Consider the following 57,671-nt stretch of genomic DNA (forward strand, 5'->3'; position numbering starts at 1 on the left):
GCCGGCGCAAGGCCGCTGAAATCGGGGGCGCCGCGCGTGCCGTCGAGCGGCGCGAAACGCCAGTCGTCGCGATCGCTCTTGTCGCGCACGTATTGATCGAAGAACCATTGAATCGTGTCGCCCGACAGCAGGAAACCGGACGCGAGGCGCGAGTGCGAATCGGTTTGCTGATAACCCGTGGCGCCCGGATAGATCAACAATTGCAGCACGAGCTCGATGTCCGCGTCGCGTGCCAGCACCGCACATACCGTTGCCAGCGTGCCGCCCGCGCTATCGCCGCCCACGGCCAGCCGCGCGGCATCGATGCCGTATTCGGCGGCGTGCGTGTGCAGCCAGGTCAATGCATCGAACGCGTCTTCAACCGCGGTGGGAAATTTGTACTCGGGCGCGAGCCGGTAATCGACCGACAGCACCGTGCACTTGCCGTCGCGCGCGAACATCCGGCACAACGCATCGTGCGTATCGACGCTGCCGACCGTAAAGCCGCCGCCGTGGTAGTACACCAGCGCCGGCGCAGGCTCGGCCCAACTCGGCTCGACAGGTTGATAAAGACGCGCGCGAATCGTCGCGCCGTCGCGCGTCGGCACGTGCAGGTCTTCAACCGCGAACATGGGCGCGCTCGCGATCTCCAGAATCGGCGCGCTTTTTTCATACGACGCGCGCGCCTGTTGTGGCGTCAACTCGTGAAGTTGCGGGCGTTTCGCGCGCGCGATCATGTCGAGCACCAGCTCGATCTTCGGATTCAGCGGCATCAGGTTAGGCGTCTGGTGGCGCGTGGGCGCCGAACGTTAGTGGCTAAAAATGGATAAGCAGCGGGACAACAGGCCATGGTGCGAACTGCAAGAAAAGCGGCAAAACCAGCGGCCTGTTTCAAATACTCAATACAACTACCGTGCAGAAACCAGCGGAGGACCAGTGGAAAATCCACCGCATGATGATGCCGCGTGTCTCTAGCTCGCGTTCTTCACTTCGGGTTTCAGCGACATCGGATCAGTCGGGTTGCGCAACTGCTCGATATCCTCATGACGCAGCTTCACCGTCGCCATGATGCCCGGATGCGTGACGATGTAAAACCGCCGCGCGGCGATCGCTTCGAACGTGATTTCGGCGACATCGGTGGCGCTCAGCTTGCCCGCTTGCACCGCGCGTTGCAGTTGCTTGCCGGCGGCGATCTGCGAGCGGGTCGGTCCGCTGTCGTTGCGCAGTTCCGCGGGCCGCGCGCGTTCCGCGTCGGCGATGCCGGTCGGCACGAAGGCCGGACACAGCAGTGAGCAGCCTACCTCCCCGCCGTCCGCCGGTTTTGCCGCCTGGGCGAGTTGCAGGTCGTGATAGAGCGTTTCCGTGAGCGACACCACAGCATGCTTCGAGGCGTTGTAGATGCCCATCGCGGGCGGCGACAGCAAGCCCGCCACTGACGCCGTGTTGACGATATGCGCGGGTTCGTTCTGCCGCAGCATGATCGGCGTGAAGGTACGCACGCCGTGCGCGACGCCCATCACGTTGACGTTGAACACCCACGCCCAGTCGTTCACCGAGCTTTCCCAGAGGAAGCCGCCCGAGCCCACGCCCGCGTTGTTGAACAGCAGGTGCACCTTGCCGAAGGCGTCGAGCGCCGCTTGCGCGAGCGCTTCGACCTGGGCGGCGTCGGACACGTCGGTCGGCACGCCGATCGCCTCGACGCCGTCGGCGCGCAATGTTTCGACGGTTTGAAGAAGCGCCGCGGGGTTCACGTCGGCGAGCACGAGTTTCATGCCGAGCGACGCGCCCTTCTCCGCGAACGCCCGGCCGAAGCCGCTTGCCGCACCGGTGATCACCGCCACCTTGCCTTCGAATTCAAACATCGTTTCTCTCCTGGGTTTAGCGGCTAGGGTTTAGCGTCCGGAGTTTAGCAACTTGGCTCGCGTGGGCCGTCCAACGGCAACGGCCACAGCCACAGCCACAGCCACAGCCACAGCCACAGCCACAGCCACAGCCACAGCCACAGCCATCAAATCAGCTTGACGAGTTGTTTGCCGAAGTTTTTTCCCTTCAGCAGTCCGATGAACGCCTCAGGCGCCGCATCGAGCCCCTGCGCGATGGTCTCGCGATATTGCAGCTTCTTCTGCGCGACCAGCGTGCCGAGTTGCCTGAGCGCTTCGGGCCACACGTCCATATGTTCACTGACGATGAAGCCCTGCACCAGCAACCGCTGCGTAAGCATCAACGACGGATGCTTGAGCGGCAGCGGCTGGCCGTCGTAGCCCGCGATAAACCCGCACAGCGCAATGCGGCCGAACGCGTTCATGCGCGCCAGCGTCACGTCGAGTACTTCGCCGCCGACGTTCTCGAAGTAGCCGTCCACACCGTCCGGCGTCACGGCTTTGAGGTCCTGATACAGATTGCCGGCCTTATAGTCGACGCAGGCATCGAAGCCGAGCGTCTCGACCACATAGCGGCACTTGTCCGCGCCGCCCGCAATGCCGACCGCCCGCGCGCCGGCCAGCTTCGCCAGTTGCCCGACCACGCTGCCCACCGCGCCGCTTGCCGCGCTGACCACCACGGTGTCGCCGGCTTTCGGCACGATGATCCGGTTCAGGCCATACCAGGCCGTCACACCCGGCATGCCGACCGGGCCGAGATACGCCGACAGCGGCACGTGCGTATCGTCGACTTTCTGCACGCCCGCCCCGTTCGAGGTGCCGTACTCCTGCCAGCCGAACATCGCGACGACCTTGTCGCCGGGCGTGAACTTCGGATTCTTCGACTCCACCACTTCACCCACCGTGCCGCCGATCATCACTTCGTTCAGCGGTTGCGGCGCTGCGTACGACTTGCTGTCGTTCATCCGGCCGCGCATGTACGGATCGAGCGAGAGGAAGTGATTGCGCACGCGGAATTCGCCGTCGGCGAGCGGCGCGAGCGGGGTTTCGACAAGCCTGAAGTTATCGGGCGTAACAGGGCCTTGCGGACGCGAAGCCAGCACGAATTGACGGTTGATCTGAGGCATGACGATCGTCTCCATGGGTTACCGATGTGATCGGCGAATAATTCGAACGAACGGCGCCAACAAACGGCGTCTGCAAAAACACGAGCGCGGCGCGTGCGGCTCCCGACACGCGCGCAGTCCACGCGGCGCTTAGCCGTCGCTTGGACCGGGTTTCGCCGAAGGATCGCTACGCAGACGCTGCTGCGTCACGTCGCGGCCCACGGCGAGACGCCGCATATATTTGAAGGTGCCGAGCGCTTTGGCGACGAAGTGCCCCTCGCTGTCGCGGATCTCGCCTTCGCAATAGGCCATGGTGGTCGAGCGGTGCAGCACGCGGCCGGTAGCGCGCAATTCGCCGCGCCCCGGCTGCATGAAGTTGACTTTCATCTCGACGGTGACCACGCCGATGCCGTCGCCGGCCAGGCTGCGCGCAGCCATCGCGAGCGCGACGTCGGCGAGCGTCATGGTCACGCCGCCATGCGCGACATTCCACGTGTTCATGTGATCGTGCTGCAGCGGCAGGATGACTTCGCTGGCGCCGTCTGCCGCCGACACGAGTTGCGCCCCGAGCCGGTCGACGAAGGGGCTTTCGGGCAACGACGCGCTGCCCGTTTTAGATGAGGATGAATCGGTCATTGCTGGTTTCAGATTTCGTAGTCGACACATTCACGCGATTCGCGCAATTCGCGCACCGTGCCGGGCGCGAGAATCCCCTGGCTTCGGGCTGCCCGGACGTGCGCTCGACGGCGCACGCGCGCAGCAGGAAATGATAACCGCTATGGCGTTTGCGCATGCGTCGCCATCCGTGCCGCGAGACGCCCTAACCTGCGCACGGCTTCGTCGGTTTGATCGAGATCGGTGCTCGGACAACTCAGACGAATGAAATGATCGAAGCGCCCAGCGTTCGAAAACACCGTGCCCGGCATGACGCGGATACCTTCGTTCAGCGCCGCATCGAAGAAAGCCGACGACGACACCTCGCGCGGCAACTCGATCCAGATAAACATGCCGCCGCCCGGTGGCGTGAAACGCGTGCCGTCGGGAAACGATGCCGCGATCGATGCGCTCATCCGTTCGCGCTGAATTCGCAGACGGTCGCGCAAGCGCCGCAGATGGCGCTCATACGCATTCGTTTCCAGAAATTCGGCCAACACGACTTGCGACAACTGCTCGTTATGCCGCGACTGCGCGAACTTCAGCATGGCGATGCGCGGATGCCAGCGTCCGCCATTGATCCAGCCGACCCGCATGCCAGGTGCGAGCGCCTTGTTGAACGACGTGCAATGGATCACCGTACCGTCGGTGTCCCAGGCCTTCAACGATTTGGGCGGTTGCGCCGTGTCGGCGAGTTCGCGGTAGGGATCGTCTTCGATCAGCGGAATACCCTTTCGTGCACACAGTTCGACGAGCCGCGCCTTGTGCGCGTCGGGCATCACGCTGCCGAGCGGATTCTGCAGATTCGGCACGACCACCACCGCCTTTATGTCGGGGTGCGTTTGCAACGCGAACGCCAGCGCCTCGATGGCGAGCCCGGTGCTCGGACTCGCCGGAATTTCGAGCGCGCGCAGGCCGAGGCTTTCGAGCGCCTGCAGCAAGCCGAAAAAACATGGCGACTCCACCGCGACCGTGTCGCCCGGCTGCGTGACCGCGCGCAAGGCCAGATTCACGGCCTCGATGCCGCCGTGGGTCATGATCACATCGTCCGCGCCGATCCGGATGCCGACGTCGAATGCGCGGCGTGCAATGACTGCGCGCAACTCAGGATCGCCCTGATCGGGCCCGGCTGCGGTCAGCAAGGTCGGACGCCGGCGCAATGCGCGCAGTGCTGCCTTCTGCAACGCGTCGGTAGGGAAAAGATCGGGCGATGCGGTCGCGCCGCCGAGATTCAGCGCGTCGGGATAGCGCTGGAATTTCGACACGATCGCCGAAATCACGGAATGAATGCCGACGAACTGCGCGGCGCCGGGCGCTGCCGCGAGGTCGGGTTCGGTGGCGGCCGGCAAGGCAGCGGTTTGCCGCGCGCGCACGAAATAGCCGGCGCGTGGCCGGGCCTCGATGAGCGCATCGCGTTCCAGCGTGCGATAGCTCTCGGTCGCCGTCGCGAGACTGACGCCGTGCCGCTGCATGAATGCGCGCATCGACGGCATGCGGTCGCCGGGGCGCAGCACGCCGTTGTCGATCGCGCTTCGGTATTGGTCGGCCAGTTGGCGGTAGAGGGGGCGGCCATCCGTGGGGCGGCCGTCTGTGGGGCGATCCTCCGTGAGGAGGTCATCCGCAGGCCGGTCATTCGGGGCGTAGCCATCCGCGAGCGAGCCATCCGAAAGGCGGCCATCCACGGCTTGGGCCACGGGCGATGCCTCTGCACAATCCACGGCTGGTACGTCTGGCGTAAAGGTAGATGCGTTCATGAGCCGATGGTGCGGACAGTTTGCGCGCCGCAACAGATACACATCGGCCCAATTCCGACCGATACAGCATGCGCAAACTCCACTTTGTATCGGTTCAGATTGTCCATTGCTGCGCCTGTTTTCACGTGGACGAACTCAATAAGCTGTGTGGCATGGAAACGGTCTAAGGGAATCGGTCATGCCAGCTATCGATCAACATCGCTGCCAACCTGGCGATGCCGCCACTCGCCTTGCCACCGGCCAGGTGGCGATACAGGACCTTCGCGCGCGAACCTCGATCGTGGCCGTCGAAGGCGATCTGCAACTCGACTTCCGCGATCACTCTCTGGCATGGCTGGAAGACGCGGTTCCGGTCACGTCGATCAGGCTGCACGAAGGCGAGCGCTATGTGACACCGCAGCGCGGCGTCGTCTCGATCAGCGCAGTGCGCGCGAATTCCGCAGTGTTCGTCGTGCAGTCATGGCGTACTGAAAACGAGCGGCCCAGCGTCATTCGTCAGGCCGCGCGGTATCTGGCCAGTCTCGTCAAAACACGCCTTCAGCGTGCCGCCTGAACCGTTTCTACCGCTACGAACTTACTTGCTCTCAAGGGTCGCGCGAAGCTGTTCGGCAGTGCACCGGTGCGCGAACGTGGTTGGCATTGAACCGCCCAACCACGTTCACGCACGCATCAAACCACTTCGAACAACCCCGCTGCACCCTGCCCGCCGCCGATACACATCGTCACGACAACCAGCTTCGCACCGCGCCGCTTGCCTTCGATCAGCGCATGACCGGTCAAGCGCGCGCCCGACACGCCATACGGATGGCCCACCGCAATCGCACCGCCGTTCACATTCAGACGGTCGTGCGGAATGCCGAGCTTGTCGGCGCAATACAGCACCTGCACCGCGAACGCTTCGTTCAGTTCCCACAGGTCGATGTCCTCGACCTTCAGGCCTGCCTGCTTCAGCAGCTTCGGCACCGCGAACACCGGGCCGATGCCCATCTCGTCCGGTTCGCAACCGGCCACCGCAAAGCCGCGGAAGATGCCGAGCGGTTGCAGACCTTCGCGCTCAGCGACTTTCGCGTTCATCACCACGCAAGCCGACGCGCCGTCCGAGAACTGGCTCGCATTGCCCGCGGTGATCACGCCGCCGGGCATCGCGGTACGAATCTTCGACACGCCTTCGAGCGTCGTGTCGGCACGAATGCCCTCGTCGGCGCTGACCGTGACTTCCTTCGTGAAAAGACGCCCGCTCGCTTTGTCGGCGACACCGGCCAGCACCGTCAGCGGCACGATCTCGTCCTTGAACTTGCCGGCTTCGAGCGCGGCCGCGGCGCGTTGTTGCGAGCGCACGCCGTATTCGTCCTGACGTTCCTTCGAGATCGAGTAGCGCTTGGCGACGTTCTCGGCGGTCTGCAGCATCGACCAGTAGATTTCCGGCTTGTTCTTGCTGAGCCAGCCTTCGGCCATCATGTGGCGGTTCATCTCGTTCTGCACGCACGAGATCGACTCCACGCCACCCGCCACAAACACGTCGCCCTCACCGGCGATCACGCGTTGCGCGGCCAGTGCGATGGTCTGCAAACCGGACGAGCAGAACCGGTTCACCGTCATGCCCGGCACACTGACCGGCAAACCGGCACGCAGGGCGATCTGGCGCGCGATGTTGGCGCCCGTCGCGCCTTCCGGATTCGCGCAGCCCATGATCACGTCTTCAACGCGCGCCGGGTCCAGCTTCGCGCGCTCGACGGCGGCCTGCGTCACATGCCCGCCGAGCGTTGCGCCGTGCGTCATGTTGAAACCGCCGCGCCATGATTTGGCGAGGCCCGTGCGAGCGGTGGATACGATTACGGCATCAGTCATATGTCTCTCCTATGTCGACCAGAGTTGGCGCTTTAGCTGTCGACTAGAGTTGGCGCTTTAGCGCTTACTTTAGTCCCACGCAAAGCATTACTCCGATCCCATGCGATTTATTGCCTTCCAGATGTTGATGGCGGGCGCTTGCGGATCACCTTAGGCCCACGGCAGCCTGCACTTCGGTGCGGCGCCGGTGGCGCGTCGTGCTGCACACTACTGCATTCGCAAGCCCCATCGACGTGATGGAGTTGAAGCGTCGGTGCTCATACGCCCCGCATTCCAGCCTTCACCACGCCGCTCATTCCATTCACACAGTGAACAAGCAAACCCTCAACCATTAAACCCACGCCCCTTCGCCGCAAGTTCCGCGATACTCGGCGCCAATTGCCACGCATCGCCATTCGGCCGCGACGCATAGCGGCGAATCGCGCGCTCGACGTTGTAGAGGCCGACCGTATCCGCGTACAGCATCGGGCCGCCGCGATAAAGCGGGAAGCCGTAACCGGTCAGATAGACCATGTCGATATCCGACGCCTTCGACGCAATCCCTTCCTCGAGAATCTTCGCGCCTTCGTTGACGAGCGCGAACACGAGTCGCTCGACGATTTCCTCGTCGCTGATCTTGCGCCGCTCGGCGTTGGTTTCCTTCGAGAACGCCGTGATCATCTCGTCGACCACTTTCGACGGATACGCCGTGCGGTCACCCGCCTTGTAGTCGTACCAGCCGCCACCGGTCTTCTGGCCGAAGCGCCCCGTCTCGCACAGACGATCGGCGATCTTCGAGTAGTGCATATCAGGATGTTCCTGATAGCGGCGTTTGCGGATCGCCCAGCCGATGTCGTTACCCGCCAGGTCGCTCATGCGGAACGGGCCCATCGCGAAGCCGAATTTCTCGATGGCCTTGTCCACTTGCGCGGGTAACGCGCCCTCTTCGAGCATAAAGAGCGCCTGACGGACGTACTGCTCGATCATCCGGTTGCCGATAAAACCGTCGCACACGCCCGAAACCACCGCTGTCTTTTTGATCTTCTTCGCCAGCGCCATGACGGTAGCAAGCACGTCTTTCGCCGTCTCCTTGCCGCGCACCACTTCGAGCAGCTTCATCACGTTGGCCGGGCTGAAGAAGTGCATGCCGACCACGTCTTGCGGACGCTTCGTGAATGCGGCGATCTTGTCGACGTCCAGTGTGGACGTGTTCGACGCGAGGATCGCGCCAGACTTCGCCACTTCGTCGAGACGCTTGAACACCTGCTCCTTGACGCCGAGTTCCTCGAACACCGCTTCGACGATCAGGTCAGCGTTTTTCAGGTCGTCATAGGAGAGCGTCGGCGTGATCAGCGCCATGCGCTGTTCCAGCACTTCGGGCTTGAGCTTGCCCTTCTTGACGGTGGCTTCGTAGTTTTTGCGGATCGTGGCGAGGCCGCGATCCAGCGCTTCCTGCTTCGTTTCCAGCAGCGTGACCGGAATGCCCGCGTTGATGAAGTTCATCGCGATGCCGCCGCCCATCGTGCCGGCGCCGATCACGGCCACCTGTTTGATGGCGCGGACAGGCGTGTCCGACGGCACGTCGGGAATCTTGCTCGCCGCACGTTCACCAAAGAACGCATGACGCAGCGCGTGGCTTTCCGGCGTCTGCACGAGCGCGATGAAACATTCGCGCTCGAATGCAAGACCCTTGTCGAAGCCGTTCTGCACGCCCGCTTCCACCGCATCGATGCATTTCAGCGGCGCCGGGAAATTCTTCGCCATCGCCGCAACCGTATTGCGCGCGAACTGGATGAAACCCGCGACATTCGGATGCTCGATCTTGCGGTCGCGCACCTTGGGATGCGGGCCGGCTTGCGCACCGACCTTGCGGGCAAACGCGAGCGCCGCTTCGGCCAGATCGCCTTCCACGACCTGGTCGAACAAACCCGAATCCGCCAGCTTTTCCGACGGCACCGGCGCGCCGGAGACGATCATGTTGAGCGCGGCTTCGAGGCCGATTGCGCGCGGCAGACGCTGCGTGCCGCCCGCGCCCGGCAGGATGCCGAGCTTCACTTCCGGCAGCGCGATCTGCGCGCCGGGTGCGGCGATGCGATAGTGCGCGCCGAGCGCCAGTTCAAGGCCGCCGCCCATGGCGACGCTATGAATCGCGGCGATAACCGGCTTGGCGCTGCCCTCGACGGCCTTGATAACCGTATGGAGCGTCGGCTCCTGGGTCGCCTTCGGCGTGTTGAATTCGGTGATGTCGGCGCCGCCCGAGAAGGCTTTGCCTGCGCCCGTCAGCACGATCGCCTTGATGGCCGGATCGTTCTGCGCGCGCTCGATCCCTTCGACAATGCCGGCGCGCGTCGAGAGGCCGAGACCGTTTACGGGGGGATTGTTCAGCGTGATGACGGCCACGCCGTCATGAGTTGTGTAGTCCACTGCCATCTGCCTGCCTCCATGCGATGAGACGGCGCATGACGCGCCGCCCGTCCGGTTTTTCGAGTCGGCTCATAGCCCGACGCGATGTCCGACTTTAGCTCCGATTTCCCGGGGTCAGCAGGCAGGATACACAAAAAAGCACGCTCGTTCAATTCTCGTTTGTTTTATTTCTAGGCGGGGTTTCCCCTGGCAAGCGGAGTCAGCGGGCAGTCCTTTTCGTCTTCGAGCGCGGACGGCAGAACGTGGCCGCGGAAAATGTCGCGCAGCTTGAGTTTTTGCAGTTTGCCGGTGGCCGTGTGCGGCAACTCGTCGACGAAAACGACGTCGTCGGGAATCCACCATTTGGCGACCTTGCCGTCGTAGAACGCGAGCAGTTCTTCGCGCGTCACGTCGAAACCCGCCCGCTTGACGATCACCAGCAGCGGCCGCTCGGTCCATTTCGGATGCGCGCAGGCGATGCACGCCGCTTCGGCCACCGCCGGATGCGCGATCGCGACGTTCTCGATGTCGATCGAACTGATCCACTCGCCGCCCGACTTGATCACGTCTTTCGAACGATCCGTGATGTGCAGGAAACTGTCGCGGTCGATGGTGGCGACGTCGCCGGTTGGGAACCAGCCGTCCACCAGCGGCGAATCGTCCTTGCGGAAATACCGGTCGATCACCCAGGGCCCGCGCACGTGCAGATCGCCGAACGCCACGCCGTCCCACGGCAGATCGCGCCCATCTTCGCCGACGATCTTCATATCGACGCCATACAGCACGTGCCCCTGCTTTTCGAGCAGTTTGCGCTGCTCCGCCAACGGACGCTGACTCTGCTCCCACGTCAATTTCGACAAGGTGCCCAGCGGCGACATTTCCGTCATGCCCCATGCATGGATCACCTGCACGCCGTACTCGTCCTCGAAGGCGCGCAGCATCGCGGGCGGGCACGCCGAACCGCCGATCACCGTGCGATTCAATGACGAGAAACGCACCTTGGCCTCGCGCAGGTAGTTGAGCAGGCTAAGCCACACGGTCGGCACACCGGCCGAATACGTGACGCGTTCGCTTTCCATCAATTCATAAAGCGATTTGCCGTCGAGATCCTTGCCGGGAAAGACCAGCTTCGCGCCGGTCAGCGGCGCGGCGTGCGGAATGCCCCAGGCGTTCACATGGAACATCGGCACGACCGGCAGCACGGCGTCGCGCGCGGACAGGCTCATTGCATCGGGCAACGATGCACCGAACGCGTGCAGCACCGTCGAGCGATGCGAATACAACGCGCCTTTCGGGTTGCCGGTGGTGCCCGACGTATAGCAAAGGTACGACGCCTGACGTTCGTCGAGTTGCGGCCATTCGTAGTTGCCGTCCTGCGCATTGAGCAGCGTTTCGTAGCTGAGTACCGGCGTTTGCATCGTCGGCAGATGCGCTTCGTCGGTCAATGCGATCCAGCCGCGCACCTTGGGGCACTGCGGCGCGAGCGCATCGACGAGCGGTGCGAACGTGATGTCGAAGAGCACGTAGGCGTCATCGGCGTGGTTGACGATGTAAGCGATCTGATCGGGAAAAAGGCGCGGATTGATCGTATGGCACACGGCGCCGAAGCCCACGACGCCGTAATACGCTTCCAGATGCCGGTAGCCGTTCCACGCCAGCGTCGCCACCCGCTCGCCGGGTTCGACGCCGAGCGCGATCAGCGCCTGTGCCAGCTGCTTCGCGCGCTTTTCGCAATCGCGGTAAGTGTAGCGATGCACGTCGCCTTCGATGCGCCGGGACACGATCTCGGTGTCGCCGAAATGCCGCGCGGCATGCGCGAGCAAGGAGGACACGGTAAGCGGCACGTCCATCATCTGGCCAAGCAGCGGCGTCGTCATAAAGAGAGATCTCCTCGCCTTCTTTGTGTCATTGGGGTTACGGATCGGGGGCTGCGCGGCGCGCTCCGGGGGATCGCGTGGCGTGCCCTGAAACGGCGCGGGATCGCTTCGGCAGGATGCGCCCGGCACACGGGCGGCACCGGGCTAAGGACCGGCCAGCAGCGCCGCGGGCGCCGACTTACAATATCGGTTAATCCAGAGGCGCTCAACATGTCGTTTTCCCCAAGCATTGCAGGGTTATCCGGGCCGTTATCGGCTCTCTCCGACGCACTTACCACCTCGTCCGAAAGCGCCTTTGCGCGGCTCGGCAGCGCGTTTCTGACGCGCCTGCCCGCGGCGCCGCTTAGCGCACCGTACGTGGTCGGGTTCTCCGAGGAAACCGCCGCGCTGCTCGGTTTAGAGCCGGGGCTCCAGAACGATCCGGGCTTTGCCGAACTGTTCTCCGGCAACGCCACCCGCGAATGGCCTGCCGACGCGCTGCCCTACGCGTCGGTGTATTCGGGGCATCAGTTCGGCGTCTGGGCCGGCCAGCTCGGCGACGGCCGCGCGCTCGGTCTCGGCGAAGTCGAACATGACGGACAACGTTTCGAGCTGCAACTCAAAGGCGCGGGCCGCACGCCCTATTCCCGCATGGGCGACGGCCGCGCCGTGCTGCGCTCGTCGATCCGCGAATATCTGTGTTCGGAAGCAATGCATCACCTCGGTATTCCGACGACGCGCGCATTGTGCGTGATCGGCTCCGACCAGCCGGTGCGCCGCGAGGAAGTCGAAACCGCCGCCGTCGTCACGCGCGTGGCGCCGAGTTTCGTGCGCTTCGGGCACTTCGAGCATTTCTACTCGAACGATCGCGTCGATGCACTGCGCGCGCTCGCGGATCACGTGATCGAACGTTTCTATCCGCATTGCCGCGAGGCCGACGATCCGTATCTCGCGCTGCTGAACGAGGCGGTGATGTCGAGCGCCGATCTGATGGTCGAGTGGCAAGCTGTCGGCTTCTGCCACGGCGTAATGAATACCGACAACATGTCGATCCTCGGTCTCACGATCGACTACGGCCCGTTCGGTTTCATGGACGGCTTCGACGCCGGCTACATCTGCAATCACTCTGACTCGCAAGGCCGTTACGCCTACAAGATGCAGCCGCAGATCGCGTACTGGAACCTCTTTTGCCTCGCGCAGGGGCTGCTGCCGCTGCTGGGCGAACAGCACGAGGAAAGCGTGCGCGGCGACAAGGCGATCGAAGACGCGCAGCGGGTGCTCGGCGGCTTCAAGGACCGTTTCGCGCCGGCGCTGGAGCGGCGCATGCGCGCGAAGCTCGGTCTGGAAAGCGAGCGCGAAGGCGACGACACGCTGGTCAATCGCCTGTTCGAAGTAATGCACGCCAACCGCGCGGATTTCACGCTTACGTTCCGCAATCTGGCGCGCATTTCGAAGCACGACGCGAGCGGCGATGCACCGGTGCGCGACCTGTTCCTCGACCGCGCCGCGTTCGACGCGTGGGTGAACGACTATCGGGCGCGCCTGTCCGAAGAAACACGCGACGACGCCGCGCGCGCCATTGCAATGAACCGTGTGAACCCCAAATTCGTACTTCGCAATCATCTGGCGGAAACGGCGATCCGCCGGGCGAAAGAGAAAGATTTCTCCGAAGTCGACCGTTTGGCCGCCGTGCTGCGCCGTCCGTTCGACGAGCAGCCGGAAAACGAAGCGTATGCAGGACTACCGCCGGATTGGGCCAGCTCGCTGGAAGTGAGCTGCTCTTCGTGACGAGCCGAAGCCTTTGATTCTGCTGAAAGCCGCTTGAAGCTCTTGAACCTCTTGAACTGCCGGCATCGCTGATGTCTTTAGCCGTCCCCTAAAACAAGCCCGAGACAGGAACCCCGACCATGAACAAGCCCGACGACCTCAACACCGGCGCCCCCGCCGTGCAGAAAGACGACGCCGAATGGCGCAGCCAGCTCTCCGACATCGAATACCAGGTAACGCGTCATGCGGCCACCGAGCGCCCCTTCACCGGCCGCTATCACGACCACTGGGACCGCGGCATCTATGACTGCGTCTGCTGCGGCACGCCGCTGTTCGAATCGGACACCAAATTCGACGCCGGTTGCGGCTGGCCGAGCTACTTCAAGCCGATCAACGGCGAAGTGATTGCCGAGAAAACCGACCGTTCGCACGGCATGCTGCGCATCGAAGTGCAGTGCAAGAACTGCGGCGCGCATCTGGGCCACGTGTTCGAAGACGGACCGGCGCCGACCGGTCTGCGTTACTGCATCAATTCGGCTGCGTTACAATTCGAGCCCAAGTAACGCGGCGCGGAGTCCGGCGCGTTGCCGGCAGGCGTCCTTCCTGACACGCCCGCCGGCCGCGACACCCTTCATCCGGCTTGCGAACTGGCCAATGCGGTAGTCAACCCGGCGCGCCCCTCTTTCCCCGACCCACTCTCCGAAATCCCGACCAGATAATGAAATTCCTGTTCGATCTGTTCCCGATCATCCTGTTCTTCGTCGCCTTCAAGATATGGGGCATTTTCACGGCGACGGCAGTAGCGATCGTTGCCACACTGGTTCAGATCGCGTGGGTGGCCTTCCGCCACCGCAAGGTCGATCCGATGCTGTGGGTGAGCCTCGGCGTCGTCACCGTATTCGGCGGCGCAACGCTCGTGCTGCACAACGACACCTTTATCAAATGGAAGCCGACCGTGCTGTACTGGGCGTTTTCGGTCGCGCTGATCGTCTCGCAACTGGCCTTCAACAAGAACCTGATCGAAGCGATGATGGGCAAGCAGATCACGCTGCCGCACGCGATCTGGGGCAAGCTGAACATCGTCTGGGCGATTTTCTTCGTCCTGCTCGGGCTGGTGAACCTGTTCGTCGCGTATCACTACACGACCGACCAGTGGGTCAATTTCAAGCTGTTCGGCGCGACCGGGTGCCTCGTGGTGTTCATCGTCGGACAGAGTTTGTGGCTGTCGAAGTACATGAAGGAAGAATGACATGACGAGCGATGCTTTCATGCACGCCACCACCGCCGAGCGCGCCGCGCTGATCGAGGCGCGTCTTACCGCGGCGCTCGCGCCGGTCGCCTCGATCCGGATCACGGATGACAGCGCGCAGCACGCAGGCCACGCGGGCGCCTCCGCCGGCGGTCATTTCTCTGTCACGATCGTGGCCGCCGCATTCGCCGGGAAAGCCCGCGTGGCGCGGCATCGCATGGTGTATGATGCGCTGGCCGATGCCATGCAGCGCGGCATTCACGCCCTTGCAATCACGGCGTATACGCCCGAAGAATTCGCTTTGTTGCCCCGCTAGGAAAATTTCTGATGACCTTGAAGAAAACCCGCCTTTGGGTATTGCTGGCTGCATGTGCGGCCGCACCTGCATTTGCACAGAACATCGCTGTCGTGAACGGCACGCCGATTCCGAAAGCACGCGCCGACGCACTGGTCGATCAACTGGTTCATCAAGGCCAGCAAGACACGCCGCAATTGCAAATGGCCGTGCGTGAAGAGCTGGTGAACCGCGAAATCCTGATGCAGGAAGCGCTGCGCCGCGGCCTGCCGAATCGTCCGGACATCAAGGCGCAAATCGCCGTGGCACAGCAAACCGTCGTGCTGCGCGCGCTGATCGAAGACTTCGTGAAGAACAACACGCCGACCGACGCCGAAGTCACCGCGCGCTACAACGCACTGATCAAGGACGCAGGCGGCAAGGAATATCACCTGCACCACATCCTGGTCGACAACGAACAGCAAGCGAAAGACCTGATCGCCAAGATCAAGGCCGGCGCGAGCTTCGAAGACCTCGCCAAGCAATACTCGAAGGACCCGGGATCGGGTAAGAACGGCGGCGACCTGGACTGGTCGGACCCGAAGGCCTATGTGCCTGAATTCGCGGACGCGGCCACGCATCTGCAGAAAGGCCAGATGACCGACACGCCGGTGCATACGCAATTCGGCTGGCACATCATCCGCGTCGACGACGTGCGCAACATCACGCCGCCGCCGTTGGAACAGGTGCGTCCGCAGATCGTGCAGCAGATCCAGCAGGAAAAGCTGCAGGCGTTCGAAGAAGGTCTGCGTAAGAACGCGAAGATCCAGTAAGCGGTTTTTGCTGCTGCTTTGGAATAAAAAAACCGCCCTCGGGCGGTTTTTTTATTGCTGCGGGTTCTGCTTTGCTTCCGCTAATGCAATGAAGCCGCCGCGACGAGCGGCGGCCCTCATCGCATCATCAACCCAACCAGCGGCGTGCGTTCTGGAACACGCGCAGCCACGGGCTCGCGTCCGTGCTGCCCTCACCCCAGCCTTCCGGATGCCAGCTCATCTGCACTGCGCGATGCACGCGCTCGGTGTGCGGCATCAGCACGCTGAAGCGGCCATCAGGCGTCGTGACCGACGTAATGCCATTCGGCGAACCGTTCGGGTTGAACGGATACTGCTCCGTTGCCTGACCACGGTGATCGACGAAACGCATCGCCACCGCCACTTTCGACGCATCGCCCTGCTGCGAGAAGTCCGCGTAACCTTCGCCGTGCGCAATTGCGACCGGAATCCGCGAACCTTCCATGCCGGCAAAGAAGATCGACGGTGAAGCCTGCACTTCCACCAGCGAGAAGCGCGCTTCGAATTTCTCCGACTTGTTGCGCGTGAACTTCGGCCAGGCTTCCGCGCCCGGGATCATCGATGCAAGGCTGCTCATCATCTGGCAGCCGTTGCAGATACCCAGCGCAAACGTGTCTTCACGGCCGAAGAACGCGGCGAACATGTCGGCGAGTTGCGAGTTGAAGCGGATCGCCTTGGCCCAGCCTTCGCCGGCGCCCAGCGTATCGCCGTACGAGAAACCGCCGCACGCCACCGCACCGGCGAAATCCGCCAGGTTGGCGCGGCCGGCCAGCAGGTCGCTCATGTGCACGTCGTGCGCGTCGAAGCCGGCGCGGTCGAATGCATAGGCCGTTTCGAGGTGCGAGTTCACGCCCTGCTCACGCAGGATCGCCACGCGCGGACGGACGCCCTTGCCGATGAACGGCGCGGCCACATCTTCCGAAGGATCGAACGTGAGGATCGGCGAGATGCCCGGATCGGCCGCGTCGGAGAGCGCGTCGTATTCGGCGTCGGCACAAGCCGGGTTGTCGCGCAAACGCGAAATACGCCAGCTCACTTCGCTCCACGCGCGATGCAATTCGGTGCGCGGTGCTTCGTAGATCTTCTTCGCGTCGCGATAGATTTCGATCGTGTCGCGATCATTGATCTTGCCGATCACGTGCGAGCATGCCGACAGACCGTGTTCACGCAATGCGACCAGCACTGCGTCGCGGTCCGCCGCGCGCACCTGAATCACGGCGCCGAGTTCCTCGGTGAAGAGCGCGCGGATCGTGCGGTCTTCACGACGGCCGCTCGTCTGCTTGGCCCAGTCTTTCGCGTCGCCGAAATCGGATTCGTGGTTCGGATCGAGCACCAGCATGTCGACATTCAGCGACACGCCGACGTGGCCCGCAAACGCCATTTCGCAAACCGTTGCCCACAAGCCGCCGTCTGAACGGTCGTGGTACGCGAGCAGCTTGCCGTCGCTATTGAGCGACTGGATCGCCGTGAAAAAGCGCTTCAGATCTTCCGGATCGTCGACGTCCGGCACCGTATCGCCAACCTGCTGCGTGACTTGCGCGAGAATACTGCCGCCCAGACGATGCTTGGCTCGGCCGAGGTCGATCGCGATCAGTACCGAATCGCCCACCTCGCTTGCGCGGCGCAGTTGCGGCGTGAGGTGCTGACGCACGTCTTCGACCGGCGCGAATGCCGAGATGATCAGCGAGACCGGCGCGACCACTTCCTTCGCGACGCCGCGGTCTTCCCACTTGGTGCGCATGGACAGCGAATCCTTGCCGACCGGAATGCTGATGCCGAGCGCCGGGCACAACTCCATGCCGATGGCCTTGACCGTGTCGTACAGCGCGGCGTCTTCGCCTGCTGCGCCGCACGCAGCCATCCAGTTTGCCGACAGCTTGAGCTTATCGAGCGACGCAATCGGCGCAGCCGCGATGTTGGTGACCGCCTCGCCGACCGCCATGCGGCCCGACGCCGGCGCGTTGATCACGGCGAGCGGTGTGCGCTCGGCCATGGTCATCGCTTCGCCGCGGAAGCCCGCGTAGTCCATCGTCGTAATCGCGACGTCGGCCACCGGCACTTGCCACGGGCCGACCATCTGATCGCGCGCGGTCGTGCCGCCCACCGAGCGGTCGCCGATCGTGATCAGGAACGACTTGCTGGCCACCGTCGGGTGACGCAGCACGCTGACCGCCACGTCCGACAATGCGATACCGGTGACATCCACCGGCTCGAGTTTCTGCTCGACGCGCTTCACGTCGCGATGCATGCGCGGCGCCTTGCCGAGCAGCACTTCCATCGGCATGTCGACCGGTTCGTGCGCGGCGTCGCCGTTCGCTTCCGAATCGATCACTTTCAGCTGACGCTCCGCCGTAGCCGTGCCGACCACCGCGAACGGGCAGCGCTCGCGCTCACACATAGCCTGAAACGCCGGCAGATCGGCCGGCGCAATCGCCAGAACGTAACGCTCCTGCGCCTCGTTCGACCAGATTTCGCGCGGCGACAAACCGCTCTCTTCCAGCTGGATCTTGCGCAGATCGAAGATCGCGCCCTTGCTCGCACCGTCCACGACTTCCGGGAACGCGTTTGACAAACCGCCCGCACCCACGTCGTGAATGCTCAGAATCGGGTTCTTCTCGCCGAGCTGCCAGCACGCGTTAATCACTTCCTGCGCACGGCGCTCGATCTCCGGATTGCCACGCTGGACCGAGTCGAAATCGAGTTCGGCCGTGTTGGTGCCGGTCGCCATCGAGCTGGCGGCGCCGCCGCCCATGCCGATGCGCATCCCCGGGCCGCCGATCTGGATCAGGAGCGAGCCTTCCGGCAGATCGTGCTTGTGCGTGTGTTGATCCGAAATATTGCCGATGCCGCCCGCGATCATGATCGGCTTGTGATAACCGCGCACCAGACCCGCGACATTCTGCTCGTAAGCACGGAAATAGCCGCCCAGATTCGGCCGGCCGAATTCGTTGTTGAACGCGGCGCCGCCAAGCGGGCCGTCGATCATGATTTGCAGCGGCGAAGCGATGCGGTCGGGACGGCCGTAGGCTTCGTGTTTGTCGTCCGGATTGCGATGCGCGAGCGGCTGCGCGGTGTCGCGCGCGTTTTCCCATGCTTCGACGCCGCCCGGCAACTCCAGGTTCGACACCGTGAAGCCCGCCAACCCTGCCTTCGGACGCGCGCCGCGGCCCGTTGCGCCTTCGTCGCGGATTTCGCCGCCCGCGCCGGTCGAGGCGCCCGGAAATGGCGAGATCGCGGTGGGGTGGTTGTGCGTCTCCACCTTCATCAAGGTGTGCGTCAGTTCGACATTGCGGCGGTAGTGCTCAGGCAACGCGTGGTCGCCGGCTTCGGCCGACGTGCGCGGGAACCAGCGCTCGGCCACGCCGCCCGCCATGATCGCCGAGTTGTCCGAATACGCGACGATCGTGCCCTGCGGATTCAGCTTCTCCGTGTTGCGGATCATGTTGAACAGCGAGATGTCCTGCTTCTCACCGTCGATCGTCCACTCGGCGTTGAAAATCTTGTGGCGGCAGTGTTCGCTGTTGGCCTGCGCGAACATCATCAGCTCGACGTCGGTCGGGTTGCGGCCGAGTTTCGTGAAGGCGTCGACGAGGTAGTCGATTTCGTCGTCGGCAAGCGCGAGGCCCAGTTCCGTGTTCGCCGCTTCCAGCGCGCCACGGCCATGGCTCAACACGTCGACGGTTTGCAGCGGCTTGGCCGGCAGTTCGTCGAACAGGTGAAGCGCGTGGTCGCGCGAGGGCGACACGCTTTCGGTCATGCGGTCGTGCAGCGCCGCGGCGACGGCCGCGCGGGCTTCGTCAGAAAGCGCTTTCTTGCCGCCCAGCAGACCGCTTTTCAGCGTGACCGTGTATTCGACACCACGCTCGATGCGACGCACCTGCGTCAGGCCGCAGAGATGCGCGATATCGGTTGCCTTGCTGGCCCACGGCGACACCGTGCCGAAGCGCGGCACCACGAGGAAAGTTTCGGCCGTGCCGCGTTCCTGGGTTGCTTCGAGCGGATCGCCGTAGTGCATCAGCGCTTCGATCTTCGCGTTGTCTTCCGCGGAAAGCGGGGTTTGCGCGTTGACGAAGTGCAGATATTGCCCGCGCACGCCGGTGATATTGGCGTCGATGCGCGTTAGCGTGTCGAGCAGGCGGGTTTGACGGAAATCGGAAAGGGCCGAAGCGCCGGGGAAACACGAGAAGTGGGCCATGGACTTGACGTTGCGTCGCTAATGATGCCGATGAGTGATGCCGATGAGTCGCGCGTGAAGGCGACGTGAGGCGGAAAGGAAGTCCGGGATTATACCCCGGGAACGGGCTTCCAACGGGCTTCTCGCCAGGGTTTTGGTGGGGTCCGCGGGGCGGCCCGGCTGCGCCGTCGCGGCGCTCCGGCCGCGCGCCCGCGTGGCAGAGCCATCGGTTTGACTGCTATCATTCGCCCTTTCATCAGATCGGCGCGAGCGGCCCGAGCCAAGCCGGGCAGCGCGCCGCATGCCACGCTTAACGGGAACGCGGCATTTCGGCGGCCCGCCGGCAAATCGAATCAGATCATGGATGTCATCGTCATTGGCGGCGGGATTGCGGGCGTCGCCACCGCTTATCAACTGCGCGCGGCCGGCCACCGGGTATGCGTCGTCGAGCGCCACGCAACGGTCGCGCAAGGCGCGACCTATGGGCACGGCGGCACCGTGCTGCCAACGCCGCTCGACGTCTGGTTCGGTCCGACCTTCATGGCAAGCCGCCAGGGCGCGAGAAACGGCGTGATCAGCAAGGCCGGCTTTAACGGGCCGGCCCGCCAGTTCGTCAAGCAGCTCGGCGCTTTGCAGGAGCCGGAGGCTTTCAGCCGCCAGTACGCGCGACTGCGTCCGCTGATCGAAACATCGCGTGACGCAATGGCCGATATCGAAGCGCGCTTCGGACTGGAATTCGAACAGGCCAGCGGCCTGCTCTATCTGGTGCGTGCCGAGCAGGAATGGCAGCAGACACAAGCTGCGCTCGATCTGCTGCGCCAATACGAAGTCCCGCACCACGTGCTGACGCCGGCCGAATGCGCCGCGTACGAGCATTCGGTGCGGACCGAGCCGGAATTCGCCGGCGGCGTGCTGTTCGACCACGAGCGCACCGCCAACTGCCCGCTTTTCGCCAAACTGATCAAGCAAACCCTCGATACGCAGGGCGGCGTGCAATTCATGCTGGGCTGCGAAGTCGCGGCGATCCGTCTCGAAGGTCAGCGTGCGGCGGTGGAACTGGCGCCGCGGCCGGGCGCGGCATCGCGTTCACGCGAAGTCGACGTGATCAACGCCGATGCGATCGTCGTCGCCGCGGGTTACGGCAGCCTGCCGCTGCTCGAACGCCTGGGGCTGCGCCTGCCGTTGCATCCGCTGCGCCTGCATAACCTGGTGGCGCCGATTGCGCATGAGGAATGCGCACCGCACGTCGCGATCGTGGACGCGGTCAAGCGGATTACGATCAGCCGCATGAATCATCGCCTGCGGATTGCGGGCGGAGCGGTCCTGCAGAGCGCCGGACAGATCGACAAGCCGCTGGGCGAGGCGTTGACCAAGGAAGCGCTGGCGCTGCTGGGCCAGGCGACTCATGACTGGATCCCAGGCGCGGCCCGGATTTCCGCGGCCTTGCCGTGGGAAGGCGTGAAACTGCTGTCGCCGGACGGTTTGCCGGTGGTCGGCAATGCGCTTCACCCGCGGCTGTTCGTGAACGCCGGTCACGGGCCTGCCGGTTGGGGCCTCGCGTGCGGGGCGGGCAAACTGATCGCCGACCTGATCTCGGAGCAGACTCCCGACGTCCCCGCGGACACGCTGGCGGCACTGCGCGCGGACCGGTTCCAGTAAGGAGCGAGCCCGCGCTGGAGCGGGCCGGAGGCGCCCCAGGCCAACACGACGCGCGCCCGGCGCATATCGGCACTACCATAGTGGCTCCCCAAGCTATCTCACCTTGCCAAAGGTGAACGCCAAGCCTCGCCATGACAGAGTCCGAATCCACGCTCCCGACCTTGATCAGCCCGCACAACCGGGCGCTGCCGCTACTCACGCTAACCGACCTGCGAATCCTGGAGGCCCAGGCCGCAGCGGCGCTACCTGAGCACACCCTGATGTCCCGCGCCGGCAAGGCAGCCGCGAGCTACCTGCAAGAACGGATCACGCGCGACACATCGATCGAGAAATCGAAGCACAAGGTATGGGTCGCGGCAGGCCCGGGCAACAATGGCGGCGACGCCTTGATCATGGCCGCGGAGTTGCACCGGGCGGGTATCGCCGTCGACCTTTGCATGCCGCTAGAAGTCAAACCGGACGACGCCCGCTGGGCGCTCGACACGGCCCGGGCAGCAGGTGTAACCATCACCACGACGCCGCCGGCCTCGCTAGAAAGCTACACATGGCTGGTGGACGGTATGTTCGGCATCGGCCTGACGCGCCCCCTGGAAGGCGTCTTTGCCACCATCGCCCGCCAACTCTCGCAGCGCACGAAAGCCAAGTCCAGAAAAGGCGGTGTTCTGGCGCTCGACACGCCGAGCGGTCTCGACAGCGACACCGGCACGGCAGTCGGCGAAAAGCGTGGACAAGGCGAAGGGCAAAGCGAAAGCCAGCGCGATGGCGCCGTGGTCCATGCCACGCACACGATCACCTTCATCGGCGCGAAACCCGGCCTCTTCACGGCGCAGGGCCGCGACCTCGCCGGCACCGTGATCGTGGCGCCGATCGGCGTGGACAGCTCGACCCGTTCGGCCGTGCAACTCAACGCGCCCGAGCTTTTCGCCGCCTTCCTGCCGCCGCGCGACTTCGCCACCAACAAGGGCACCTTCGGCAGCCTCGCCGTGGTCGGCGGCGACACCGGCATGTGCGGCGCAGCGATCCTCGCCGCGCGCGCGGCGCTCTACACCGGTGCGGGTAAAGTGCACGTCGCCCTGCTCGGCGAGGGCGCCCCGCCCTACGATCCGCCGCATCCCGAACTGATGCTGCACGCCATCGACGATCTGCCGCTCGACAAGATGGACGCGCTCGCCGTCGGCTGCGGCATGGGTCATCGCGACCGCGCCACGCGTGTCATGCACGACGTGCTGCCGCTCGACGTGCCCAAACTGCTCGACGCCGACGCGCTCAATCTGATGTCGAACGACCCGTCGCTCGCGGCCGAAGTCACCGCGCGTGGCGTACAGGGCGATCCGTGCGTGCTGACGCCGCATCCGCTGGAAGCCGCGCGCCTGCTCGGCACCGACGCGCCCGGCGTGCAACGCGACCGCCTCGCCGCCGCGCGGGCGCTGGCCGCGCGCTTTGCCAGCGTGATCGTGCTGAAGGGCACGGGCACCGTCATCGCGGCGCCGGACGGCCGCGTCGCGATCAATCCGACCGGCAACGCCGCGCTCGCGACAGGCGGCACGGGCGACGTGCTGGGGGGCATCATCGGCGCGTTTCTTGCCCAGCACCTGCCGCGTTACGAAGCGGCGCTGGCGGGCGTCTACCTGCACGGCCTCGCCGCCGACCGGCTGAGCGCGCAAGGTTGCGGCCCGGCCGGCCTGACGGCGGGCGAACTCGCGCCGATGGTGCGGACCTTGCTCAATCGTATGTTCTATCCCGCCGCGGCTGAGTAAAGCAACCTCTGGGACCTTTCAAACCGAGCGCTCCGAATCGACCAAGCCGAATTGACCAACCCGAATAGGTCGGCCCCACTGAGCCAACCAGAATGGATCAGCCCCAATGGGCCAATCCAAACGAGCCAACTCATCCCACAATTTGCATGCGACGCCCAAACCGCTGCCACCCGTCACGCAACGCCGCTATACTGAGTGACTGCGCCGCGCGTCAGATCATCGCGAGTTGCAGCGAAGCTTCAGCGAGCCGGTTCGATCCCCTGCCAGGCTCGTGAAGCTTCACCGCAATCCACCGCGAACCCGGTCGCGCGGCATCGCTCTAACAGCATCGTCGCATCATCCTCGGCAGCGCTTCACGCGCGCGCCTTTCTTCGTGCCCCTTCGTTAGACGGACGCTATGACGCAGAACTCGCTCCCCTCCTGGTCCTCGCTGCAAACGCATTACGAAAAGATTCGCGATGCGCACATGCGCGACTGGTTCGCCCCCGAGAACGATCCCGCCCCTACCCGTGCCGAGCGCTTTGCGTTCGCGGGCGGCGGTCTCGCGGCCGATTTTTCGAAGAACCGCATCACCGACGAAACCCTGAAACTGCTGGTGCAACTCGCGCGCGAAGCCGGCGTCGAGAAACGCCGTGACGCGATGTTCGCGGGCGAAGTCGTCAACCCGACCGAAGGCCGCGCCGCGTTGCACACGGCGTTGCGCGCCACCGATCCCAAAGCGCCGTTCCATGCCGAAATCCAGGCCGAACGCGCGAAGATGGCCGCATTCGCCGATCAGGTGCGCAGCGGCGCATGGACCGGCTACACCGGTAAGCGGATTCGCTACGTCGTGAACATCGGCATCGGCGGCTCGGATCTCGGGCCGAAGATGGTCGTACACGCGCTGCATCATCTCGCCACGCCGGAGATCACCACACACTTCGTGTCGAACGTGGACGGTGCGGATCTGTACAACGTGATGCAGCAGATCGATCCCGAAGAGACGCTCGCGATCATCGTCTCCAAGACTTTCACCACGCTCGAAACCATGACCAACGCGCGCTCGCTGCGCGACTGGTTCGTCGAAAAAGGGTGCCCGGAAAGCGCGCTGGCGAAGCATTTCGTCGGCGTGTCGGCGAACCCGGCCGAAGTGGTCAGGTTCGGTATCGCGAAAGAGAATGTGTTTGAGATGTGGGACTGGGTCGGCGGGCGTTATTCGCTGTGGTCGGCGGTCGGTTTGTCGATCATGATTGCGATCGGGCCGAAGCAGTTCGACGAACTGCTGGCCGGCGCCAACGAAATGGACCAGCATTTCCGTGACGCACCGCTCGAAAAAAATCTGCCGGTGCTGCTCGGCATGATCGGCATCTGGTATCGCAATTTTTTCGGCTCGCAAAGCTATCTGGTCGCGCCGTATTCGGAAGCGCTGCATTTCCTGCCGTCGTACCTGCAGCAACTCGAGATGGAGAGCAACGGCAAGTCGGCGCGTCTGGATGGCGCGATGGTCGACTACCCGACCTCCGCCGTGACCTGGGGTGAACCGGGCACGAATGGTCAGCATGCCTTCTTCCAGATGCTGCACCAGGGGCCGACCATCGTGCCGATCGACTTCATCGCCGTGCTGACGCCGGAGCATCCGCTCGTCAGTCATCATCCGAAACTGCTGGCGAACTGCTTCGCGCAAAGCGAAGCGCTGATGCTGGGCCGCACGCTCGAAGAAGCGAAGAAGGTCGCCGGCGCGGACAAGCCGGAGCTGGCGCCGCATCTGGTGTTTCCGGGCAACCGTCCTACCAGTACGCTACTTGTGGATGCGCTCACCGCACGCTCGCTCGGCGCATTGATCGCACTGTACGAACACAAGGTGCTGGTGCAGGCGTCGGTATGGAACATCAATCCGTTCGATCAATGGGGCGTCGAGTTGGGCAAGATTCTCGGCAAGGTGGTCGAGGCGGATCTGACGTCGGAAAGCGTCGATGAGAAGAAGCACGACTCGTCGACCTCGGCGTTGATCGCGCGGGCGCGGGCCGCGTTGAAGCGATAAGGAAGCGTGAGCGGCGCGCTTTGCTCCTCGCGCCGCATTGGCTGATCTGATCGTTCAATTGTTCGCTTCACCGCGTCAGGTTGGCTGCGTTGAAGCGCGTTAGATGAAATGAAAAGCGGGCCCCAGTTCATCACTGCGGCCCGCTTTGCTTTTGTGTTTTTGTGCTTCTGCACGAATGATTGCGTGCGAGCGGCTCGCTTAGGCCAACCGCCCCGCTTCGATCGTCACTGTCGTATCGCAGCGTCGTGCCAACTCGACGTCATGCGTAACGAGAATCAAAGTGGCACCGTTCGCGCGGTTCATCTCGAACATCAGATCGATCACCGCGTGGCCGGTTGCCGCATCGAGACTGCCGGTAGGCTCGTCGGCGAACAGGATCGCCGGATGCGTGACAAACGCACGCGCGAGCGCAACCCGCTGCTGCTCGCCGCCCGACAGCAGCTTCGGATAGTGCCTCACGCGCTGGCCGAGTCCCACCTGCTCCAGCAATCCGCGCGCGCGCGCCGCGGCGTCACGCGTTCCGATGCCACCTTGCAGCTCAAGTGGCAAAGTAACGTTTTCAAGCGCGGTCAAATGCGGCATGAGTTGAAACGACTGAAACACGAAACCGACCGAGCCGCTGCGCAGCGCGGCACGCTCGTCTTCGTTCAGTTCGGTGAGTTCGCGGCCGAGCAGCCGAACCGACCCCGAGCTCGCGCTGTCCAATCCTGCGAGCAAGCCGAGCAGCGTAGACTTGCCCGACCCGGATGCACCGACGATCGCCACACTGCTGCCGGCATCGATAGCAAGATCGATGTCCTCGAGAATCGTCAGTTCGCCCGTTGCATCCTTAACCTTCTTGCACAAACCCCGCACTTCAATGACTGGATCAGTTTTGTTTAGCATGGTGAAGCGTAGGTTGAAAGTGCGCGCCGTAGCGCCTCGCGCGCCGGCGCTGACTACGGCATTCGGCTCCGCCGTGCTGGCCGTCACCCTGTTTTCGCTGCCCTTCCCAGCCCATGCGGCCAATACGCCCGAACAGGCCAAGCCGGTGATCGTCGTGCTCGGCGACAGCATCTCGGCCGAGTACGGCTTGCCCCGTGACACTGGCTGGGTTGCCTTGATGCGCCAACGCCTCACCGATGAGCGAATCGATTATAGCGTCGCCAATGCAAGTATCAGCGGCGACACCACGAGCGGCGGCCGGGCTCGCTTGCCGGCACTCCTGCAACGGCTCAAGCCGAGTATCGTGATCGTCGAGCTCGGCGCCAACGACGCGTTGCGCGGCGTGCCGCTTTCCACGACTGAAGACAATCTGCGCACGATCATTGAGCAGGCTCAACAAAGTCACGCGAAGGTCGTGCTGATCGGCATGTATGTGCCGCCCAATTACGGCCCCGACTACACGCAAAAGTTCCACGGCCTCTACGGCGAACTGTCGAAGCAACTGCGCGTGCCGCTAGTGCCTTTCCTGCTGGCCGGCATCGCCGACAAACCGGACATGTTTCAGGCCGATCAGATCCATCCCACACAGCAGGCACAGCCAGTGCTACTCAACAACGTGTGGCCGGCTGTCAAGCCACTCCTTCGGACAAGTTCGCCGCACTGAAAAGCTCGCGAACAACTTGTCTCCGCTAATTGGGGAACGCGGATCGGTAAGGTCTATCCGACTCTTTCGTAATCCCGCATCACCCAGCTCGATTCTGAGTGACTTCTGAGGAGATAACGTGAAATATTTACCGTTAATCGCTTTGACCGTGGCAATTTCTGCATGCGCCGCTCAACCGCCTGCTGGCGTCCAATCGGTAGGCCAAAGCCAGCAGCCACCGAAGGCCGTCGCTACGTGCATCGCGCAAAAGTGGGCCGATGGCTCGCAGCAGCAAGTCGTGTCGCAAGACACCCTGGCCAACGATCAGGCCGTGGATGTCTATGTGCCGGGTCAACAGCCGCCTAACGGCGCAGCCGCCGTTGTACGGCCGTCCTACAGCGGCCCGGGTTCGTGGGTCGGCTTCCGCGCCAATGGCGCTGCAGGCAGCGATGCCACCAGTTCGATTAGCGCTTGCCTCTAGAGCCGGAGCCGGCGGCATGACAAGCCGCACTCCCAGGCAAACCGTTTGACGAGCTTGCACTCGTCAAATGAAAAAGCCCCGCAATTTGCGGGGCTTTTTTGCGTCTGCGCGCTTGACCTGCTTGCGCGCTGGAGCCGGCGCTTATTCGCTGCTTCCCTGGGCATTGCTGCTGTCGAGCGAACCGTAGAACTTCACCTTCGAGCGAGCACGCAGTGCCTCGACGTAAGCCTCTGCTTCGGACTGGGCATTGACTTGTGCAATCTGCTGCTGCGCCGCCGCCAAACGCTGCGGATCGATCGGGGCACTGGCAACGACCGAGTTCACGCGATAGATCGCATAGCCGTCGTCGCCAAGATCCACACCGACGTAGGCGGGTAATTTTTGCGCGTCCGCTTTGTAGATTGCACTCAATGCAGCCGGCGGCACGCCTTGTGCGTCATTGCGAGAAACCTTCAGCGACGACGAGAAGCCTGCCGTGGTCTTCGACTTGTCAAACTCAGCCAGCTTGGCGATGCCGTCTTTGTGAGCGGCCTCGTTCGACTGAACCGCGATCACTTTCTGACGCACTGCATCCTTGATGGCGTCGAGCGCCGGCACGGCCGCAGCCTTGTAATCGGTCACGCGCGCTGCAATCAGCGTGTTGCTGCCGGCGTCGATCGCTTGCGTGTTGTTGCGCGCGGTGACCGCATCGTTCGCGAACACGGCTGCCAGGAACTTCGCGTTGTTCAGCGGGCTGTCAGGCGGCAGCTTCGGATCCGGTTGCGGCGTTATCGCGGCCGTTTGCAGTTGCAGCTTGTACTTGTCGGCAGCAGGCTGCAGGCTCTTCGCCTTCTCATAGACGATCGACGTGAAGCCTTCCGAGTCGTCGCTGAATGCCTTGCTCGCCAACTGCGTTTTCAGGTCTTTTGCGATCTGATCTTTCACTTCGTCGAACGGCCTGGTGACGGCCGGTTTCACGTCCGTGACCTTGACGATGTGATATCCGAAGTCGGTCTGCACGATACCGCTGACTTCGTCTTTCTTGAGCGCGAACACCGCGTCGTCGAACGCCTGACCACCGGCGATCATGCCGCGACCAAAGTAACCCAGGTCACCGCCCTTCGACGCCGAGCCCGGATCCTGCGAGTCCTGCTGTGCGATCTGGGCGAACTGATCCGGATGGGCCTTGACCTGCGCGAGCACCTCTTCGGCCTTCTGCTTTGCCTTGGCCTTGTCAGCCGCGCTGGCATCTTTCGGCGCGGCGATCAGGATGTGACTCGCGCGCACCTGACCGTCCGTGCGGTAATGCGCGATGTTGTCGTCGTAGTACTTTTTCAGGTCGGCGTCGCCCGGCTGCACGGAGGCAGACAAGGTTGCCGGCGACATCACCAGGTACTGGATCGTTGCCGTGGCCGGCGTGGCGAAATCGTTGCGATGCGCGTCGTAATACGCCTGCAGTTGCGCGTCAGTCGGCTGCACCTTCGCTGCATAGTCACGCGGATGGAATGCGATACCCTGCACTTCGCGCTGCTGTTCGGCGAGCTCGGTGAGATGCTGTGCGAGGGTTTTCGACGTGAAGGCGCTGCCTTGAATGCTGCCAGGCAACTGCTGCATGGCGAGGCTGTAACGCACGCGTTCGTCGTATTGATCAGGCGTCATGCCCTGCATTGCAAGCAACTGCTTGTAACGGTCGACGTCGATCGAGCCGTCAGGATTCTTCAGCGAGGAAATCACCGGATCGTTCAACAGCACGCGACGCACGGCGTCGTCAGATGCGGTCAGATGCAGGCGCTGCGTTTCGTCGGCCAGCACACGCTGCTCGATCAGGCCGTCGAGCATTTCGCTGCGACGCGCCGGCGTATCGAACGACTTCATGTCGAACTGCGCGCCGAGCATTTGACGGGCGCGGTCGAGCTGTTGACGCATCGCGTCGTCATACTCCGCGCGTGTAATCTTGTGACCGTTGACGCTGGCGACGTTTGCACTTTCGTCAAAGAAGCCGCGGAAGCCTTGAATACCCACAAAACCCAACCCCGGCACAATGACGAGGATGAGCATGAACATCATCAGGCGTTTGTGATTGCGGAAAAAATCGAGCATGCGTGAACGAGTGCCAAAAACAGAACGCCCGATCTTACAACAGCGGGCAATAAAAAAGGCGAACCGGAGTTCGCCTTTCGAGGATACTGGCGGAGTGGACGGGACTCGAACCCGCGACCCCCGGCGTGACAGGCCGGTATTCTAACCGACTGAACTACCACTCCTTATACTTCAACTGCGCTTCAACTGCGCTGAAACACTTAACCGAATCTGAAACTGGTGGTGCTGAGGGGTTCGAAAACACCCAGCGAAGCCTTATGGGGTAAGGCGCCCACACAATTCGATCCAGCGGATACAACGAAAAATACAACGATCCAGAATTCTGCCGCAAATGTCGCGGCTTGGCAACGGAAATATGGTCGCGCCAGCTAACCCGAAGGCATCGCGCCTCTTATGTTACCCGCAACCCATCGAAGTGTTAGGTCCGGATTCCCGCCCCCCCCGGCAACGGACATACCCTGGACACTATTTATATAGAGTGCCGGCTTTCGCCGACGTCCGCCTGCCAGTCCTTGGGAAGTGGTTTTTTGAGATCGTGCCACGTGACTTGCTTCCAAAGGGTCTCCTGAGACAATCCGTCAGCTTGGCACCCGGTAGCCCGATGGCTGCAAGATGTTGGTTCTGATGAGCCAATACCGCGCGTTGGCCTCCATGCGCCGCGACTATTGAGTTTGGAGATATCCTGACCAACGATACCCACTCGATTGTCAACCTACGGGCTGGAGCCTTGTGAGGGCGGCGTATCTGCTTGGTCACGCGTCGTCGATACCGTCAGCCGTACCGAAAATTCCGTCTGGCACTTAGCGGCTCTCGCCGGCCCGCAGCGGAAAAGCCACGCTCCCGGCAGCAAAAAATCGCGAACACGGACCGTCTCACGACGATTTGTGGAACGCGGTACCGTCGCAGATACCGTCAGCATGCTACAGCTGAAAGTCTACATTCTCGTCTTTTCTCCAGTCATTCCGCTTCGCGAGGATGCGCACCGGTTTTTCGAATGGACGCAATACAACGACTGCGCTTTGATGCGACTCAGCCAGTAGTTCCGTATCTTGCTGGATGCTTCGTTCGCTTAGAACGCACCATACAAGGCACCAGTTTCTGTCGCCCAGCCAACCCATAAATTCCTGGTACGAAGCCGCGACCACCGCGCTGCTGCCAACACTACCGAAGAATACTTCCCGCCCGTTTCGTGCTCTGATCACGAAGTCGCCCGTCTCAGTCTGTTCCGGTGCCGACAACGGTCCTAACGGAGATTCGCTCATCTCGCGACAGACACCAGGCGACGGTAGCGCAAAAGGAGTTGCCTCGCCGCCGACGGAGCAGACAGTGCCATGGAATAAACCGTCCGCTTCAGTCAGGAACCTATCCCCTGACGAACATTCTCGCTCTACCTCGTCCAGCATCGGGTGCCACGGATACTCGGTCACCCATCCCCCATAAGCCTTGGGTAACTCGACGCCGCGCCCCCAGAACGTGCGCTCGCGAAGCCGCGCACCTAGTTCCATGGCATTTTCCGCAGGCACTATGAAACTATAGAGATTCACCCACTGGGTTGCGTGCTGCACGCTTTTTTTGCCGATGCCGAAAGGCAATGGTTCATCAAAGCTCAGATGGGCTGACAATACGAGCCTATGCTCATCGTCGATGTTTACATGCAGGTACCGACTGAAGTCCTCGAAGTCCGATGCGATCCAAGCCGCGCGGGAGGCCTCTCCATCCATTGATGGAATGGGATTGTATGCGGCTGTTTCCATCTGAGCTGAAAGCACACCCTTGCCAGCCATCTTGGGGAAAAACGGAAGCGCAGGGTCGTAATCGCGCAGAAAGAGTTCTGACGCGCTGGAAAAGTCAACGAGCTCGTCCGACGACCGTCTGAGCTTTCGATGGTCCGATAGGTATCCAAGATATTCGTAAAGACCGATCCATTGGAACTTCTTACTAACACGCTCCATCGGTGGACGTTGGCGCCCATTCGATTCGATGGATCGCTCGAATCTGTCGAGTTCCCCCTTCTCATCCGGCCATCCTAGCTCCACTACCCTCTGGAGGATAAACCGCTTCGCGACGCCTGCGTCCTCCCGAGGATAGCGCTCGAACAAACTCTCGGCATCCGGATTTACCGCTGCCGGGTCAGTAAAATTCCGCACCGCACTTTGCATGACATAGCGCCCGAAATCGCCATACGTGTGCCCCCTGTCCTCGGGCTGCACCGAACGCCTGATTGTTGCGAAGATGGGATCATCCTCCAGCGTCTTTACCTGAGCATCTGACCAGATGGTTGGTATCACCGTGTGATAGGGCGGCCGCACCCGCGCCTGAAGCTCCCCGAACAGGACGCCTTGGTGAATACAGTATTCGGCGATAAAGCGAGCATACTCGCGTTGCAGGAGGTTGGGCGGAACTTGGTTGCCTCCAAAAAATTGCTCGCAAACTATACTGCCTAGCGTTTGCAGGTCTTTACCGGTCAGGGTTGGTACTAGCGCCGCGACTACGGCAAGTAGACGCTCTTTCACGTAGGGATCATCGACCTCCCAAAAGCGTTGAACGAGCCGAGATATTGGGCCCGACCGCCCCCGAAGCAAACGAATCGCGCTGTCCGTCGCGCGATCGCGATTCTTCTGGTTAGTTGTCGACGTAAGCCATAGCAGCACATTGGCGGCCAGCCTAGCTTGTTCATCCGAGCAGCGAGGGCCGGCCGCGTCACACCAACGAACGAAGCGCTGCAATTCACCCTTTCCCTCAGATAAGTCCTCATATCCGAGTTGGATGGTCCAAAAGACCTCACGTTCGACAAGCGCTTTTGACGACAGCATGTAATGCAGAAAGTCTGCATTGAGAGGGTGACCTTCAATCGCGGCAAAGTTCATCAGACGGTTGAACACTTCGACGGGCGGCTCACCCGTCTGCTCCCACTCGGCGAACAAATGTCTAATACGAGCATGCGTTGACGGAATTTGTCGCCACGCTAGCGCTTCCAACCAAGTGTCCCACACTATATCCCTTGGCGAATATCCGGTCTCGTCCGGTTCGGGGAATGTGCATTCTACAAGCTCGAGATTGAAAATTTCGGGCAGCAGCAATGCGTATGCAAAGAGACGCGCATGGGACGTGACATCCCACCAGTCCAAATGCGGCAAAACCTGTTCACACCAAAACCGCGACCATGCGGCGACGTTTTCAAACTGCTGCAGTTCGGCCCTCGCCACCTTGACGTCGTAGAAGCGTTCGTACTGCAATCGGACGTAGGTACCATCATCACGCACTACCTCTTCGATGACACCAAATGACCGCAGCCTGCTGTACAACGAGCCGGTTGCGGTTCGGTCAGGAAAGAGCTCAATGCAGATGCTTTCTGCGTCCTCAACCGGGATATGTGCAGCGTGCTGCGCGGCCATCCGCTCGACGATTCGCTCAACTGCCTTCGTCGCGATCGACTTGCGACAATCGATCGCTCGCTCAATGTCTTCGCAGATACGGTTTTCCCATGCATCCAGAACGGCCACAAAAGACAGCGGCTCATCAGGAAGTTTCCGATCCGCGTAGGTTTCACAAACCGTCTTCAGAAACAATGGATTGCGAAATTCTGGCGCAAACGAAGGAAAGACGTCGGCAGACACGTTATATCCGCGGAAGTATGCGTTGACCACCGTTTCAAAATCCAGGTCGTAGCCGGCGTGCACCACCCTAAAGGCGGAATCTATCAATTGCTGCGATACGCATTTTGGCAACCAGTCTTCTCGGCAGGACAGGACGAGATGCACGCCAGGAGACGCCTCGATTGCCTGAATCAGTTGATGAAGATGCGAGAACCACAAGCCTCGTGTGGGAGACTCATTGATGGCATCGATCAGGATAAGACTCGGCCGACCGGAGGCTTCCGACTGTGCCCTAAGGCAGGCCAGCAGGTCAGCGAAGCGATGCTCCCAACCCAACAAATCGGTAATCTGTTGCGTAAGCGGCCGGCCTTCGAGGAACTGCTCTCCCAGCAACAGCACCGCGCCCGCCTCTTGTTCGAGCAACTGCTGCGCTGCTGTCGCCATTAAATGGCTCTTCCCAATGCCTGCGTCTCCGGTCAGCAACCATAGTGGGCGACGCAGTGCATCCTGCCGGGTCACAAACGTCCGGTGAACGCTCATAGCCGATGACAAGATGCCTCGCGCCATACTGCCGATGCTGACCAATTGTTCAATAGGGCACCGCTCTGTGTCCGGATCAAGCTCGCGCGATAATCGTTCCTGCTCGCGTGTTGTCTGCGCAAGTTCCCTCGCCGACTGGACCAGCGAGTTCAGGGCCGATGCAAACCGAAAATCTTGAGCCAGAAGTTTCCCATCCGCCATGCCGTCAAACACATCGCGCAGCGCTACCCGCACGTTGTCACTTGCTACCGTCAATGCGCACGGCGCGTTCTCAATTGGGCCCGACAGCGTTCCAGTCAGATCTCGTGTCCTAACGGCCAGATCTCGGCATAGGTCCTGATACTCGCTGAGAGCATCCGGCAGAGCAAGCAATACAGCGAGATCCTTTTCGGCTTGCGTCTTATTGTGGAGATCCGGCGTGAACCTTCGGTGCAATTGAGATATCGCCTGATCTATTTTCTGGCTCAACCAAGTCGGTGAATACTCGGGAACTCCAATCCAGTAGGTGGCTAGGTAACACCATTGCGGCTGAATAAGGAATCCGGTGATTTCGGATTGCCCCATCCAAGTCACCACAAGCCCCGGATACGTGAACCTCCAGCCAGTAACCAATGTGTTCCAAGTAGCAATCTGCCCAGGCGTCCGGTCCCGCGGCACACAGACAACGTATTCTGAGAGGTCAGGATGCTTCAGCATCGCCTGACGCACCGACTCCTTGATCTGGGTCCACTGGGTCGACGCAAGGTTGTCGCGGAAATACTTGCTCTGAATCCCGATGCGGCGACCACTCTCGGTGATCACAATCGCCTCCACACCACCATCCCCGCCTGCGCCATGGACGCGTTGCCGATCACGTACCGGCTCTTGGCATATGGCGTCGGCCAGATGTACACACAATTCTTCAAAGCCAGCAGCCTGGCTCCCCTTCGCCATTCGAACTTTGGTCAAATCGAGCATAGATATGTTTTGTGATAGATACTGCTGAACGTCGGGCCAACATGGCGATCACTGGGACTTTACAGCTCTGGTAGACCTCCGAGTAAACTTCACCAGCTACGAGAGCTGCTTCGGCAGATCACGTGACTCGATGTCGGACCCAGATGGCAGCTTCTTCAACGGAAGACATAACTCGGCATGGAAAATCGCGCTCGATAGCCAAGTGTCGCTGCTTCAGAAGCGTGTGCATCGGCCCGTCAGTCATGAGGGCGTCGCAGTAGCCTAACGCCGCGCCAGCATGATGGAAGTCGAACAGATCGTTAGCATCCAGTTTTTGCGTGCGATTCCAACGTAGCGCTGCATGCAACAGTGCCCCGACTTGCAGCGTGCGCAGAGCCCGCCGACCGGCGGGTTTCCGAACTGCTGCCCGTAGCAAACCGAGGCACTGTCTCGTAATTCCTTCCCGCTCATCCGGCGACGGTTGGATGTCCGGGCCCAGGGACTTCACGGTTATGTGGTGCAGCACGTCAGCGGCGATCGGAGCTGCGAGTTCCAGAACGCCATTGATCTCGTCACGATAAACCTGCGCGAAGTTCTTCATCGATAGGGAATGCGCCGCGTTGTCACGGTTCAGCCGATCGGCAATGTCGACGAATGTCGAAGCGAACGGCCGAGCGTCCCCGATGGTCGCAACTATCGTCGACGGAGAGATCTCCCATAGATGGTCGAAAAACGCCTTCTGAATGACGAGTCGCTTATCCTCTGGGAAGGCTGAGGCGACCGGATGCTGGCTCCCCATAATGTACGGGACCTTCGTCCAGACCAGGTGCTCCAGCGGATGAACGCTGTACCCAGCGTTTGCGTGGAGGAAGTGCGCCACTTCCGTCGCCACACGTGCCGGCTCTGGGCTAAGCGTGATGCCGCAGCTCAGCTCGTCAATCAGCTCGGCCGTTGCACCCCTGGTTACCGGGTCCGACTGCTTCATTAGCTCAAGAAACAGGGCATCGCTGATGGGACACACCAACCGTCCAGCGGAGACACCAGTCATGAGTGAATCCAGCAGATCCGACGCGCCCGGCGGGCTTGGCGCGCGCGTGCGCGCGGAGCGCAGGTGAATCCAGAAGCACTTATCCAGATAGATCCGGTCCCGCCCTGCCACCCACTCGCCGAGTTCGATCACGCGGCGTCGCTCGTACTCGCCGATCGTGATCTGCGGTGTAGAACGATGGAACACAAGTCGGTCGGCAATGTGGGAAGAGATCACTGAATTTCGCGTCTATTGTTAGGTTCAACGGGCGTTAACTCACACTTGGTCAGGCCGACAGCCCGGGGAATCTGGGCTGGAATTCCCAAGCACACGCACTAGCGATGTTCGCCACGATGCTGCGTGACACACTTACGGCAATCATTCGTCCTGCCCTCCCCATTCGTCGCCCGTCGTCACTTTGAACAAGCGTTTAAAGACGTCGTGTTCGGCGAGGACGAGAGGACCGAGCCTCTGTACGTTTGAGAATGCGGACAGGAAGCCACTGGATGCGTGCGAGACCGCTATCAGTATGTCGATGACCTGCTCGATGGTTCCCGACTTGAAACCCTCAACGGTTTGCTCCCGGACATGGGCGCTGTAAAAGTAGCTCATTCCGTACACAGAGCCGTGGATGACTTCGGAGGACACGGCGTAGATGCCACCGTATGCACCGATCAACGCACCAGCAGACGCCTTGACCACCTTGCCTATTCTGCCAATACGATCCACAGCGTTTAGCGCAGTCCACGATTCCTTCCCCTTCCCCGCGAAGTCCGGGAACAGCCTTGCTGCTTCCAGCTTGGGATCGGCTGCGCCAATCGCAATCATGATGTCGCCATTGCCAATGATGCGGTTGTGGTGCTTCCACGCTGCAAAGTGCCGGTGCACCAGTGCCCGGCGCGAGATTTCAACGGACTGCGTTACGAAGAAGGCTGCATTGATAAAGCCTTCCACAACCGAGCGAGCAATCGGGTACAGGTCGCGGATGCCAATGCCCTGATCGTCCGACAGCTTCAGGATGGTGTTAAGCGACTGACCGGCACCCATGGCAACCGCACACGTTGCGCGCGCCTGGTCTTGCGCCAGGATGCACGTCAACTCTTGATCGCTGAAAGTAATCGGTCCTTGCGTCATCATGTACAACGCGATTCGCAAGAGCTCCTGTTGCGCCGCAATAACCGTCCGCAGCTCCTTCAAAGTTTCGGCCTGCTTCTCCATGTGCACTCCGCGTGGCGTTTGAGCGATGGTGAACGATTCTAGGTCATGCTTTTTCTGGTGGCGAGATGAGTTGTCGCTTCACGGACGACAACGATTCTTTCGTCCCACCATCGAGGGGCGCTTCGGAACGTCCGGCGTGGCAGTTGATCAGGAAGATAGCGACCGCAACGCTCGCATTTTTTGCGAACCTCGCGTATGAGGCATCGAGCGGTGGCCGATGGCCTGACGCCCCGTGCGCCGTCCCGAAGTGAGTACGTAAGGCACCGATTCCCCCACAGATCGATTTCACGCCAGCGAAAAATCGTTTCGCGTCTTCCAGTACATCCCTGTCCGGCCATTCCAGGCGGTCGATACACGCGTCAACGAGGGGCGAAATTGACTTGTCCTTGGGCAGTGCGACACCACGCTCCCGCAGGATTTCTGCGCAGACCGACTCCAGGAAACTGCTGCTGCGGGTCAGACCATCCCCCGTGTGAAGATGAATCGCATCCAGCAGTTCGTCCGAGCGCATTTTTAACGCATCGCTGTTCATCCTCTCCAGATTTTCGGCCAGTTGCCCGTCGAGCTTCGCGGACTCCGCCGAAAGGACGGTTCGCAGGGCCAACAGCGAGCCATCGAGCTGGAACTCCTGTTGGTCAAGTCTTGCCGCGATGTCATCCAGCAACGACCCGATCATCGTTTCATCCAGCAGGCGTACCAGCCAATTCGACGAACAGCTCGCCAGCGGCTGGTAAGCGTTCGTTCTTTCATCCTCCGGAATACCAGCGTACGCGTCGGCCATATCGTCATCGGACGTGCGGTGGCCAACGCTCAGCCGCCCAAACGCGTAAGACAGCCATCCATAGGTGTGCCCGTCTGGCCACTCTTCCAGTGTCACGCTGGCACTGGATGCATAAACACCAGCCTCGCCGAACGCGCCAGCCAATTTCGCTTCGAGTGCGACGGCTTTCTCGGCCAGCTGCACCTGTTTCGTGTCGATGAGCCGCTTTTGGGCAGCCAGCGCCTTGATTCTGTCGTCCATGTACATTCTCGCGCGTGCCGCGCCTGCCCCAGCCCGCCGTTCAAGTTAAGGTTTAATTTAACCCTAGGCGGGACACTGAACCCTAGGCGCGCCGCGTTGTCCGGCTATTCTACTCAGCCAAACAAGCGTAGCTATTCTCGGATCCGTCCTTGTCTCAGGCCGCGACTGTCTCTACGAAAGAAGGGTGTGGCAGCTCGATTCGTAGCAGGGCAATGCTGCACGCCTATCGGGGAAGTGGATGAAATCGGTTATCGTTACGGCCCGATGTGTTCGAATGCCAACAAGGGAGAAAATGGACGCGCGCATGGATGCACCACGACACGTGGACATTCTCGGTATCGGAGAACCCTTTGCGACTCGCTGGCGCCTGTCGCTCGTCTTTGGATTGCTCGCCTATGCTGGATATAGGCTGGTCAATCCGGCGATCGCCCGCCAGTTCGACTTTTCAACACAGATCCATTACAGCATCCCTGTCTACTATGGGCCTGCAGCATTGCTGATGCTGGCCCTGTTCGCGCTCCACAAGCGATTCTGCTTTCCGGATATCCACTTCGTCGGCAACATCCGGCGAAAGGATGTGATCCGCGGCATGCTGGCGGTCTCAGTGCTCTACATCGCCGCATACAGCACAGCGTATTGCCTCGGGCAACCGCGAGAGGCAGCCATGGCATCGCTCTACAGTCTGAAGACACCGACACAGAATGTTGTGATGGTCATCAGTCTGCTCGCACTCCCCCCGATTGTGGAAGAACTCACGTTTAGGCACTTCCTTCTGTCGACGCTACCGTTCAAGGCAAGCCGCAAGATTGCTATAGCCGCGGTGGTTGCAACAGCGTTTCTCTTTTCAGTGCAGCACCGGCACTACGACTACCTGACGACCTACCTGCTTTTGTTCACCCTCGGCGTTGTATTTTCACGGGCACGCATTCGCACGGACGGGGTAGTATTGCCCATCGCGTTGCACAGCTACGCCGTCGCATTCGCACTGATCTGCGATCGGGTGGTAGCACACATTCAGGGCTGACCGGAGTGAGGCAAGACTGAAGATGAACCTGAAACCTGAATCCAATCAAGCTACCGTCGTAGACCGCGCCTTGATTGACACCTATGAAGAGATAGCAGCCAAAGCCCAGCTTGTGCGAGAAGTCCTGCAGAAGCGCAATGTAAAACTCGGGAACGGCAGCGCACTTTCGCAGCTACTCAACCAGGCGGATATCCTGAGCCGTGAATGGGTGGCGCAGCGCGTTCCAACCATTCGAGTTCTATCCGAGGCTGCCTATGTGAATCGCCTGGCGGACGCCATCACCTACTTGCCCGAAGAACCTGGAATTCGGGAGGCGCTAAGACGGATGGCAGGTAGCGTCATGCAACCCGATGACAGGAGCAATTCACAGGGAAAGGACGCCCTCTGGGAGGTGGTGCTCCTTGCCGACATCAGGAAGAACGGATTGGCCGGCAAAGCCGCGGAGCCGGACATCGTGGTCAACTTCGGCAATGGTGACTACCCCATCGCCTGCAAAAAAATATGGTCGGAGAACGGGGTGGAGAAGCACGTCAGAAAGGGAGCAAAACAACTGGAGCCGTTCGCAAACGGCGGGATCATTGCATTGAATCTGGATGACCTTACGCCTGCAGGGCACGTGATCGCGCAGCCGGAAAGAATGACCGCGAAAAAATTTCTCGATGATTTCAACATGGATTTCATCAACCGCCACCGCAATATCCTTCAGCGAGCCATCACGGATGGCAAGTGCGATGGCTTCATAATTTCTACCACCGCCGCGGCTGTCCTGTCCAACGAAGAAACGGCGTTCAACCTCGTCACCCAGTCATCGCTCTGGCATCTGAAGGAAGCACCTCCGGATGCACTGGAACGCTTCTTTTCCTTCGCGCGAGCGCAGAACACAGTGAACTAAACGCGGCCCAGGTCCGCCCGCCGGCCAAAGGGAAAGCCCGTCCAGCCATGGCCCTTCCAGCGCAGAAAGTCGCATCGCCTCCCGAAGTATTTGAGGCCACCTGGGAACGCCTACGACGAACTCCGATGACGAACTCCCGCAGTTTCCGAAGCTTAGCCCCCTTCCATTCCGGCGCACCATCCGCCGTTATGAACTGCGGCAGATTGTTCTTTTGGCCGACACGACAATCTACGAAATGGAGCGCCGCGGCGAACTCCCGCGTCGCTTCAACCTGACGCCGCGCTGCGTCGTGTGGGACTTGGCCGAAGTGGAAGCGTGGATTGACCAGCGCAAGCAGGAGCGCGGAGCGGATTCTCAAAGCCCGATGTCCACCTACGAAGATCCCGCCCTGTTCGGACGGGATCATGTGGAGAGTGAGGCCGGGCATTGCCCTAGTCGGGCGCCTGCCCCTCAATGAGTTTGCGGTATAGCTCCTCGAGATCAGGCGACTCGCTTCGCCGAGATAACCACTCGTCTGGCAGACCAGCGATCGCCCGGAACCGCGGATAGATATCTCGCCGTCGATCGGGATCGAGCGTCGAGAGCGCTTCTTTGGCTTGTCGAGAGAGATGCCGCGGTGACCAAATCTGGCCGGGTTCGTTTATGACAACCACCAGCGACCGATGCGTAAAGGCGCTGGTGTCCCCGCTGCGTCCGGTCGACTTCCCGCGATGATATTTTTGGAGCTTGAGCGAGATGACAAGACTACGCTCGGACAGCTTGAGCAATGAACACAATGCGCCGCGAGTGATGAACAATCGGTATCCGGTTTCACTCCAGGCGTACTCACCGCGGCCACCTTCAGCCCCCCAGGCCTCGGCACGATATGCTGATGCCCCGTCAATAGACCAGTGACGTATCGCCTTGTCATCCGCGATTGTCCCCAGCAGGCCTCGCGTCCAGTCCGATGGGAACGGCCTGTCGAGTGCGGTGGCGGCACCATAGGGATCGTGCCGATCGAGCTGACGCTCAGTGCTCGGTGTCTTTGCAACCCATGGCTGAACCGTATGACCGTCGCTGCCGAAATGACGGGAAATTTCATCTTCATCGTCGGGCAACCATCTAAAAAATGTTTTGTCTGAGAGCAATGTCATGACCACCGCTCGCGCATCACTGACATTCGCCAGTACACTTTGAAGCATGACAGTTGTATCGCGCCCGATCGACCAACGGCCCGCAATGGGAAGCCAATCCGTCACTACCTTGCCGTCCGCCAGACCGAGTAACGGTGCCAGCAGATTGCTATCTTCGCGGACGGTACCGCTCTCACCGCTCTCCGGCATAGGCATGTCCGCTGCCTTGGTAAGGTCGAGCGGAAACGGATCGGTAAGATCCGCAAGCCAGAGGCCGTCCTCTCGTGAGAGCGTGTATTCCCTGAGGAATGCGCCCCAAGCGTCGCCGTCCCAGTCCTCGCCAACAACCGCCCGTCTGGCCAGCAGTTCACCGGCAACAAGCATGAGTGCATGCCAGGCGAGATATCCCCCGTAGCGATCGCGGTCGGGGACGTATCCCGACGACCAAGATTCGTCATGGCTGTTGCTGCGCGGACAATCGTGCATCGCTCGAACTTTTGCGTCCCACCGCCGCACCCATGCACAAACGCGATCTTCCACCTCCCAGCCTGGACAGCCGAAGACATGGCACAAGCGCTCGACCTGATATTTGTTGAAGTCATAGTCGAGATGGAAGCCATCCTCTGCTCGTGGCGAGGCGTCGGGCCTGGGGGCGTAGCGGAGCTCGCGATAGTCGCTTCGAGGTGCATATGGATAAGGTGACTGGTTTGCCGAGGCAAGCTTGGCGATGACAGCTTCGCGCTCATTGATTGCCAGAGACTGCGCAAGCTCGCGAAGTATGTCAATCGCGAACGCACGCATGACAACGTGCGGAAACTCAGCGGAAAATGCGATTCGCTCGAAGAACGCGCAATGGTGAGTGAACACGGGAGCGGCGTCTTTCACTACGCGAGCAAGGGCTATCAACAGCCAGAGCTGCGCGTGCATGACGTAGAAAGGCAGTTTTGCATCGCCGAAAGGCGAGTTCTGGGCAGGCTCAAAGCGCTCGATCAGTTTTTCGACCACATCGAAGCGTCCGACCACCACCAAACGCCTTACCGCATGGGCAGCGCGCCAGCGCATCTCTGCAACGGGATGGCCAAGCCGAGCCCACAGGAGTCCCGCTACGAATGCCGCCTCGTCGGGCGGAACCGCAAATCGAGCGTTCCACGGCCCGTCTCCAACTTCGGACGGCAGCTTTTCGCCTGTGTTCGCCAGAAACCGTTCGAGGCCCTCGGCCATTGCACCGGCGCTGACGTCCGACGCCAGCTTCGCGGCGAGGGCAAGGTAGGCATTACCGCCAAGGCTATCCGCCGTGCTCCGGAGCGCGGCAACTACGTGCTCGACAAGGGATGCGCGATCGGCATGAAAATATTGCTCCAACCCCCGCCAGCCGCCCCATGCATCGGTGCATGAACTGGCGAGCTCGGCAGCGTGCTTGGTCGCCAAGCGTAGCCCCAAGTCAGGCAGAGCATCGCGCATAGCCGCCGACGACTTACCCCACGCCTCCAGGTAATCGTCCAGTGCGCGGATTTTGTCGGCAAGCGTGGCTGCCGTTGCTTCAACGACCGCGCGGACGAACCCGAGACGGTCGGCGGGAGAGTTGGCTTGCTTGGCCAAATCGATCAGTGTCCGAACTGGCCAGCGTCGTCCCGACTGGTCAATCTCCTCGTCGAGTATCTGACGGTCGATGTCGCCTGAGTCCGTGAGGTCCACCGGGAAGAAAGCCGGCGGCTCTGTCGCGATCGACGGGGGGATGAGCGATTGCGATTCGGATTTGGGCCCAAGGCGAGCGAGCAGGCCCTCGATTCGTGTTCGAGCTCGGGAAACGGCAGGGAGAGTCCGCTCAGCGAGGTCATGTAGCCCTTCGATCGTCTCCCTCGTGGGAGATAGTTGATCGTCGCGATCAATTTCGACCAGAAGCAGATCGAAGAACCATTCCCGTTGCTCATGAGGCAGGCGGCCAATGATCTCTGACGCGAAGCCCGAGATATGCCACGTCCAAGTTTCGATCGGAGCAGCCAAGCCAAACAAAGCGACGGCGACTTCAACTGAAAGCTTCGAATCACGAACGAGGACAGTTAACGCTGGGCCGAGTGACAGTCCGAGCCGGGCCGTGTCACGATCGTCTAGCCGCGCCAGTACTGCCAACGTCGCCCGACCAGCAGCCGGCACCATCGTTTGGGCGTATTCGGTCCAAGGGAATTTGCCGTCCTCGTTCTGATTCAATTCGAGGATGCGCGCCAGGGTGTGCGCCGCTGCTGGCGAAAGTTCGGGGCCCGAATAGTGGCCCGTCAGTTCGAGCAAGTGGTTGGTACGATCGAAATCATCCGATCCAATTGCCTCCGTCAAGTCAAGCGCACGGCGGAAATAGGCCGCCGCCTCTTCAGTGCTGACTCGCCAGACCGCGCGAGCGAGTTCACCATAGGACGAGACCCTGATCCCGACATTGGTATCGAGCAGGATCTTGCGCTCGACATGGCCAGCAAGAAGAAGCGCAGCATCGTGACATTCGAGGATGTGTGACAGTCGAGCGACCGTATGGGTAAGTTCTGGCGTGAACAGGCCCGGAGCGTTCGCCGCCCACTCGACCATGCGCTTCGCAAGCACCGCATTGAGCGCACCTAACGCGTCGGCGAGATCGAAGATCACTCGGAAACAAGTTCGGGCGAGATACGCCTTTCCGTCGCGATACGGATAGTTGGACGACTGCTCGACATCGCGAACAAGTCGATCAAAGGCCATAGCCACCATCTCGCTTCGCGTCTTTCCACGCGGCGGGCGAATGATGTCGGCGACATCCTGCGCGTAGTTCAGCAGCGGTAAGATCCGACCGCCAAGCGTACGCGAATAGTCCGACCGCTTTTCCTCATCGAGGCCATTGCGCCGCTTTCGGCGATGCGGAGTTCCATCGAACTTCGGAGCCGCCAGCTTCTGATTAAGTACCCGGACAAAGGTGGCACCACCCCGCGACCGTGCACCTGCGGGCACCAACCCGATAAATTCAGTCGGCGCCATGTCGATCAAGGCGGCATGCTTCCGGCTCAAAGCAGCTCGAACACCGGCGACCAGCACGGTTACATGAATCGTGGGGTTGATCGGATAGTGACTTGAATAGTCATAGATGGTCGGAGATTTAAGTGCAGCTCCGGCAAGGATGGCCGCTGCCTCTTTCTCCAAGCCAAGCCCCATCGCCACCGCCGACGCCAGCACGCTGGCCGTCGCCAAGCCTTCGTTTTTTCCATTCTCAGAAGGTACTGCCGCAAGCGCCTGGACAAGCCTCCTGGCATGGGATCGGTCGCGACCGACGAATGGGAGCGCGGCAGCGTAAAGTGCTCGCGATTGCAGTCGGCAACGCAACAGTCGAGTTGCAACGCGCGTTTTGGGCGGATGCGGCGAATGTTGGTGTCGATCCAGAAGATCGAACAAGTCCTGAAACTTGACGAAGGCCGCACCATCGGCGCGACGGGCGAAGAACTCTGCAACGCGCACGTCGTTGCCCGCCAGCATCTCGATATAGGCAAAGCCAATATCGTCCCATTGCCCTGAAGTGATCGAATCGTTGAAACGCGCACTGCGTTTGGTCTGTGCTGCCCAATTGTGCCAATCGATCGATCGCCGAGCGTGCCGACGGGCCTCGTCTCGGTCGCCTGCGAAGTCGTTCGCAAGCGCAAGAGCGGCGTGTTTCCCCCCAGGCCAGCCAACATTGGTTGCGGAAAGCCGTCGTAGGGCTTCCGGGTCACGCGCTATGGCGGCGAGATCTGGATGCTCATATAGGAAGCGGTCGGATCGCTCATGTCCTGCAGCAACGAGCGACGCTTCCAGTAACAGGCGCAAAAGATCGTCGCGCCGGTTCAGCTCTCCCGCCAGCGCTATTGCCGCAGTGATCCGCGATAAGCGGATGTCGCGCGCGCTTACTTGTGAAGCACCCCGTGGAACACGCAGATCATAGGCCAGTTGAATGAGTTGGTCAGCATCGCGTAGCGAGGTGAGTAAAGCTGGCAAGGCTCGGGCTGCATAGTTCGAGGTGAGTTGGCGTTCCTGGAGAACGACAATAACGCGATCTCGACCTGCCTGGCTCACGCCATGGTTCGATCGGATCAAGGTCTCAGTCGGTTCATCGCGGAACATCAGGCCGTGCGGCGTTCGCTCCAGTAAGGGAGCAAGATCAGCCGCAAAGCTTTCAACCTGTTCCGCGATCAGGCCGTGTGCCGCAGCAAGCTCTTCAATGGGAACTGGGGGCACCAGCAAGGCGATGCCTGTGAGTAGGAGATCGATGTCCGCATCGCTTGCGCCGCGAGCACGTGCAGTTTCTCGTGCTTCATTGAGACGCTTACGAAGCAGCACATCGAGCAGATCTTGGGGCTCTTCCGGGGCGTCAGGAAAAGCCACGGGATCAAATGGCCGCCCGGTCGTGATCAGGTTGTCGAGACAGCGTGGGTTGCGACCCGATCGAGTCAACAGAGCGGCGATCTCCTCGGCCGAGGCATCCGGTATGCGCCGTCCGACGAGGGCACGTACTTCCGCGTCGGTGAACAATGGAACTGAGAAAAGACGATGCGATGTATCGCCGGTTGCCAGCGTGAGCCGTTCAGTCCGGCACGACGCGATGATGCGGACACCGTCGATCGGATCGACGCTGATGCTGCGCATGAGAAGGTGTGCGAACGACGATGTCGCGGTTTCCTGCGCCGCAAGCCCGGCATGGTCGATCGCGTCGAGCACCAGTGAAACACAGGCATCGCTGCGAGTTCGCCGCGCCGCCTCCACCGATTGGGCCAGCCGTCGGCGAAATGCCCTCAGCAAGCCCGTAACGTCCGCCACTGGCAACAGAATGTCGCACAGACCTTGCCCGGCCATGAGATTGGCGAGGTGGACGAGCGTCCTTTCCGGAAGGTGCCGACCATCGGCAGGATCTCGCCAGCGACCAGCGCCGAACCCATCGAAGAGCACTACGGGGCCATCGGCTCGCAATTGATCGGCGAGTCCTTGCATCAGGACAGTCTTGCCCATCCCGCCTGCCGCATGGACGACGAGAGGAAGTCCACATTCGCGGGCGAGGACTGCAATATCGTCAAGAACTTCGCGCTGAATGATCACCTCAACTGCGGGGAATGCGGCGGGCGTGGGATACAAACGATCCTCGTGCTCCACCTCCAGCTCTGCCAAGACCGCTACCCGATCAATTCGTTTGTCCCTCTCGCTACCCGGACCAGCCTTGATCCTAATGAGATTCCGCAACTTGAGCAGGCGTTTCTCCGCGTCCGGATCGCCAGGTTCGCTCCATGCGGCGAGCGTCGTTGAAACCGCACGCTCCGATTCGGCCAAGCTTCCCTTGCTGCCGACCAATTCCAATCGCCGCAGCAGGTCAGCACAGGGATGGGGATATTCTTTCAGGGCCTGTACGATCTGGCCTGCTTGGCGTGCTACATCACCCGTTTCTTGAATTCCCGAGACAACTGCTGCGATCGCCTTTCCCAAGTTCTCGTGGATGGGCCTGTTCGTGGCGAACTCATACCGCACCACGGCGACAATATGGTCATCGCCATGCGTCGCCCTAAGTTCGGCATCGGTCGAGGCGAACTTGGCAAGAGTTGATGCTAAGTCAGCAGCTCGAACTGGCGTTTCGGCGCTTGCGATCGAGTACTTGAACTGAACCACTGCGACTCGATGCGCCCGGGCAACATCCTTGGCACCGTGGTACCGGACAAGATCGGCAATTTCAACCGCGCTGGCTCCCAAGCTCTGCTCGTCTTGTTCATCGAAACCCTCAAGCGTGATAGCGATAAGATCGGTCGACGGCGGCAAGAGTTCAAGGGCTGTGCGCGCAGCCCAAGCTTCATGAAAGGCATGACCCGCCTTTGAGGCTCGGACTTTGTCGATTTCTATCGGCGCGGCGCCAGTATTGTCATCACTCATGCTCGGCTTGATTCACGCGGTCCAATTAGTCGTGTCATCTCGTATCGTTTTGATGCCGGATCGATTTTCGCGGCACAAATAGCCGATCGAGGTCAATGTTGCAGGCTTGCCGTTGTGGGCGCGGACGTAGTCACGCTGTCCCGAGTTGCGCTTGCAAGCGCTTCGATCACCGCTCGCACCGTGAGTTGAGCGATTTGCGCCGCGTGCGTATCGAGTTCGCTACGCTCGTGGATGTGTTTGGCGGGATGGATTAGATTGCGCGTGCCGCGCAGTCCCTGAGCGTATTTTTCGATACCGTTGCCGAGCAGATTGAGTTCCGCCGCGACGTCAATCAATTTCTCCGCCGACCATTTCTCAAGCGGAAAAACGACACCTGTCTTCGGATTCTTGGGCGCCCGGCTTGCCGCTCTCGCCCTCTGTTCGTCGCGCGACAACCAGTCGACGAGAACTAGCTCGAGCATAGAGCCATAGAGCACAGCCGAGGCCAACCATGCACACGCACGCATGCAGCGCTGCGCTTCCGCCCAACGAAATGCCAAATTTTCGGCAACAAGTGGCTCGAATCCGAGTCCGCCAAACGGTAGGCCCCGTTCTTCGCTGCGCGAGAGCAGAGTCGCTGGCGGACAGAGTCCGAGGCGTGGCACGACGGCTCGCGCATATGCGATAGCCCCTTCTCGAGTGGTGAAGAGCGCCGTTTCTCCCGGATTGTCATAATCGGGACCCCGCACAGCCAGCCCTGCAGAGAGGAGCGAGTCGATAGCATGCTCGCGCCGGGGAGGGTCAATGTGCGCTAGATAAACCGATAGCACGCGCTCCGGCAGTCGCTGCGCACCAGGTAAAAACTCCGGAAATTCGGCTGCTTCGCTGTGCGCGAGCCCAAGAATGAGGTCTTCGACGGCCGACCGCGGATCGCTCAGGGCTGGATGCCTGCGCTCAAGCTCCTGCCAACGCTGCTCGCGTGCAATCTGGCCGATTTCAGTCGCATACCAATAACCAATAGGGTTGCCGGAGACCCAACCCAGCGTCTGCATACGAGCGAGTTCATCTTCGAGCTCGGTCGGAGTGAAATTCCACGTGGCTTCATGCAGGCCAATCGCCTGCACGGTCACATGCGGACATTGAAGTGCGCCTGCCGTGAAAATCTCGTGCTCAAAGAGCGCGTCGCGCAAAGCGGTGAGCCTTGGGTTTCCGGTCATGCCACTCCCTTTTCCAATTTAGATCCAACGACCGAACTTGGCGGCGGCGAAAGCAGCCGAAAGAGCGGCCATTGCAAAGCAAATCTTTTTTTGTCCAACACCATTGAAACCGTTGCTTCAGCACAAAAAGTCATCGTGTAGCATTTTCAACTGGCCGCCAGCCGATATGCGCGCCACGCTCGCAACACTTCCCTTTCCCTGTTCAGGCCACGTCCGATTTGCGAACCAAGAGATCAGTAGCAATCGGGTGGAGCGCCTGCGCGACGTTGGCCTTAGGAGGCTTTTCCTGGAGCTGCTTATTCACCACTCCCTTCAGCAGCCAATGCATATCGGAAGCGCGAACAAGCAATTCCCACAGAAGTTCAGGCGGCAACTCTTCCGCAAGCGCAACGAACTCTGCGTAGTCATTGAGCGTAGGCGCGGCTCACTGACTAGAGCGCGACGCGCAAACGCCGAGCCCGCTCCTTGAACGCCCGTTCTCCCCCCTCCAAAATCTCGCAGACCCGGCGACGGATACGCGGGTTCTCCAGACCGCCGCACTCGTAGTTGATCTCAGGCAATTGCCCCAGTCTATGACGGCCGCAGGAGGCAACAATGACCTGATCAGCGTCGGTGTTCACGACGAGGTTTGCATTGTGCGTCACAATGATGATCTGCCGCCGCTTCCTAGCCTCGCGAAATCTGGTCACGAGTTCCTCAAATACCGACTGAGGGTCCAGGTTCTCCTCGGGTTGGTCGATGATGAGCGGCCGGTCGTCTTCCGCATCGATCGACAGGTACAACAGCAGTAGCACGATCCCGCGCGTTCCTGGTGAGAGTTGCTCGATCTCGACCTCGTCGTACTGAAGACTGTAGCCAACGGTGATGTGTTCAGTGCTGTAAAGCCAGTCGGAGATGCGGCGAGCCCATTCGCGGAACTCGACGTTATCCGGCTGATGCGCCCGCAGGTTTTCTTCGTTCGCCTTCACGAATTCGAGCAGCGCGGTAGCCGCTTCGTCTGATGACCCGGTCTGCCAGGCAGACATCAACACCCCCTTCGCGGCTTGCAGGACTTGGCCACGCCCACGGAACGGGCCGGTACGCAGATCGAGCAAGTCTTCGCCGACCTCGCACCAGCCTTCGATGTTGACATTGCGCTTGACCGTGAAGGCCAGTCGTCCCATTGAGCCAGTGTCGGCCGCGATTCTCTGTTGAATCGGAGCGTAGAGCTGCTTGAGCTCTTGCTCTTCCTCGACGATTGCCTCGAACACCCCCGCGTACGCGGTCCGGCGCAGTTGAACCAGGTCGCGAATCTTGGAATCCGCCTCTTGGGCACGTTTGATTTGCTCGTCGAGCTTGACCAAAGCGCTTTCCGCCTTGGTAATCTTGTCGGTGAGAGCAGAGTAGCGCTTAACCTTCGTCTTGTCGGCGCCGACGAGCAGGTTCAGGCGGGCAACTTCGCAATCGAGCAATGAGAGGGTCTGCAATTGGAGCTCTGCCCCCTCAGGGATGAGAGGTACATTGGGGTCCGCGCCTTCCACAAACACGGGATCGAGATCGGACGGACCTTGCATCTTGACCACCAGCGCCTTCACCTGGCGCACCCGCTCTGCCAACAGCGTGTCAACGTCTCCCACGAAGTCCACTTTAAACGCACCCCACTCCACCTCGGACAGGCCAGTGTCGGCGCGCTCTTGCTGCATTTCGCCCAAGAACTCCGGCGCGCGACGAGTGCGGAAGTCTTCGACATCCCCTTTCAGACTCATCAGCGTCTGATGGCGCCGCTTCGCCCTCTCGACCTGCAACCGCTTATCCTCGGCGGCTTGGGAAACATCTTCCAGTCGCTTAGCTCTCTCCTCGTTACCTTTAGGAATTAAAGACTTGCGATCGCGCTTGTCCTGCTCAATCGCCTTGGCCTTCTCCGCGCGATCTTTGCCCAGCCCCGCCAAGCTCGCTTTTCGGGTGCGTTCCTCCGTCAGGTCACTGGAAGCCTTGCGTAACGTCTCCTGGTGGCGCCGGCGCTTCTGACGCGTATTCTCGAGCCTCAGCTCGAGCAGTTCCTGAAACGTGGACGCGCTCATACGCTCGTCCCTCGGGTGGGCGTTGAAGATGACGCGCTCGATCTCCGCATTCAAAGGGTTGCTCTCGTCCTCTGCCGAGCACAGCTTGTTCACAAACTGCTGCGAGAGGTATTGCACATGGGAGCTGTACAGGAGATCGTCGACATCTGCGTGCGACACTTCGTTGTCAGTCGTCTCACCATTCTCCCAAATTAGCTCCGCCCTACAGTTATCCAGATGCTGTTTGGCTCGGAAGACAAACGACTCTTTGTTGAGGTGCGGCGAAAGGCCGTAGCCCCCCGCGGCAACCAAGTCGGCCAGTGCTGTCTTTCCAGAGCCCCGAGCGCCGACTACGGCTACCAGCCCTGCGTTGAGCGGGATTACTGCCTTCTTGAGCCAAGGCGCACCGACCACCGTTAAAGACCCGATAGTATGGCTCTGCAAAGACCCGCGGCGCGGCTCCGGTCCAATAAATACCCGCTCCTCTGGCTCCAGACAGGTCTGGCGCAAGGATTCAAACGAGAGATCGCCCTTGATCCAGCAGCGGCGCTGCTGGTCCGGCGCTCCCACCGTGTCAGTTGTATGCGCGTCGGACCCATGCAAGCATGGTTTCCGGCCGTTGTACTGCTCGTCCAGTTCCTGCACGGAAAGCGCACCCTGGCCTAGCCAGAAGCTGATCTGCCTGGGATTGGAGTCAAAGATGATATGGGCCAGTTGCTCGATGTTTTTGCGCTGCGCGGCCCACGAATCGGTCGAATCTCGCAGGCCGGAGGTACCGTCCTTCTGGCCACCTGCGACGGCGATCAACGCATTGCGCTTGACCCATTCGTGCTTACCCAAGGCAGCCTTTAACTGCTCCAGACTGACTTTGAACTGGTTCGCGCCGACGGAGCGGGCAGCCTCTGAGTCCGTTTGCTCCGGCTTGTGCTTCCTCCCAAGGCGGATCAGGTCTTCCCGATGACAGCGGAAGTTCTCCCCTTGATACTGAAACTCGAATTCGAGCAAGAAACGCTTGATTCGATCACAGTGATCCGGCTCGTCCGATGGGAAGAGGAGATGCAGGTTGAGCGCCGCCCCACGGTTCGTCTCAATGTTGAGGCGAAGTTCGACGTTCGGAAAGAGTAGACCGACGTTTGGCAGGCGCCCTTGGCGTTTGAACTCGAGCACCTTTTCATAGGGATCGATGCCAAAGTAATCGGTGATTCCCAGCGCCCGGATCGCGGGGTCGCACGTCTCCACTTGGGAAAGAAATGCCCCCCAAGGATCATTCCCCCTGTACTGGTCATTCAGGACGGTACCTGGCGTGTGAATGTGAGGATCCCAGCGGTGCCACTCAGAGCCACGTTCACTGTGCACAGCATTTTCGCGTCCTAGTGTTTCCTCTGCCATATTGTTCAAGTGCCTCCCCGATGGCATCAGCGCTCTTGTAACGCCCCCGAAGACAAATCGGTCGCCCTGCTCAGCGGACCGATACTACTCGAGATCATGCGCAGGCATGGCTCGGGCGTTATGCGCTCTAAAGGCGTAAGCGTACTACGAGTTTTCGCGGCGAGGGTAACGCCGTCATCTTCATCTATGTGTACAGCAAGTAATTATGCGCAAGTGATCGTTATTGGTGACCAAGAGGCTTACTAGATCCTTGCCCATCGGAGTCGATCCAGATTCGGCGGCCCGAGCGTTTTATCGACGGATCCGCTGACGCGGTGCTTAATGCGCATCCGGACATTAGTAGACCAGACCGCGGCACCTTTTCGTCGATCACGTGCGCTTTCCCCACCATCCGGTTGCGCTGTTTCATCCGGAGCGCAACATTCCCATATCAACGCGAATCCTCCAGACGCTTACGCGTCGGGACCGGGCTTTCGCGCTGCGCGCCGAGCCGCGTACCGCGTTTCGCCCCTGTCGGGCATCGCCGCCTATCGCAGCCGTCAACCTCGTTGGATTCTACGCGGCGCCTCATGCCCGGTCACCCGAGGCATGGCATGCACCCGACTCCCAGGTTCCCGCCCTCGACCCGCGACCGTAGCCAATAGCGGACAGGCATCAAGGGGCGAGGGACCGTGTTGCCCGCACCCCTCCCTCGCCTCTTTCCTTGACGCCTGTCCGCTATCGGCTCCTCAAGTCGCACGGGCGGGAACCCGGGAGCAAGGTGGCAGCACAGCCAACCCCGAGTTCCACCGGGACGTGTTCAGTCACACCTGCAAGTCACATCCCATCGCCCGGCTCAGGTCCTCAACCTTGACTGTGGAGATTGCCATGCAACTCGCTTCCTCTTTCCGTTACGGCTCCCCGATGCTGCGCGCTGACTCGCCCCTCTCCGACGACCAGATCCTCCGAGTCGCCCCGTCCATTTTCGCGGACGGCAAGCACGAAAGCCGCTCCGAGCGCTACACCTACATTCCAACCATCGACGTCCTTCGCGGCCTGCGCAACGAGGGTTTCCAGCCGTTCATGATCTGCCAGACCCGCGTACGCGACGAAGGCAAACGTGAATTCACCAAGCATATGCTCCGGCTTCGGCACGCCGACCAGATCACGGGCGAAGAAGCCGACGAAATCGTGCTGCTGAACTCGCACGACGGCACGAGCAGTTACCAGATGCTGGCAGGCACATTCCGGTTTGTCTGCCAGAACGGCATGGTCGCGGGCGACAACGTCGCCGATATCCGCGTGCCACATAAAGGCAATGTGATCCAGAACGTGATCAACGGTGCGTTTGATGTGCTCGACGGTTTCGATCTGATCCGCGAGCAGAAGGAAGGCATGCGTGCCGTGACACTCGACCGCGACGAACAACAGGCGTTCGCCCGTTCCGCCCTTGCATTGCGTTACGACCCGACCGACGCCGAAGCGCCCGCGCCCGTTACTGAGAGCCAGCTGCTTTCCGCGCGTCGCTTCGAGGATCGCCGCGATGACCTCTGGACCGTCTTTAACCGGGTGCAGGAAAACCTCACGAAGGGCGGACTGCACGGACGCTCGCGTTCGGGCCGGACGATGTCCACGCGCCCCATCACGGGCATCGACCAGAACGTGAAACTCAACCGCGCCCTCTGGATGCTCGCGGATGCCATGCGCCAACTGAAGGCTTAACGACTCGGGGGCGGTGCACACACGCCGCCTCGTTTCCGGCTTTAGCGCCACGACGCCCTCCGGGTCACGTTCCGGCGCATTCACACAGCACTGGCCCGGCACCTTCGTTCCATCCTTCTGGAGTTCATCATGCAAGCCCAAAGTACCGAAACACTCACCGTCTCCACTGACGCCGTCGAATGCTCAACTGCACTCGAAACCAATTTCGGCAACGAGCAGCCAGTCATGACCGTGCCGTATTCCAGCCTACGGCGCTCCCCCCTGAACGTCCGCACGAAACCCCTGGCAGGTATCCCAGGACTTGCCGCAAACATCCGCGCGAAAGGGTTGCTGCAAAACCTCGTCGTCCACCAGATCAAAGGCTCACGGGGCAAAAAGCACCAGTATGGTGTGTGCGTGGGCCAGCGCCGGGAGGCTGCGCTCGACCTGCTATTCGAGCAGAAGCACATCGGCGCCGACTATCCGGTGCCCGTGCGGGTCGTTAGCGAGGGCGAAGCGCTCGCCATTTCACTTATCGAGAATAGCGAACGTGAAGGACTCGACCCGTTCGACGTGCTGCGCGCATACCGCATGCTGGCTGATGAAGGCCGCAGCGTCGATTACATCGCCTCGCTGTTTTCTGCCTCTCCCATCACGGTCAAACGGCGCATGAAGCTCGCCAATGTGTCGCCCAATCTGCTCGCGCTGCTGCGCGAGGACGCGATCACGCTCGACCAGCTGGCTGCGCTCGCCCTGGTCGACAGCCGTGAAACCCAGGAGCACCTCTGGTTTGAGGCGAACGAGTGGCAGCGTCAGCCGCACTATTTGCGGCAGGCGATCACGCGCGCAGAAATCGACGCGAGCCGCAGCCGCCTCGTGCGCTTCGTCGGTCTCGCCGCCTACGAGGCAGCAGGCGGATATGTCCGTCGAGACCTGTTCAGTGACGACGAAAACGCGGGCTACATCGCCGACGCCGAACTGCTGCAGCACCTCGTCACGCAAAAACTCGACGCCGCCGCTGAGGAAGTCCGCGCAGAAGGCTGGGGCTGGATCGAAACGCGCGTCGAACGTGACGTGCTGGAACTCAACCGCTACGGCAAATTGCATCCGGTCCAGCGCCCGTACACTGAAGACGAGCAGCACGAAATCGACGCACTCACGGCACAGCACGACGAACTGGCTGAGAGCCTCGAAGCACTCACGGAGGACGACGAAAACGCCTACGAAGAAGCCGAACGCCTCGACGCCGAAATCGGGCGCATCAAAACCGAGATCATGGCGGTCGAAAGCCGCGCCATGGTCTGGGAAGCATCACAGATGGCTGAAGCTGGCGCGTTTGTGATCGTTGGCCCGCAGGGCGAACTGAACATTGAGCGAGGCCTCGTGCGAAGGGACAACACTGCGGCACTCGACGCGGCAGGCGCGACCGTTTCCGGTACGCCGGACGCGGAAGCCCCTGACGCGCCGGGCTCACTGGCTCCGAAATTGAAGCCCGTCCACAGCGCGAAACTCTGCCAGCGGCTTACCGCACACCGCACCGCCGCCATCCATGCGGAACTGGTCGCGCAGCCCGCCGTCGCGCTCGCGGCTTTGTTGCGACACCTGATCCCGCAAGCACTGCCCGGTCGCTTTGGTTTTTCGGCCGCGCGCGACTATCTGACGCTGTCCGGCAAGAACAATCATGACGCTCTGCTGAGCGTAGCCGACGACCTGCCCACCAGCCCCGCGTGGAACGCCGTGGAAGCACAACGCGCGCGATGGATGGCAGCACTGCCGGCGAAACGGCCCGACCTGCTCCCGTGGCTGCTCCGCCAGGACCCTGGCACTACCTTGCTCAATCTGCTCGCATTTTGCACCGGCACTCTCCTCGACGGCATCGAAGGCGAGGAAAAACCCACTGCGATTAACGCGCTCGCGGGCGCACTGGACCTCGACATGACCCGGTACTGGACACCAACGCGCGCCGCGTATTTCGATCATGTCAGCAAGGCACGCATCGCGGAAGTCGTGTCCGCTGCCGTGTCTCCGAAAGTAACCCCTGATCTGTCAAAGATGACAAAAGCCGACGCTGCTGCCGCCGCCGAACTACGCCTCGCCAAAATCGCATGGGTTCCCGAAATTCTCACCGACCGCGAGACACCGGCTACGCCGTCGTGGGCTAGCGAAGAGGACGAGGACGAGGATGACGGGGATGCTCACACCGAATCGAATCGGGACAACGGTAAGGGGCACGTTAGCAACGCACCATACGATTCGGAAGCGCCTGCGGATACCCCCACGGCACAGTCGCCGTGGCCCTTCCCGACCGCCGCTACGATGAACACGGCGAAGGCTGGCCCAGGCGCCGCCTAACGTCTGCTCCTGAACTGGGGCCGCGATCGGCAGACGACAGCGCCCGTCAGGGCCTGCCGTCTGCATGCGGCAACTGCACCGCCGGACGGTCTGAACCCGCCACAGGACGCCCAATCCGCCAATCCACGAGGCTACCGGCAATCAGGAGTAGACAGAGAACAGCAAGGCCCACCACCAACAAGCGACACATCGAGCGTGCGAAACCCTTCTCCATTCGCACCGTCATCTTCTCCACTCGCGCCGCCGATGCATCAACCGCCTGCTCGAATGCTTTAAGCGTATCACCTAGCCGTTCGCGTTGCTCGCGCGCCGAAACCGCCGCCGCGCCTATCAGCCGGTTACCTGCCGCGCGCGCGACCTGATTCGACATGCGCTCGATCAGACCTATTACCGCATCCTCATTCAGGCTTGCCAGCGCTGCCCGATAGCGGCCCTCATGTTCCTGTATCAGGTTTTCCGCCAGCTGGATTGTCGCCTTGCAACGCTCAAGCGCTTCGCGATGCTGCTGCATTAGCGTATCGGTCGCGCCGCCGACCTCCCGCCGCGCGGCTTCGAGACTACCCTCACCCGCCCACCGGATACGTTCTGGCATGGATTCATACAGACGGGCGTAGTATTCGAGCACCGCAATCATCGACCATAACGCATCGTTGTCATGCAGATTCAGTGCGCCAGATACCCGGCGCATGCGTGAGAGACTGGCCTCGTCCGGAACATCGCCAGAGATTTCATGAAACAGACGGACAAGCGGATCGACCGCCGTCGACTGCCTATTGCTCATGGGCGGTTCGGTCGACGCCGATTACGTTCGCGAACATCATGTCGCAAAGCTCCCGCCAGCGAAAGAGTTCCGCACGCTGCCCGATGTGCATGGTCTCCGCCGCCTTGCGGATCGAGACATGTTGACTACGTAGCTCGTCGGCGACGCGATCCGCAAGGTCGGGGAAATCCAGTGAGCGGCCCTTCGTCTCGATCGACTTGCGGAGCTGCGATTCCTGGTACAGCGTGAATTTGTCGTGCGTACCGAAGTATCCGTTACGAACCACATGCGTCATCGTATCCGGGAACGTCTGCCCGAAGATGTGCAACAACTCCAGACTGTCGCGCTGCCGGTTGATCACCCAGAACACGACAAGCTGCCGCCCGAGTTCATCAAGCGTTCGCGCCAGCGTCCCGCCATATCGCCTCACTCCCGTCTGATTTCGCGCCGCGGTATTGACGATCACGGCTGCGCCCCGGTGCATATCGCAGAAGTTGACAAACCCGATCCAGCCGTCTGCGTCGTCGAGGTCATACGCGACGCACTTCATTTCATCCCGAAGCGCTTTCATGACATCCGGATTTGACGTGTCCGTTTCGAGCAGCACGGCGTGGGAATTGTGCCGCTGAAGGTAATCAGCCAGCGCGAGGGTCACCATGCTTTTCCCGACTCCACCCTTGCTACCGCCGACCAGGTAAATGGGTTCGCTAACGTCCATGCTCGATCTCCTAGAGATTTTCGATATCAGGCCGGATCTCAAACGAGAACGTGTCCTGACCCTCCATCGACCCCGACTGATTTACGTCACGTCCCCTTTGTAGTCGCGCATTGTCGTGCGGGCTATCCGCCCGCTTTGTGGCTTTCTTTCGACCCGACGAAGATTTCCCTCCATGCCTGTCCCGCGGGCCACCTAGTTCGGAGGGGATATCGGAAGGCGCCGGACGATACAGCGCATATTTGACTGCACCAATGCTGACGTCGAGTCCTTTACGTCCAGCCTCCTGGACGATCTCTTCGAGCGTGTACCCCTTCACTTGGGTTGCTGCGATCTGGGCGCGAATCTCCTTCATCGCATCACTCACACTGACACGCTGCTCGTCCCGTGGCTTTTCCGGTAATGCTTCAAGTGCGTGGACAAACTCGGCCCACTGCGCCCGTGTATAGCTCTTTGCACCCGGCACGATTCGCTCCCATACAACGTTTTCGAGACCATCATGCAAATCGTCAAACCGGGCGTCAATACCCCTTCAAAGAGTGAATCCGTACGATCGGATTTATTCGGAAGATGCTGGACATCGACGGAACAGAAAAATATTTTTGACGCTCCGCCCGAGCAAACAGATTCAAAGAACGCAAATCACAGAATCGGACGAGTGACTCAACAAACTACCGTACGGTGACGCGCGACCACACGTGCCTCAGACTCCGGAACGACAGTCACCTAATGGACAACCGCCAACGAGGAACCCTGCAGACTAGAACGGCCCTACCAACAGGCCTTCATCGGGTACTGCGACGAGCCGCTTATGTACACGTGGCAGACTGGCGCAGCTGCATTAACCGACAAGAGGTAGCAACTCGTCAGATTTGAAGATCAGATCCGTGTGACACGCAGCGCTCACTGCGCAAACTCGTCGCACGCAGCCCGCAAACT

General features: G+C 61.2%; 36 protein-coding genes, 1 tRNA gene and 1 pseudogene (1 of these 38 running past the window's edge). 16 read left to right on the forward strand and 22 right to left on the reverse strand.

Translation table 11 applies throughout. The annotated features are described in order from the left end of the window. The 5 genes from ACOSV0_RS09500 to ACOSV0_RS09520 form a co-directional block, all read right to left on the reverse strand. Positions 1 to 752, reverse strand: the 5' portion of a protein-coding gene (locus tag ACOSV0_RS09500) for an alpha/beta hydrolase (RefSeq protein ID WP_434110078.1). Its footprint begins 208 nt before the window's first position; 752 of the gene's 960 nt are visible here — the first part of the coding sequence; it begins with the start codon at positions 750 to 752; its stop codon lies off the left edge, out of view. A gap of 198 nt (positions 753 to 950) precedes the next feature. Continuing rightward, positions 951 to 1,841: an SDR family oxidoreductase gene (locus tag ACOSV0_RS09505; RefSeq protein ID WP_434110079.1), complete on the reverse strand. Its 891-nt coding sequence runs from the start codon at positions 1,839 to 1,841 to the stop codon at positions 951 to 953. 146 nt (positions 1,842 to 1,987) lie between these two features. Continuing rightward, a complete protein-coding gene (locus ACOSV0_RS09510; RefSeq protein WP_434110080.1) occupies positions 1,988 to 2,986 on the reverse strand; it encodes an NADP-dependent oxidoreductase in 999 nt (332 codons plus the stop codon). 129 nt (positions 2,987 to 3,115) lie between these two features. Continuing rightward, the gene (locus ACOSV0_RS09515) at positions 3,116 to 3,601 is read right to left on the reverse strand and encodes a PaaI family thioesterase (protein ID WP_434110081.1); all 486 of its coding nucleotides are present in this window, start codon (positions 3,599 to 3,601) and stop codon (positions 3,116 to 3,118) included. 140 nt (positions 3,602 to 3,741) lie between these two features. Beyond that, on the reverse strand, positions 3,742 to 5,313 hold the full coding sequence (locus ACOSV0_RS09520) for a PLP-dependent aminotransferase family protein (protein WP_434110082.1): 1,572 nt from the start codon (positions 5,311 to 5,313) through the stop codon (positions 3,742 to 3,744). 238 nt (positions 5,314 to 5,551) lie between these two features. Between ACOSV0_RS09520 and ACOSV0_RS09525 the strand changes: the two genes are divergently transcribed. Beyond that, positions 5,552 to 5,926, forward strand: a complete 375-nt coding sequence (locus tag ACOSV0_RS09525; protein ID WP_434110083.1) for a hypothetical protein — start codon at positions 5,552 to 5,554, stop codon at positions 5,924 to 5,926. Positions 5,927 to 6,042: 116 nt separating this feature from the next. On the opposite strand, the gene ACOSV0_RS09530 is transcribed toward ACOSV0_RS09525, so the two are convergent. From ACOSV0_RS09530 to ACOSV0_RS09540, 3 genes are all read right to left on the reverse strand, one after another. Further along, positions 6,043 to 7,221, reverse strand: a complete 1,179-nt coding sequence (locus tag ACOSV0_RS09530; protein ID WP_434110085.1) for an acetyl-CoA C-acyltransferase — start codon at positions 7,219 to 7,221, stop codon at positions 6,043 to 6,045. Between the two features lie 324 nt (positions 7,222 to 7,545). Next, positions 7,546 to 9,630 (reverse strand): 3-hydroxyacyl-CoA dehydrogenase NAD-binding domain-containing protein, encoded by a 2,085-nt coding sequence (locus ACOSV0_RS09535; RefSeq protein ID WP_434110086.1) that lies wholly within the window; start codon positions 9,628 to 9,630, stop codon positions 7,546 to 7,548. Between the two features lie 164 nt (positions 9,631 to 9,794). Continuing rightward, positions 9,795 to 11,480: a 3-(methylthio)propionyl-CoA ligase gene (locus tag ACOSV0_RS09540; protein ID WP_434110087.1), complete on the reverse strand. Its 1,686-nt coding sequence runs from the start codon at positions 11,478 to 11,480 to the stop codon at positions 9,795 to 9,797. Between the two features lie 210 nt (positions 11,481 to 11,690). Between ACOSV0_RS09540 and ACOSV0_RS09545 the strand changes: the two genes are divergently transcribed. The 5 genes from ACOSV0_RS09545 (at position 11,691) to ACOSV0_RS09565 (ending at position 15,582) form a co-directional block, all read left to right on the forward strand. After that, positions 11,691 to 13,247, forward strand: a complete 1,557-nt coding sequence (locus tag ACOSV0_RS09545) for a protein adenylyltransferase SelO (RefSeq protein ID WP_434110088.1) — start codon at positions 11,691 to 11,693, stop codon at positions 13,245 to 13,247. A gap of 119 nt (positions 13,248 to 13,366) precedes the next feature. Next, on the forward strand, positions 13,367 to 13,789 hold the full coding sequence (gene msrB, locus ACOSV0_RS09550) for a peptide-methionine (R)-S-oxide reductase MsrB (protein ID WP_434110089.1): 423 nt from the start codon (positions 13,367 to 13,369) through the stop codon (positions 13,787 to 13,789). A 155-nt stretch (positions 13,790 to 13,944) separates the two neighbouring features. Beyond that, the gene (locus ACOSV0_RS09555; RefSeq protein ID WP_408217098.1) at positions 13,945 to 14,475 is read left to right on the forward strand and encodes a septation protein A; all 531 of its coding nucleotides are present in this window, start codon (positions 13,945 to 13,947) and stop codon (positions 14,473 to 14,475) included. Position 14,476: 1 nt separating this feature from the next. After that, positions 14,477 to 14,791: a BolA family protein gene (locus ACOSV0_RS09560; protein WP_434110090.1), complete on the forward strand. Its 315-nt coding sequence runs from the start codon at positions 14,477 to 14,479 to the stop codon at positions 14,789 to 14,791. An 11-nt stretch (positions 14,792 to 14,802) separates the two neighbouring features. Continuing rightward, the gene (locus ACOSV0_RS09565) at positions 14,803 to 15,582 is read left to right on the forward strand and encodes a peptidylprolyl isomerase (RefSeq protein WP_434110091.1); all 780 of its coding nucleotides are present in this window, start codon (positions 14,803 to 14,805) and stop codon (positions 15,580 to 15,582) included. Between the two features lie 127 nt (positions 15,583 to 15,709). Here the strand turns inward: ACOSV0_RS09565 and purL are convergent, their stop codons facing one another. Continuing rightward, the gene (purL, locus tag ACOSV0_RS09570; protein WP_434110092.1) at positions 15,710 to 19,795 is read right to left on the reverse strand and encodes a phosphoribosylformylglycinamidine synthase; all 4,086 of its coding nucleotides are present in this window, start codon (positions 19,793 to 19,795) and stop codon (positions 15,710 to 15,712) included. Between the two features lie 339 nt (positions 19,796 to 20,134). Here purL and ACOSV0_RS09575 point away from each other — a divergent pair, with 339 nt between their 5' ends. The 3 genes from ACOSV0_RS09575 (at position 20,135) to pgi (ending at position 25,210) form a co-directional block, all read left to right on the forward strand. Further along, positions 20,135 to 21,433: an FAD-dependent oxidoreductase gene (locus ACOSV0_RS09575; RefSeq protein ID WP_434110093.1), complete on the forward strand. Its 1,299-nt coding sequence runs from the start codon at positions 20,135 to 20,137 to the stop codon at positions 21,431 to 21,433. 131 nt (positions 21,434 to 21,564) lie between these two features. Continuing rightward, a complete protein-coding gene (locus tag ACOSV0_RS09580) occupies positions 21,565 to 23,190 on the forward strand; it encodes an NAD(P)H-hydrate dehydratase (protein WP_434110094.1) in 1,626 nt (541 codons plus the stop codon). A 397-nt stretch (positions 23,191 to 23,587) separates the two neighbouring features. Then, a complete protein-coding gene (gene pgi, locus ACOSV0_RS09585) occupies positions 23,588 to 25,210 on the forward strand; it encodes a glucose-6-phosphate isomerase (RefSeq protein ID WP_434110095.1) in 1,623 nt (540 codons plus the stop codon). Positions 25,211 to 25,408: 198 nt separating this feature from the next. On the opposite strand, the gene ACOSV0_RS09590 is transcribed toward pgi, so the two are convergent. Beyond that, positions 25,409 to 26,095 (reverse strand): ABC transporter ATP-binding protein, encoded by a 687-nt coding sequence (locus ACOSV0_RS09590; RefSeq protein WP_434110096.1) that lies wholly within the window; start codon positions 26,093 to 26,095, stop codon positions 25,409 to 25,411. On the opposite strand from ACOSV0_RS09590, the gene ACOSV0_RS09595 reads away from it, so the two are divergent. Further along, positions 26,094 to 26,798 carry an arylesterase gene (locus ACOSV0_RS09595; RefSeq protein ID WP_434110097.1) on the forward strand — a complete coding sequence of 235 codons (705 nt, stop codon included), beginning with the start codon at positions 26,094 to 26,096 and terminating at the stop codon, positions 26,796 to 26,798. The genes ACOSV0_RS09590 and ACOSV0_RS09595 overlap by 2 nt on opposite strands. A gap of 118 nt (positions 26,799 to 26,916) precedes the next feature. Further along, positions 26,917 to 27,258 carry a hypothetical protein gene (locus ACOSV0_RS09600; RefSeq protein WP_434110098.1) on the forward strand — a complete coding sequence of 114 codons (342 nt, stop codon included), beginning with the start codon at positions 26,917 to 26,919 and terminating at the stop codon, positions 27,256 to 27,258. A gap of 141 nt (positions 27,259 to 27,399) precedes the next feature. Here ACOSV0_RS09600 and ACOSV0_RS09605 read toward each other — a convergent pair whose 3' ends face one another. The 6 genes from ACOSV0_RS09605 to ACOSV0_RS09630 all read right to left on the reverse strand — a co-directional run bounded on the left by ACOSV0_RS09605 (position 27,400) and on the right by ACOSV0_RS09630 (position 37,675). Further along, positions 27,400 to 29,337, reverse strand: a complete 1,938-nt coding sequence (locus tag ACOSV0_RS09605; RefSeq protein ID WP_434110099.1) for a SurA N-terminal domain-containing protein — start codon at positions 29,335 to 29,337, stop codon at positions 27,400 to 27,402. A gap of 87 nt (positions 29,338 to 29,424) precedes the next feature. Next, positions 29,425 to 29,501: transfer RNA gene (locus tag ACOSV0_RS09610), tRNA-Asp, on the reverse strand. Between the two features lie 756 nt (positions 29,502 to 30,257). After that, the gene (locus ACOSV0_RS09615) at positions 30,258 to 34,430 is read right to left on the reverse strand and encodes a hypothetical protein (protein ID WP_434110100.1); all 4,173 of its coding nucleotides are present in this window, start codon (positions 34,428 to 34,430) and stop codon (positions 30,258 to 30,260) included. A 118-nt stretch (positions 34,431 to 34,548) separates the two neighbouring features. Then, complete coding sequence (locus ACOSV0_RS09620) at positions 34,549 to 35,673, reverse strand: hypothetical protein (protein WP_434110101.1); 1,125 nt, start codon at positions 35,671 to 35,673, stop codon at positions 34,549 to 34,551. A gap of 141 nt (positions 35,674 to 35,814) precedes the next feature. Continuing rightward, positions 35,815 to 36,654, reverse strand: a complete 840-nt coding sequence (locus ACOSV0_RS09625; RefSeq protein WP_434110102.1) for a hypothetical protein — start codon at positions 36,652 to 36,654, stop codon at positions 35,815 to 35,817. 43 nt (positions 36,655 to 36,697) lie between these two features. Continuing rightward, positions 36,698 to 37,675 (reverse strand): abortive infection family protein, encoded by a 978-nt coding sequence (locus ACOSV0_RS09630; protein WP_434110103.1) that lies wholly within the window; start codon positions 37,673 to 37,675, stop codon positions 36,698 to 36,700. A gap of 304 nt (positions 37,676 to 37,979) precedes the next feature. On the opposite strand from ACOSV0_RS09630, the gene ACOSV0_RS09635 reads away from it, so the two are divergent. The 3 genes and pseudogenes from ACOSV0_RS09635 (at position 37,980) to ACOSV0_RS09645 (ending at position 40,008) form a co-directional block, all read left to right on the forward strand. Further along, positions 37,980 to 38,699, forward strand: coding sequence for a CPBP family glutamic-type intramembrane protease (locus tag ACOSV0_RS09635; protein WP_434110104.1), 720 nt, complete (start codon positions 37,980 to 37,982; stop codon positions 38,697 to 38,699). A gap of 22 nt (positions 38,700 to 38,721) precedes the next feature. Further along, entirely contained in the window at positions 38,722 to 39,591 is an 870-nt protein-coding gene (locus ACOSV0_RS09640) for a hypothetical protein (RefSeq protein WP_434110105.1), read from the forward strand. Positions 39,592 to 39,691: 100 nt separating this feature from the next. After that, positions 39,692 to 40,008, forward strand: a pseudogene (locus ACOSV0_RS09645) (helix-turn-helix transcriptional regulator). 14 nt (positions 40,009 to 40,022) lie between these two features. On the opposite strand, the gene ACOSV0_RS09650 reads toward ACOSV0_RS09645, so the two are convergent. The 3 genes from ACOSV0_RS09650 to ACOSV0_RS09660 form a co-directional block, all read right to left on the reverse strand. Next, positions 40,023 to 46,601 carry a hypothetical protein gene (locus ACOSV0_RS09650; protein WP_434110106.1) on the reverse strand — a complete coding sequence of 2,193 codons (6,579 nt, stop codon included), beginning with the start codon at positions 46,599 to 46,601 and terminating at the stop codon, positions 40,023 to 40,025. 92 nt (positions 46,602 to 46,693) lie between these two features. Continuing rightward, positions 46,694 to 47,797 (reverse strand): hypothetical protein, encoded by a 1,104-nt coding sequence (locus tag ACOSV0_RS09655; RefSeq protein WP_434110107.1) that lies wholly within the window; start codon positions 47,795 to 47,797, stop codon positions 46,694 to 46,696. A gap of 431 nt (positions 47,798 to 48,228) precedes the next feature. Beyond that, complete coding sequence (locus ACOSV0_RS09660; RefSeq protein ID WP_434110227.1) at positions 48,229 to 51,225, reverse strand: TrlF family AAA-like ATPase; 2,997 nt, start codon at positions 51,223 to 51,225, stop codon at positions 48,229 to 48,231. Between the two features lie 867 nt (positions 51,226 to 52,092). Between ACOSV0_RS09660 and ACOSV0_RS09665 the strand changes: the two genes are divergently transcribed. Both ACOSV0_RS09665 and ACOSV0_RS09670 read left to right on the forward strand, forming a co-directional pair. Then, positions 52,093 to 52,926 carry a DUF932 domain-containing protein gene (locus ACOSV0_RS09665; RefSeq protein WP_434110108.1) on the forward strand — a complete coding sequence of 278 codons (834 nt, stop codon included), beginning with the start codon at positions 52,093 to 52,095 and terminating at the stop codon, positions 52,924 to 52,926. A gap of 129 nt (positions 52,927 to 53,055) precedes the next feature. Continuing rightward, positions 53,056 to 55,257, forward strand: coding sequence for a ParB/RepB/Spo0J family partition protein (locus ACOSV0_RS09670; protein ID WP_434110109.1), 2,202 nt, complete (start codon positions 53,056 to 53,058; stop codon positions 55,255 to 55,257). A gap of 46 nt (positions 55,258 to 55,303) precedes the next feature. On the opposite strand, the gene ACOSV0_RS09675 is transcribed toward ACOSV0_RS09670, so the two are convergent. Genes ACOSV0_RS09675 through ACOSV0_RS09685 form a run of 3 tightly spaced genes read right to left on the reverse strand, consistent with a single transcriptional unit; the run spans position 55,304 to position 57,198 of the window. Beyond that, on the reverse strand, positions 55,304 to 56,038 hold the full coding sequence (locus ACOSV0_RS09675) for a hypothetical protein (RefSeq protein WP_434110110.1): 735 nt from the start codon (positions 56,036 to 56,038) through the stop codon (positions 55,304 to 55,306). Further along, the gene (locus tag ACOSV0_RS09680) at positions 56,028 to 56,735 is read right to left on the reverse strand and encodes a P-loop NTPase (RefSeq protein ID WP_434110111.1); all 708 of its coding nucleotides are present in this window, start codon (positions 56,733 to 56,735) and stop codon (positions 56,028 to 56,030) included. The genes ACOSV0_RS09675 and ACOSV0_RS09680 overlap by 11 nt, the downstream gene beginning before the upstream one ends. Before the next feature lie 10 nt (positions 56,736 to 56,745). Then, on the reverse strand, positions 56,746 to 57,198 hold the full coding sequence (locus tag ACOSV0_RS09685; protein WP_434110112.1) for a hypothetical protein: 453 nt from the start codon (positions 57,196 to 57,198) through the stop codon (positions 56,746 to 56,748). Positions 57,199 to 57,671: the final 473 nt, after the last annotated feature.

The sequence above is a fragment of the Paraburkholderia caffeinilytica genome (genome assembly GCF_051027425.1).
Lineage (GTDB): Bacteria > Pseudomonadota > Gammaproteobacteria > Burkholderiales > Burkholderiaceae > Paraburkholderia > Paraburkholderia caffeinilytica_A.

Excerpts from the sequence above, each read along its gene's own strand:
- ACOSV0_RS09505 (WP_434110079.1), bottom strand. The coding sequence starts at position 1,841 with ATGTTTGAATTCGAAGGCAAGGTGGCGGTGATCACCGGTGCGGCAAGC.
- ACOSV0_RS09510 (WP_434110080.1), bottom strand. The coding sequence starts at position 2,986 with ATGCCTCAGATCAACCGTCAATTCGTGCTGGCTTCGCGTCCGCAAGGC.
- ACOSV0_RS09515 (WP_434110081.1), bottom strand. The coding sequence starts at position 3,601 with ATGACCGATTCATCCTCATCTAAAACGGGCAGCGCGTCGTTGCCCGAA.
- ACOSV0_RS09525 (WP_434110083.1), top strand. The coding sequence starts at position 5,552 with ATGCCAGCTATCGATCAACATCGCTGCCAACCTGGCGATGCCGCCACT.
- ACOSV0_RS09530 (WP_434110085.1), bottom strand. The coding sequence starts at position 7,221 with ATGACTGATGCCGTAATCGTATCCACCGCTCGCACGGGCCTCGCCAAA.
- ACOSV0_RS09535 (WP_434110086.1), bottom strand. The coding sequence starts at position 9,630 with ATGGCAGTGGACTACACAACTCATGACGGCGTGGCCGTCATCACGCTG.
- ACOSV0_RS09540 (WP_434110087.1), bottom strand. The coding sequence starts at position 11,480 with ATGACGACGCCGCTGCTTGGCCAGATGATGGACGTGCCGCTTACCGTG.
- ACOSV0_RS09545 (WP_434110088.1), top strand. The coding sequence starts at position 11,691 with ATGTCGTTTTCCCCAAGCATTGCAGGGTTATCCGGGCCGTTATCGGCT.
- msrB (WP_434110089.1), top strand. The coding sequence starts at position 13,367 with ATGAACAAGCCCGACGACCTCAACACCGGCGCCCCCGCCGTGCAGAAA.
- ACOSV0_RS09555 (WP_408217098.1), top strand. The coding sequence starts at position 13,945 with ATGAAATTCCTGTTCGATCTGTTCCCGATCATCCTGTTCTTCGTCGCC.
- ACOSV0_RS09560 (WP_434110090.1), top strand. The coding sequence starts at position 14,477 with ATGACGAGCGATGCTTTCATGCACGCCACCACCGCCGAGCGCGCCGCG.
- ACOSV0_RS09565 (WP_434110091.1), top strand. The coding sequence starts at position 14,803 with ATGACCTTGAAGAAAACCCGCCTTTGGGTATTGCTGGCTGCATGTGCG.
- purL (WP_434110092.1), bottom strand. The coding sequence starts at position 19,795 with ATGGCCCACTTCTCGTGTTTCCCCGGCGCTTCGGCCCTTTCCGATTTC.
- ACOSV0_RS09575 (WP_434110093.1), top strand. The coding sequence starts at position 20,135 with ATGGATGTCATCGTCATTGGCGGCGGGATTGCGGGCGTCGCCACCGCT.
- ACOSV0_RS09580 (WP_434110094.1), top strand. The coding sequence starts at position 21,565 with ATGACAGAGTCCGAATCCACGCTCCCGACCTTGATCAGCCCGCACAAC.
- pgi (WP_434110095.1), top strand. The coding sequence starts at position 23,588 with ATGACGCAGAACTCGCTCCCCTCCTGGTCCTCGCTGCAAACGCATTAC.
- ACOSV0_RS09595 (WP_434110097.1), top strand. The coding sequence starts at position 26,094 with ATGGTGAAGCGTAGGTTGAAAGTGCGCGCCGTAGCGCCTCGCGCGCCG.
- ACOSV0_RS09590 (WP_434110096.1), bottom strand. The coding sequence starts at position 26,095 with ATGCTAAACAAAACTGATCCAGTCATTGAAGTGCGGGGTTTGTGCAAG.
- ACOSV0_RS09605 (WP_434110099.1), bottom strand. The coding sequence starts at position 29,337 with ATGCTCGATTTTTTCCGCAATCACAAACGCCTGATGATGTTCATGCTC.
- ACOSV0_RS09615 (WP_434110100.1), bottom strand. The coding sequence starts at position 34,430 with ATGCTCGATTTGACCAAAGTTCGAATGGCGAAGGGGAGCCAGGCTGCT.
- ACOSV0_RS09625 (WP_434110102.1), bottom strand. The coding sequence starts at position 36,654 with ATGGAGAAGCAGGCCGAAACTTTGAAGGAGCTGCGGACGGTTATTGCG.
- ACOSV0_RS09630 (WP_434110103.1), bottom strand. The coding sequence starts at position 37,675 with ATGGACGACAGAATCAAGGCGCTGGCTGCCCAAAAGCGGCTCATCGAC.
- ACOSV0_RS09635 (WP_434110104.1), top strand. The coding sequence starts at position 37,980 with ATGGATGCACCACGACACGTGGACATTCTCGGTATCGGAGAACCCTTT.
- ACOSV0_RS09640 (WP_434110105.1), top strand. The coding sequence starts at position 38,722 with ATGAACCTGAAACCTGAATCCAATCAAGCTACCGTCGTAGACCGCGCC.
- ACOSV0_RS09650 (WP_434110106.1), bottom strand. The coding sequence starts at position 46,601 with ATGAGTGATGACAATACTGGCGCCGCGCCGATAGAAATCGACAAAGTC.
- ACOSV0_RS09655 (WP_434110107.1), bottom strand. The coding sequence starts at position 47,797 with ATGACCGGAAACCCAAGGCTCACCGCTTTGCGCGACGCGCTCTTTGAG.
- ACOSV0_RS09660 (WP_434110227.1), bottom strand. The coding sequence starts at position 51,225 with ATGGCAGAGGAAACACTAGGACGCGAAAATGCTGTGCACAGTGAACGT.
- ACOSV0_RS09665 (WP_434110108.1), top strand. The coding sequence starts at position 52,093 with ATGCAACTCGCTTCCTCTTTCCGTTACGGCTCCCCGATGCTGCGCGCT.
- ACOSV0_RS09670 (WP_434110109.1), top strand. The coding sequence starts at position 53,056 with ATGCAAGCCCAAAGTACCGAAACACTCACCGTCTCCACTGACGCCGTC.
- ACOSV0_RS09675 (WP_434110110.1), bottom strand. The coding sequence starts at position 56,038 with ATGAGCAATAGGCAGTCGACGGCGGTCGATCCGCTTGTCCGTCTGTTT.
- ACOSV0_RS09680 (WP_434110111.1), bottom strand. The coding sequence starts at position 56,735 with ATGGACGTTAGCGAACCCATTTACCTGGTCGGCGGTAGCAAGGGTGGA.